57 protein-coding genes (2 of these 57 only partly in view) are annotated in these 55837 nt (G+C 71.2%); 26 read left to right on the top strand and 31 right to left on the bottom strand.

Annotated elements, in window-relative coordinates; genetic code table 11:
- Positions 1-403, bottom strand: partial view of a winged helix DNA-binding domain-containing protein gene (locus ACH54P_RS21220; protein WP_489915324.1) — the 5' end (the start) only. Its footprint begins 695 nt before the window's first position; 403 of the gene's 1098 nt are visible here — the first part of the coding sequence; it begins with the start codon at positions 401-403; its stop codon lies off the left edge, out of view.
- 78 nt (positions 404-481) lie between these two features.
- On the opposite strand from ACH54P_RS21220, the gene ACH54P_RS21215 reads away from it, so the two are divergent.
- Complete coding sequence (locus tag ACH54P_RS21215; protein ID WP_489915322.1) at positions 482-1537, top strand: AraC family transcriptional regulator; 1056 nt, start codon at positions 482-484, stop codon at positions 1535-1537.
- On the opposite strand, the gene ACH54P_RS21210 is transcribed toward ACH54P_RS21215, so the two are convergent.
- Positions 1458-2129, bottom strand: a complete 672-nt coding sequence (locus ACH54P_RS21210; protein WP_489915320.1) for a TetR/AcrR family transcriptional regulator — start codon at positions 2127-2129, stop codon at positions 1458-1460. The genes ACH54P_RS21215 and ACH54P_RS21210 overlap by 80 nt on opposite strands.
- 194 nt (positions 2130-2323) lie before the next feature.
- Between ACH54P_RS21210 and ACH54P_RS21205 the strand changes: the two genes are divergently transcribed.
- Complete coding sequence (locus ACH54P_RS21205) at positions 2324-2635, top strand: hypothetical protein (RefSeq protein WP_489915318.1); 312 nt, start codon at positions 2324-2326, stop codon at positions 2633-2635.
- A gap of 4 nt (positions 2636-2639) precedes the next feature.
- Here the strand turns inward: ACH54P_RS21205 and ACH54P_RS21200 are convergent, their stop codons facing one another.
- From ACH54P_RS21200 to paaI, 3 genes are read right to left on the bottom strand one after another with little or no spacing between them, the layout of a single operon-like run.
- Positions 2640-3233, bottom strand: coding sequence for a TetR/AcrR family transcriptional regulator (locus ACH54P_RS21200; protein WP_489915316.1), 594 nt, complete (start codon positions 3231-3233; stop codon positions 2640-2642).
- Complete coding sequence (gene paaK / locus ACH54P_RS21195) at positions 3230-4507, bottom strand: phenylacetate--CoA ligase PaaK (RefSeq protein ID WP_489915314.1); 1278 nt, start codon at positions 4505-4507, stop codon at positions 3230-3232. The genes ACH54P_RS21200 and paaK overlap by 4 nt, the downstream gene beginning before the upstream one ends.
- Before the next feature lie 2 nt (positions 4508-4509).
- Positions 4510-4920 (bottom strand): hydroxyphenylacetyl-CoA thioesterase PaaI, encoded by a 411-nt coding sequence (paaI, locus tag ACH54P_RS21190; protein WP_489915312.1) that lies wholly within the window; start codon positions 4918-4920, stop codon positions 4510-4512.
- Positions 4921-5085: 165 nt separating this feature from the next.
- On the opposite strand from paaI, the gene paaZ reads away from it, so the two are divergent.
- From paaZ to paaE, 6 genes are all read left to right on the top strand, one after another.
- Positions 5086-7116 (top strand): phenylacetic acid degradation bifunctional protein PaaZ, encoded by a 2031-nt coding sequence (paaZ, locus tag ACH54P_RS21185; RefSeq protein WP_489915310.1) that lies wholly within the window; start codon positions 5086-5088, stop codon positions 7114-7116.
- Positions 7113-8048: a 1,2-phenylacetyl-CoA epoxidase subunit PaaA gene (gene paaA / locus ACH54P_RS21180; protein ID WP_489915308.1), complete on the top strand. Its 936-nt coding sequence runs from the start codon at positions 7113-7115 to the stop codon at positions 8046-8048. Before paaZ ends, paaA begins: the two co-directional genes overlap by 4 nt.
- Positions 8049-8116: 68 nt before the next feature.
- Positions 8117-8401 carry a 1,2-phenylacetyl-CoA epoxidase subunit PaaB gene (paaB, locus tag ACH54P_RS21175; protein WP_167384962.1) on the top strand — a complete coding sequence of 95 codons (285 nt, stop codon included), beginning with the start codon at positions 8117-8119 and terminating at the stop codon, positions 8399-8401.
- A complete protein-coding gene (gene paaC, locus ACH54P_RS21170; RefSeq protein ID WP_489915306.1) occupies positions 8398-9255 on the top strand; it encodes a 1,2-phenylacetyl-CoA epoxidase subunit PaaC in 858 nt (285 codons plus the stop codon). Before paaB ends, paaC begins: the two co-directional genes overlap by 4 nt.
- Entirely contained in the window at positions 9249-9737 is a 489-nt protein-coding gene (gene paaD / locus ACH54P_RS21165; RefSeq protein ID WP_489915304.1) for a 1,2-phenylacetyl-CoA epoxidase subunit PaaD, read from the top strand. The genes paaC and paaD overlap by 7 nt, the downstream gene beginning before the upstream one ends.
- Position 9738: 1 nt before the next feature.
- On the top strand, positions 9739-10800 hold the full coding sequence (gene paaE / locus ACH54P_RS21160) for a 1,2-phenylacetyl-CoA epoxidase subunit PaaE (protein ID WP_489915302.1): 1062 nt from the start codon (positions 9739-9741) through the stop codon (positions 10798-10800).
- Between the two features lie 4 nt (positions 10801-10804).
- Here paaE and ACH54P_RS21155 read toward each other — a convergent pair whose 3' ends face one another.
- From ACH54P_RS21155 to ccrA, 6 genes are all read right to left on the bottom strand, one after another.
- The gene (locus ACH54P_RS21155) at positions 10805-11101 is read right to left on the bottom strand and encodes a hypothetical protein (RefSeq protein WP_489915300.1); all 297 of its coding nucleotides are present in this window, start codon (positions 11099-11101) and stop codon (positions 10805-10807) included.
- A 5-nt stretch (positions 11102-11106) separates the two neighbouring features.
- Positions 11107-12318: a helix-turn-helix domain-containing protein gene (locus tag ACH54P_RS21150; protein ID WP_489915298.1), complete on the bottom strand. Its 1212-nt coding sequence runs from the start codon at positions 12316-12318 to the stop codon at positions 11107-11109.
- Positions 12319-13033: 715 nt separating this feature from the next.
- A complete protein-coding gene (locus ACH54P_RS21145; RefSeq protein WP_489915296.1) occupies positions 13034-14200 on the bottom strand; it encodes an adenylate/guanylate cyclase domain-containing protein in 1167 nt (388 codons plus the stop codon).
- Between the two features lie 4 nt (positions 14201-14204).
- Positions 14205-14657 carry a universal stress protein gene (locus ACH54P_RS21140; RefSeq protein ID WP_489915294.1) on the bottom strand — a complete coding sequence of 151 codons (453 nt, stop codon included), beginning with the start codon at positions 14655-14657 and terminating at the stop codon, positions 14205-14207.
- 93 nt (positions 14658-14750) lie between these two features.
- Entirely contained in the window at positions 14751-15938 is a 1188-nt protein-coding gene (locus tag ACH54P_RS21135) for a chromosome segregation protein (RefSeq protein ID WP_489916556.1), read from the bottom strand.
- 183 nt (positions 15939-16121) lie between these two features.
- Complete coding sequence (ccrA, locus tag ACH54P_RS21130) at positions 16122-17462, bottom strand: crotonyl-CoA carboxylase/reductase (RefSeq protein WP_489915292.1); 1341 nt, start codon at positions 17460-17462, stop codon at positions 16122-16124.
- Between the two features lie 205 nt (positions 17463-17667).
- Here ccrA and ACH54P_RS21125 point away from each other — a divergent pair, with 205 nt between their 5' ends.
- Both ACH54P_RS21125 and ACH54P_RS21120 read left to right on the top strand, forming a co-directional pair.
- Positions 17668-18036: an SPW repeat protein gene (locus ACH54P_RS21125; RefSeq protein ID WP_489915290.1), complete on the top strand. Its 369-nt coding sequence runs from the start codon at positions 17668-17670 to the stop codon at positions 18034-18036.
- 19 nt (positions 18037-18055) lie between these two features.
- Complete coding sequence (locus tag ACH54P_RS21120) at positions 18056-18628, top strand: TetR/AcrR family transcriptional regulator (RefSeq protein ID WP_489915288.1); 573 nt, start codon at positions 18056-18058, stop codon at positions 18626-18628.
- Between the two features lie 231 nt (positions 18629-18859).
- Here ACH54P_RS21120 and mce read toward each other — a convergent pair whose 3' ends face one another.
- Positions 18860-19315 (bottom strand): methylmalonyl-CoA epimerase, encoded by a 456-nt coding sequence (gene mce, locus ACH54P_RS21115; RefSeq protein ID WP_489915286.1) that lies wholly within the window; start codon positions 19313-19315, stop codon positions 18860-18862.
- A 137-nt stretch (positions 19316-19452) separates the two neighbouring features.
- Between mce and ACH54P_RS21110 the strand changes: the two genes are divergently transcribed.
- The 3 genes from ACH54P_RS21110 (at position 19453) to ACH54P_RS21100 (ending at position 22636) form a co-directional block, all read left to right on the top strand.
- Entirely contained in the window at positions 19453-20640 is a 1188-nt protein-coding gene (locus ACH54P_RS21110) for an acetyl-CoA C-acetyltransferase (RefSeq protein WP_489915284.1), read from the top strand.
- The gene (gene meaB, locus ACH54P_RS21105) at positions 20641-21606 is read left to right on the top strand and encodes a methylmalonyl Co-A mutase-associated GTPase MeaB (protein ID WP_489915282.1); all 966 of its coding nucleotides are present in this window, start codon (positions 20641-20643) and stop codon (positions 21604-21606) included.
- A 304-nt stretch (positions 21607-21910) separates the two neighbouring features.
- On the top strand, positions 21911-22636 hold the full coding sequence (locus tag ACH54P_RS21100; protein ID WP_489915280.1) for a peptidylprolyl isomerase: 726 nt from the start codon (positions 21911-21913) through the stop codon (positions 22634-22636).
- Between the two features lie 97 nt (positions 22637-22733).
- On the opposite strand, the gene pdxR is transcribed toward ACH54P_RS21100, so the two are convergent.
- The gene (pdxR, locus tag ACH54P_RS21095; protein ID WP_489915278.1) at positions 22734-24116 is read right to left on the bottom strand and encodes a MocR-like pyridoxine biosynthesis transcription factor PdxR; all 1383 of its coding nucleotides are present in this window, start codon (positions 24114-24116) and stop codon (positions 22734-22736) included.
- A 46-nt stretch (positions 24117-24162) separates the two neighbouring features.
- Here pdxR and ACH54P_RS21090 point away from each other — a divergent pair, with 46 nt between their 5' ends.
- Positions 24163-24624, top strand: coding sequence for a carboxymuconolactone decarboxylase family protein (locus ACH54P_RS21090; RefSeq protein ID WP_489915276.1), 462 nt, complete (start codon positions 24163-24165; stop codon positions 24622-24624).
- Complete coding sequence (locus ACH54P_RS21085; RefSeq protein ID WP_489915274.1) at positions 24621-25358, top strand: isocitrate lyase/PEP mutase family protein; 738 nt, start codon at positions 24621-24623, stop codon at positions 25356-25358. The genes ACH54P_RS21090 and ACH54P_RS21085 overlap by 4 nt, the downstream gene beginning before the upstream one ends.
- 81 nt (positions 25359-25439) lie before the next feature.
- Here the strand turns inward: ACH54P_RS21085 and ACH54P_RS21080 are convergent, their stop codons facing one another.
- The 12 genes from ACH54P_RS21080 to ACH54P_RS21025 all read right to left on the bottom strand — a co-directional run bounded on the left by ACH54P_RS21080 (position 25440) and on the right by ACH54P_RS21025 (position 37265).
- On the bottom strand, positions 25440-27044 hold the full coding sequence (locus ACH54P_RS21080) for a solute symporter family protein (RefSeq protein ID WP_489916554.1): 1605 nt from the start codon (positions 27042-27044) through the stop codon (positions 25440-25442).
- Positions 27045-27046: 2 nt separating this feature from the next.
- Positions 27047-27394, bottom strand: coding sequence for a DUF485 domain-containing protein (locus ACH54P_RS21075; protein WP_489915272.1), 348 nt, complete (start codon positions 27392-27394; stop codon positions 27047-27049).
- A gap of 70 nt (positions 27395-27464) precedes the next feature.
- Positions 27465-29189 carry a sodium/solute symporter gene (locus tag ACH54P_RS21070; protein ID WP_489915270.1) on the bottom strand — a complete coding sequence of 575 codons (1725 nt, stop codon included), beginning with the start codon at positions 29187-29189 and terminating at the stop codon, positions 27465-27467.
- The gene (locus ACH54P_RS21065; RefSeq protein WP_489915268.1) at positions 29189-29536 is read right to left on the bottom strand and encodes a hypothetical protein; all 348 of its coding nucleotides are present in this window, start codon (positions 29534-29536) and stop codon (positions 29189-29191) included. The genes ACH54P_RS21070 and ACH54P_RS21065 overlap by 1 nt, the downstream gene beginning before the upstream one ends.
- A 109-nt stretch (positions 29537-29645) precedes the next feature.
- Positions 29646-30401 carry a LytR/AlgR family response regulator transcription factor gene (locus ACH54P_RS21060; RefSeq protein WP_489915266.1) on the bottom strand — a complete coding sequence of 252 codons (756 nt, stop codon included), beginning with the start codon at positions 30399-30401 and terminating at the stop codon, positions 29646-29648.
- Positions 30398-31462: a sensor histidine kinase gene (locus ACH54P_RS21055; RefSeq protein WP_489915264.1), complete on the bottom strand. Its 1065-nt coding sequence runs from the start codon at positions 31460-31462 to the stop codon at positions 30398-30400. The genes ACH54P_RS21060 and ACH54P_RS21055 overlap by 4 nt, the downstream gene beginning before the upstream one ends.
- A 45-nt stretch (positions 31463-31507) precedes the next feature.
- Positions 31508-32215: a hypothetical protein gene (locus ACH54P_RS21050; protein WP_489915262.1), complete on the bottom strand. Its 708-nt coding sequence runs from the start codon at positions 32213-32215 to the stop codon at positions 31508-31510.
- Between the two features lie 200 nt (positions 32216-32415).
- Positions 32416-33411: an ABC transporter substrate-binding protein gene (locus ACH54P_RS21045; protein WP_489915260.1), complete on the bottom strand. Its 996-nt coding sequence runs from the start codon at positions 33409-33411 to the stop codon at positions 32416-32418.
- Between the two features lie 29 nt (positions 33412-33440).
- The gene (locus tag ACH54P_RS21040; RefSeq protein WP_489915258.1) at positions 33441-34490 is read right to left on the bottom strand and encodes an ABC transporter permease; all 1050 of its coding nucleotides are present in this window, start codon (positions 34488-34490) and stop codon (positions 33441-33443) included.
- Entirely contained in the window at positions 34487-35251 is a 765-nt protein-coding gene (locus ACH54P_RS21035; protein ID WP_489915256.1) for an ATP-binding cassette domain-containing protein, read from the bottom strand. The genes ACH54P_RS21040 and ACH54P_RS21035 overlap by 4 nt, the downstream gene beginning before the upstream one ends.
- The gene (locus ACH54P_RS21030; RefSeq protein WP_489915254.1) at positions 35248-36285 is read right to left on the bottom strand and encodes a class I mannose-6-phosphate isomerase; all 1038 of its coding nucleotides are present in this window, start codon (positions 36283-36285) and stop codon (positions 35248-35250) included. The genes ACH54P_RS21035 and ACH54P_RS21030 overlap by 4 nt, the downstream gene beginning before the upstream one ends.
- Entirely contained in the window at positions 36282-37265 is a 984-nt protein-coding gene (locus tag ACH54P_RS21025; RefSeq protein WP_489915253.1) for a LacI family DNA-binding transcriptional regulator, read from the bottom strand. Before ACH54P_RS21025 ends, ACH54P_RS21030 begins: the two co-directional genes overlap by 4 nt.
- 397 nt (positions 37266-37662) lie before the next feature.
- On the opposite strand from ACH54P_RS21025, the gene ACH54P_RS21020 reads away from it, so the two are divergent.
- From ACH54P_RS21020 to ACH54P_RS21010, 3 genes are all read left to right on the top strand, one after another.
- Entirely contained in the window at positions 37663-40860 is a 3198-nt protein-coding gene (locus tag ACH54P_RS21020) for a GH92 family glycosyl hydrolase (protein ID WP_489916552.1), read from the top strand.
- A 67-nt stretch (positions 40861-40927) separates the two neighbouring features.
- Positions 40928-43318, top strand: a complete 2391-nt coding sequence (locus ACH54P_RS21015) for a GH92 family glycosyl hydrolase (protein WP_489915251.1) — start codon at positions 40928-40930, stop codon at positions 43316-43318.
- Positions 43319-43534: 216 nt separating this feature from the next.
- Positions 43535-43906, top strand: coding sequence for a DUF3817 domain-containing protein (locus ACH54P_RS21010; protein ID WP_489915249.1), 372 nt, complete (start codon positions 43535-43537; stop codon positions 43904-43906).
- 70 nt (positions 43907-43976) lie between these two features.
- On the opposite strand, the gene ACH54P_RS21005 is transcribed toward ACH54P_RS21010, so the two are convergent.
- Entirely contained in the window at positions 43977-44477 is a 501-nt protein-coding gene (locus ACH54P_RS21005) for a MarR family winged helix-turn-helix transcriptional regulator (protein ID WP_489915247.1), read from the bottom strand.
- 78 nt (positions 44478-44555) lie between these two features.
- Here ACH54P_RS21005 and ACH54P_RS21000 point away from each other — a divergent pair, with 78 nt between their 5' ends.
- Positions 44556-44858 carry a thiamine-binding protein gene (locus ACH54P_RS21000; RefSeq protein WP_489915245.1) on the top strand — a complete coding sequence of 101 codons (303 nt, stop codon included), beginning with the start codon at positions 44556-44558 and terminating at the stop codon, positions 44856-44858.
- Positions 44859-44867: 9 nt separating this feature from the next.
- Here ACH54P_RS21000 and ACH54P_RS20995 read toward each other — a convergent pair whose 3' ends face one another.
- Positions 44868-45281 (bottom strand): hypothetical protein, encoded by a 414-nt coding sequence (locus ACH54P_RS20995; RefSeq protein ID WP_489915243.1) that lies wholly within the window; start codon positions 45279-45281, stop codon positions 44868-44870.
- A 101-nt stretch (positions 45282-45382) separates the two neighbouring features.
- Here ACH54P_RS20995 and ACH54P_RS20990 point away from each other — a divergent pair, with 101 nt between their 5' ends.
- Positions 45383-46351 carry a tetratricopeptide repeat protein gene (locus ACH54P_RS20990; RefSeq protein WP_489915241.1) on the top strand — a complete coding sequence of 323 codons (969 nt, stop codon included), beginning with the start codon at positions 45383-45385 and terminating at the stop codon, positions 46349-46351.
- Positions 46352-46735: 384 nt separating this feature from the next.
- On the opposite strand, the gene ACH54P_RS20985 is transcribed toward ACH54P_RS20990, so the two are convergent.
- On the bottom strand, positions 46736-48169 hold the full coding sequence (locus ACH54P_RS20985) for a neutral zinc metallopeptidase (RefSeq protein ID WP_489915239.1): 1434 nt from the start codon (positions 48167-48169) through the stop codon (positions 46736-46738).
- A 222-nt stretch (positions 48170-48391) separates the two neighbouring features.
- On the opposite strand from ACH54P_RS20985, the gene glgP reads away from it, so the two are divergent.
- On the top strand, positions 48392-50920 hold the full coding sequence (glgP, locus tag ACH54P_RS20980) for an alpha-glucan family phosphorylase (protein ID WP_489915237.1): 2529 nt from the start codon (positions 48392-48394) through the stop codon (positions 50918-50920).
- Between the two features lie 2 nt (positions 50921-50922).
- Here the strand turns inward: glgP and ACH54P_RS20975 are convergent, their stop codons facing one another.
- Complete coding sequence (locus tag ACH54P_RS20975; protein ID WP_489915235.1) at positions 50923-51159, bottom strand: hypothetical protein; 237 nt, start codon at positions 51157-51159, stop codon at positions 50923-50925.
- Between the two features lie 412 nt (positions 51160-51571).
- Between ACH54P_RS20975 and ACH54P_RS20970 the strand changes: the two genes are divergently transcribed.
- From ACH54P_RS20970 to ACH54P_RS20955, 4 genes are all read left to right on the top strand, one after another.
- Positions 51572-52324, top strand: coding sequence for a hypothetical protein (locus ACH54P_RS20970; RefSeq protein ID WP_489915233.1), 753 nt, complete (start codon positions 51572-51574; stop codon positions 52322-52324).
- A 19-nt stretch (positions 52325-52343) separates the two neighbouring features.
- Complete coding sequence (locus ACH54P_RS20965) at positions 52344-52643, top strand: hypothetical protein (protein WP_489915231.1); 300 nt, start codon at positions 52344-52346, stop codon at positions 52641-52643.
- 19 nt (positions 52644-52662) lie between these two features.
- Positions 52663-53253, top strand: a complete 591-nt coding sequence (locus ACH54P_RS20960) for a putative T7SS-secreted protein (protein ID WP_489916550.1) — start codon at positions 52663-52665, stop codon at positions 53251-53253.
- 63 nt (positions 53254-53316) lie between these two features.
- Positions 53317-54303 carry an LLM class F420-dependent oxidoreductase gene (locus ACH54P_RS20955; protein ID WP_489915229.1) on the top strand — a complete coding sequence of 329 codons (987 nt, stop codon included), beginning with the start codon at positions 53317-53319 and terminating at the stop codon, positions 54301-54303.
- A 39-nt stretch (positions 54304-54342) separates the two neighbouring features.
- On the opposite strand, the gene ACH54P_RS20950 is transcribed toward ACH54P_RS20955, so the two are convergent.
- Together ACH54P_RS20950 and ACH54P_RS20945 are read right to left on the bottom strand one after the other, a co-directional pair.
- Complete coding sequence (locus tag ACH54P_RS20950) at positions 54343-54738, bottom strand: rhodanese-like domain-containing protein (protein ID WP_489915227.1); 396 nt, start codon at positions 54736-54738, stop codon at positions 54343-54345.
- The gene (locus ACH54P_RS20945) at positions 54735-55280 is read right to left on the bottom strand and encodes a cysteine dioxygenase (RefSeq protein WP_489915225.1); all 546 of its coding nucleotides are present in this window, start codon (positions 55278-55280) and stop codon (positions 54735-54737) included. The genes ACH54P_RS20950 and ACH54P_RS20945 overlap by 4 nt, the downstream gene beginning before the upstream one ends.
- 300 nt (positions 55281-55580) lie before the next feature.
- Between ACH54P_RS20945 and ACH54P_RS20940 the strand changes: the two genes are divergently transcribed.
- Positions 55581-55837: the 5' portion of an ABC transporter ATP-binding protein gene (locus ACH54P_RS20940; RefSeq protein WP_489915223.1), read on the top strand. It continues 565 nt past the right edge of the window; 257 of the gene's 822 nt are visible here — the first part of the coding sequence; it begins with the start codon at positions 55581-55583; its stop codon lies off the right edge, out of view.

Here is a 55837-nt window from a genome sequence, read left to right as displayed (position 1 = left end):
ACAACGCCGACCGCGCGAGCAGGTCCCGCGCCGCCGAGGCGATCGCGGCGTGGTCCAACCCGGCCAGTTCGCGGGCGTGCTGGGTGTTCGTCTTCAGGTCGCGGTCGTACAGCACCTGCACCACCGGCCGCCACGCGAGCGCGTCCGCCGCCGTCACCAGGTGCACCGTGCCGCGCATCAGCGCGATCCGCACCACCCGCCGGCTCTCCAGCAGCTCCGCCAGCTCCGACGGCCGGAACCCGTGCAGCCGCGACCACAGCGCGTAGTACGGCGGGAACGGCGCCTGCGCCTGGAGCCCGGCCAGGTGCTCCACCGCGTCGTAGGCGGACATCTTCGCGCGGCGCAGCAACAGCTGCCGCTCCAGCGTCGCGCGGTTCAACGCCCGCCGGCTCAAGGTCTCCACGCCGTCACCCTAACGATCACCCAGGACAGTTCCGGTCCTCGATTGCACGGCGAAAGCCCGTGATCCATACTTCCGGCCATGGCCGAGCTCGCCGCGCCCGCTGTCGGGGACTGGGACTTCCCGCGCGGCACCGCGAGCATCGAGCTGATGACCCGGTTCGCCGCCGATCGTGGCCTGCCCGCCGGAAAGCTGCTCGCCGCGACGACGCTGTCCCCCGAACTCCTCGCCGACCCGGCGGTGCAGGTCGACGCGCGTCAGGAGCTGGCCGTCGTCCGCGCGCTGGCCGAACTGGACGGTTCCGACGCGACGGCGCTGGACCTCGGGCGCCGCTACCGCGTCACCACCTTCGGCATCTTCGGCTTCGCCTGCATCAGCAGCCCGACGCTGCGCGACGCGATGCTGTTCGCGCTGCGCTACTTCGACCTGAGCTTCGCCTTCTGCATCCCGCACGTCGTGGTCGACGGCGACCGCCTGACCATGGAGCTCGACGACAGCCGCGTGCCCGCCGACGTCGCCCGGTTCCTCGTGCTGCGCGACCTCGCCGCGATCTTCACGGTCATGCGCGACCTGCTGCCGGACATCGCGCTGGACGACCTGAGCTTCCGGCACGGGCCGTCCCCGGTGGGCCCCTACGAGACGACGTTCGGGCTGCGGCCCCGGTTCGGCGCCGACGCCTGCCGCGCCACGCTCGACCCGGCGCTGCTGACCCGGCCGCTGCCGCAGGCCAACGAGCAGACCGTCGCGCTCTGCGCCGCGCAGTGCGAAGCGCTCGTCGCGCGCAAGCGGCAGCGTTCGGGGATCTCCCAGCAGGTCCGGGAACGCCTGGTGCGGCTCGGGGGCGTCGACGCCGGGATGGACGAGATCGCCCGCCAGCTGACGCTCAGCACGCGCACGCTCCGCCGGCGGCTGACCGAAGCGGGCACCAGCTACCGCGCGCTGGTCGACGAGGTCCGCCAAGCGCTCGCCGAAGAGCTGCTCGACTTGGGCGTGCTGTCCGTCGAGGACGTCGCCTACCGGCTCGGGTACGCCGAGGCGTCGAGCTTCATCTACGCGTTCAAGCGCTGGACCGGGATGACGCCGGCGGCGTTCGCCCGTCGGTTCCGCGCCGCTCGGCAAGCACCGCCGGGTAGGTGAGCTTCAGCAGGTTGAGGATCGAATCGGTGAGGAACGTGCGCAGCGCCGCGCGGTCCAGCGTGCCGCGGATCAGCCATTCGCGCGACGCCGCCCGCAGCATCCCGCCGAACGACCGGATCATCGCGCGCAGCTCTTCGCGGCCTTCGGTCACGCCGGTCATCAGCGCGGCCTCCAGGACCCGGTCGGCGGCGATCTCGTCGGCCTCCAGCATGATCCGCTCGATCTCCGGGTCGCGGCCGGCCGACTCCGGCCCGATCACGGTCAGCCACGCGTCGCGGTTGCGGTCCACGACCTCGATCCACCGCTCGACGCCGATCGCGAGCCGCTGCTCCATCGTGGTGTCCGGCAGCGCCTCGGTGACCGGCGCCGGCACGATCATCAGCTGCCGCACCACTTCCAGGTACAGCTCGCGCTTGCCGCCGAAGTAGTGGTTGATCAGCGGGCGGGCCACGCCGGCGGCTTCGGCGATGTCCGAAGTGGACACCGACGCGTAGCTGCCGGCGCCGAACAGGTGCCGGGCGGCGGCGAGGATCTCCGCACGCCGTTCGGCAGGCTCGAGCCGGCGGCGCCGGGGCCGGGTCCCACTCGTCATGCGCTCAGCCTCGCGGGGGAGCGGCACGCTGTCAACAAGTAGTTGACCCGTCGTCAAAAGAGTGGCTCCGGTGGCGGGCCACGGGTGTTTCGCGCCAACCTTTGCCGTTATGCAACCGGAACAACCCGCCGGTAACTACTCGGGACCCGGATGCGACGAGACGGCAGAGACCCGCGACCGGGGGCAGGAGCACGATGAACGAAGAAGGCGCGCCGACCCGGCCGGCCGGGCGCTGGGTGAGCGTCCGCCTGCAGCATCGCCACGTCAGCTTCGACGACGGTTTCGAAGCGGACGAACCGCTGCCGGACGGCGACTGCGCGGACGAGGCGTCGCTGTCCTACTCCGGCATCGTGATCACCAGCTTCGACCAGGGTTCGAAGGTTTCCGAGCGCTGGATCCCGCTCGGCGTCGACCCGTCCGAAGCGGACGACGAACGGCTCATCGAGCAGCTGCGCGAAGCCCTGCTGTGGCAGGCGGGCCGCCCGCCGCAGAACGCCGAGGAGTGACCGTTCACGACCCGGTGCGGAGGCCCTCGAAGGCCACCTTGCACACCGCGTCCGCCACCTCGGTCGCCGCCGAGCCCCGCCGCGGCTTGTACCACTCGATCAGCGAGTTGACCATGCCGAAGATCAGGCGCGCCGTCACCGACGGGTCGACGTCCGGGCGGATGTCGCCCTCCGCTTCGGCCTGCTTCACCAGGTCGGTCACCAGCCGGTCGAACTCGCGCCGCCGGGCCAGCGCCACCCGCTCCACCTTCGTGTTGCCGCGCACGCGCAGCAGCAGCGTCACGAACGGCAGCCGGTCGGCGAGCACCAGCACGCTGCCGCGCACCAGGTGCTCCAGCCGGTCGATCGCGCGCCCGTCGAGCTGCTCCGTCTCCGACGCGACCTCGAAGAGCCCGTCGAGGGCCCGGTCGACCGACAGCCGCAGCAGCTCTTCCTTGCTGGGCACGTGGTGGTAGATCGCCGACTTCGTGATGCCGAGCTTGCGGGAGAGGTCCTCCATGCTCGTGCCGTCGTAGCCGCGCTCGTTGAACAGCTTCACCGCCACCTGCAGCAGTGATTCGAGGTCGTAGCCCGGGCGTCCGCGCCGCGGCGCCGTCACGCCTTCTCCCGCTGGTCGACGATCCGCCGCATCTTGCCCATCGACCGCTCGAGGGTGTCCGGGTCGACGACGTCCACGGAGACGGTGACCCCGACGCCGTCCTTGACCCCGGTGACCAGTTCGGCCGCCGCGCGCTCCCGGTCCGCGGCGACGGCGTCGTGGCGCGCCTCGACCCGCACGGTCAGGTGGTCGAGCCGGCCGCGCGTGGACCGGACGAGCTGGAAGTGCGGGCTCAGCCCGGCCGTCCGCAGCACGATCTCCTCGATCTGCGTCGGGAAGACGTTGACCCCGCGCAGGATGATCAGGTCGTCGGTGCGGCCGGTGACCTTGGCCATCCGCCGGAACGCCGGGCGCGCGGTCCCCGGGTTCAGCTCGGTCAGGTCGCGGGTGCGGTAGCGGATGATCGGCAGCGCCTGCTTGGTCAGCGACGTGAACACCAGCTCACCGGTTTCGCCGCCGCCCAGCACCTCTTCGCTGTACGGGTCGATCACCTCGGGGTAGAAGTGGTCCTCCCAGATGTGCAGGCCGTCCTTCGTCTCGACGCACTCCTGCGCGACCCCCGGGCCCATCACCTCGGACAGCCCGTAGATGTCGACGGCGTCGAGCGCGAACCGCTCCTCGATCTCGGCGCGCATCTGCTCGGTCCACGGTTCGGCGCCGAAGATGCCGACCTTGAGCGAGCTGGCCCGCGGGTCGACGCCCTGGCGCTCGAACTCGTCGAGCAGCGTCAGCATGTACGACGGCGTCACCATGATGATCTCGGGCCGGAAGTCGGTGATCAGCTGCACCTGCCGCGCCGTCATGCCGCCCGAGGCCGGGATCACCGTGCAGCCCAGCTTCTCCGCGCCGTAGTGCGCGCCGAGCCCGCCCGTGAACAGGCCGTAACCGTAGGCGACGTGCACCTTGTGCCCCGGCCGGCCGCCCGCGGCGTGGATCGAGCGGGCCATCACCGTCGCCCAGGTGTCGATGTCCTGCTCGGTGTACCCGACGACGGTGGCCTTGCCGGTGGTGCCGCTGGAGGCGTGGATGCGCCGCACCTGGTCCTGCGGCACCGCGAACATCCCGAAGGGGTAGTTCTCGCGCAGGTCCTGCTTGGTGGTGAACGGGAACTTCGCCAGGTCGGCGAGTTCCTTGCAGTCGTCCGGGTGGACGCCGGCCTCGTCGAACTTCCGCGTGTAGGCGGGCACGTTCGCGTACGCGTGCCGGAGCGTCCACTGCAGACGTTCCAGCTGGAGGGCGGCCAGCTCGTCCGCGCCGATGTTCGCCTCGATCATGGTCAGTCCCGTTTCGCGGAGATGGCGCGGCTGCGGCCGCGGAATTCGGCGACGACCTCGGACCCGCCGGGGGTCTCCCGGCGCACGGTGACGTCGTAGATGCCGTTGCGGCCGTAGCGGGTGCGCTCGGTGGCCGTGGCGACGAGGTGGTCCCCGAGCCGGCCGGCCGCGACGAAGGAGATCTCGGCGCCCGCGGCGACCGTCACCGGGCCGTGGGTGTTGCAGGCGCAGGCGAACGCCGTGTCGGCCAGGAGGAAGACGTACCCGCCGTGCGCGATGTCGTGCCCGTTGACCATCGCCCGGGTGATCGTCATGGTCGCCACCGCCCGGCCGTCGCTCGCTTCGACCAGTTCGATGCCCACCGCGCGCGACGCCTCGTCGGCGGCGAACATGGTGTGCGCGGCGTTGGACATGGAGCCTCCGTACTGACCGAATGGACGGTCACCTCGCGGTGTCGCTCAGTAAAGGCAGTGCCCGGGGCCGTGTCAAGCGCCACCCCCTTCCGATCTCCGGGGTGAGCGGCTACCCTGGGATTAACTGAACGTCCGGTAGGTAATTCGGCGGAGAGGTCGGACCTGATGGCATTGTTGCGCAGCTACGTGTCGGGCGAGTGGCACACGGCGGCGGACGAGGGTGTCCCCCTGCACGACGCGGCCACGGGCGAAGAGGTCGCCCGGATCTCGTCGAAGGGCCTCGACTTCGCCGGCGCGCTGGAGTACGGCCGCCGCGTGGGCGGCCCGGCGCTGCGGGAACTGACCTTCCACCAGCGTGCGGCCCTGCTGAAGGCGCTGGCCTCCCACCTGCGCGAACACCGCGAAGAGCTGTACGCGCTCTCCGCTCGCACCGGCGCCACGCTGGGTGACTCCAAGTTCGACATCGACGGCGGCATCGGCGTCCTGTTCAGCTACGCCTCGAAGGGCAAGCGTGAGCTGCCGAACGACACCGTCTACGTCGAGGGCGCGGTCGAGCCCTTGTCGCGCGGGGGCACGTTCGTCGCCCAGCACGTCGCCACCCCGCTGCGGGGCGTGGCGGTGCAGATCAACGCGTTCAACTTCCCCGTGTGGGGACCGCTCGAGAAGTTCGCGCCCGCGTTCCTGGCCGGGGTGCCGAGCCTGGTCAAGCCGGCCAGCTCGACGGCGTACCTGACCGCGCGGCTGGTCGAGCTGATCATCGAGTCGGGGATCCTGCCGGAGGGGTCGCTGCAGTTCGTCGCCGGCAGCGTCGGCGACCTGCTGGACCACGTCACCGCGCAGGACCTGGTGTCGTTCACCGGCTCGGCGTCGACGGCGCAGAAGCTGCGGGCGCACCCGGCGATCATCCGCAACGCCGTCCGCTTCAACGCCGAGGCCGACTCGCTGAACTGCTCGATCCTCGGCCCGGACGCGGTCAAGGGGACGACGGAGTTCGACCTGTTCGTCAAGCAGCTGACCACGGAGATGACGGTGAAGGCGGGGCAGAAGTGCACCGCGATCCGCCGCGCCTTCGTCCCGGCTTCGCTGCTCGACGACGTCGCGGAAGCTGCCTCGGCGCGGTTGGCGAAGGTGACGGTCGGCAACCCGGGTTCGGAAGGTGTCCGGATGGGCGCGCTGGCCGGCCTCGAGCAGCGTGAGGAGGTCCGGCGCTCGCTCAAGGCGCTGCTGGACGCGGGCAGCGTCGTCTTCGGCGACCCCGAGCGGGTCGACGTGGTCGACGCCGACGCCGAGCGCGGCGCGTTCATCTCCCCGGTGCTGCTCAAGGCCGACCCGGAGCGCAGCGAGCCGCACGAGGTCGAGGCGTTCGGCCCGGTCTCGACGCTGATGCCCTACACGTCCACCGAGCAGGTCGTCGACTTCGCCGCGCGCGGCGGCGGCAGCCTCGCCGGGTCGATCGTGTCCGCGGACAAGGAGTTCGTGCGCGAGGTCGTCCTCGGCGCGGCGCCGTTCCACGGCCGCCTGCTGGTGCTGGACGCCGACGACGCGAAGGAGTCCACTGGGCACGGCTCGCCGATGCCGCAGCTGGTCCACGGCGGCCCCGGTCGCGCGGGCGGCGGCGAGGAGATGGGCGGGATCCGCGGGGTGCTGCACCACATGCAGCGCACCGCCGTGCAGGGCTCGCCCGCCGTGCTCTCGGCCGTCACCGGCCGCTGGGTCACCGGCGCGCCGCGCACCGAAGGGGACGTCCACCCGTTCCGGAAGTCGCTGGCCGAGCTGCGCATCGGCGACTCCGTCGTCGCCGGGCCGCGGACGGTCACCCAGGAGGACGTCGACCACTTCGCCGAGTTCACCGGCGACACGTTCTACGCCCACACCGACCCCGAGGCGGCGGCCGCGAACCCGCTGTTCGGCGGGATCGTCGCGCACGGCTACCTGGTCGTGTCGTTTGCGGCGGGCCTGTTTGTCTCGCCCGAACCGGGCCCGGTGCTGGCCAACTACGGCCTGGAGAACCTGAGGTTCCTCACGCCGGTCAAGGTCGGCGACTCGCTGACGGTGACCCTGACCGCCAAGCAGATCACCCCGCGGATCGACCAGGAGTACGGCGAGGTCCGCTGGGACGCCGACGTCACCAACGCCGAGGGCGAGTCCGTGGCCAAGTACGACGTCCTGACCCTGGTTTCGAAGGAGCAGCCGTGACCGCTGTGGCGTCGCTCGAGGAGCACTTCGAGCACACGATCGAGCGTGACCAGCGCATCGAGCCGCGGGACTGGGTGCCCGAGGGCTACCGCAAGACGATGATCCGGCAGATCGCGCAGCACGCGCATTCGGAGATCATCGGCATGCAGCCCGAGGGCAACTGGATCACGCGGGCGCCGTCGCTGCGGCGCAAGGCGATCCTGCTGGCCAAGGTGCAGGACGAGGCCGGGCACGGGCTGTACCTGTATTCGGCGGCGGCGACGCTGGGCGCGGACCGGGCGGACCTGACCGACAAGCTGATCACCGGTCGGCAGAAGTACTCGTCGATCTTCAACTACCCGACGCTGACCTTCGCCGACGTCGGCGTGATCGGCTGGCTGGTCGACGGCGCCGCGATCTGCAACCAGGTGCCGCTGTGCCGGTCGTCGTACGGGCCGTACGCGCGGGCGATGATCCGGATCTGCAAGGAGGAGTCCTTCCACCAGCGGCAGGGCTACGAGCTGCTGATGACGATGATGAAGGGCACCGACCAGCAGCGGGAGATGGTCCAGGAGGCCGTGAACCGCTGGTGGTGGCCGTCGCTGATGATGTTCGGCCCGCCGGACGCGGATTCGCCGAACACGGCGCAGTCGATGGCGTGGAAGGTCAAGCGGCACACCAACGACGAGCTGCGGCAGCGGTTCGTCGACATGTCGGTGCCGCAGGCCGAGGCCCTCGGCGTCACGTTCCCGGACCCCGACCTGAAGTGGAACGCGGCGCGCGGGCACTACGACTTCGGCGCGGTGGACTGGGACGAGTTCAAGAACGTGCTCAAGGGCAACGGCCCCTGCAACGCCTCGCGGATCGTCCACCGTCGCCGCGCCCACGAGGACGGTGCCTGGGTCCGCGAAGCCGCTGTGGCGCACGCGAAGAAGAACGAGGAGCGCAAGTGAGCGACCTGACCGCCGAGGGCGGCCACGGAGCCGTCCCCCTGGACGGCGTCCCCGCCGCGCCCGGCCCGATCAAGCACGACTGGCCGCTGTACGAGGTGTTCGTCCGCGGCAAGCGCGGGCTGAACCACGTGCACGTCGGGTCGCTGCACGCGGCCGACGACCAGATGGCGCTGCACCACGCCCGCGACCTCTACACCCGCCGCAACGAAGGCGTGTCGATCTGGGTCGTCCGGGCGGCGGACATCACGGCGTCGTCGCCGGACGAGAAGGACCCGTTCTTCGCGCCCAGCGGCGACAAGGTCTACCGGCACCCGACGTTCTACGACATCCCCGAGGAGGTGCCGCACATATGAGTTTCGACAACGTGTACGAGTCGCTGACCGAGGAGAACGACGCCCGCTGGGCGTTCGGCACCGGCTTCGAGGACCCGCTGTCCGGAGTGGACACTTCGGTACCGTCCGGTGTGGACGGTGCCCGGCTCGCCGCGTACTGCCTGATGCTGGGCGACGACGCGCTGATCTTCTCCCACCGGTTGCAGGAGTGGTGCACGAACGCGCCCGAGCTGGAGGACGAGGTCGCGATCGCGAACATCGCCCTCGACCTGCTCGGCCAGGCGCGGCTGCTGCTCGCGCGGGCCGGCAAGGCCGACGGAACTTCACGCACGGAGGACTCTTTCGCGTTCTCTCGCGTCGAAAACGAGTTCCGCAACGTCCGGCTCGCCGAGCTGGGCGGCGGGCACTTCGGGCACCTGATCGCGCGGCTGTTCGTGTTCTCGACGTGGCGGCTGGCGCTGCTGCAGCGGCTGGTGTCGTCGGTGGACCCGGTGCTGGCGGCGATCGCGGACAAGGGGGTCAAGGAGGTGACCTACCACCGCGACTACGCGGCGCAGTGGCTGGTCCGCCTCGGCGACGGCACGCCGTTGTCGCACGAGCGGATGCAGGAAGGCCTCGACGCGATGTGGCCGTACGTCGGCGAGCTGTTCCGCACGCACCCGCTCGAGCTGGTGGACGCCGCTTCGCTGCGGCCGGAGTTCGAGCTGGTCCTGGACCAGGCGCTTGCCGCGGCGACGTTGGTGCGCCCGTCTTCCGGCGAGCTCGCCGGCGTGTCGGGCCGGACGGGCCGCGACGGCGTCCACACCGAGCAGATGGGGTACGTGCTGGCGGAGCTGCAGAGCGTCGCCCGGGCGATGCCGGGCGCGAAATGGTGACCGCCGAGGCCGTCGCGGCGACGGTCACCGACCCGGAGCTGCCGATGCTGACGCTGGCGGACCTGGGCGTGCTGCGCTCGGTATCCGAATCCGGCGGCCGCGTGGTCGTCGCGATCACGCCGACGTACACCGGCTGCCCGGCGATGGACACCATGCGCGACAACCTCGAGCACGCGCTGGTTTCGGCGGGCTTCACCGACGTCGAGATCCGGACGGTGCTTTCGCCGCCGTGGTCGTCGGACTGGATCACGCCTTCGGGGCGGCAGAAGCTGGCTTCGGCGGGGATCGCCCCACCGGGCGCGGCGCCGCGGCGGTCGGGCCCGATCCCGCTGACGCTGTCGGCGCCGGTGTCGCGGGTCGTCTGCCCGTTGTGCGGGTCCGCGGACACGGAGGAGCAGTCCCGCTTCGGCGCGACGGCGTGCAAGGCGCTGCGGCGCTGCCGTTCGTGCTCCGAGCCGTTCGAGCACGTCAAGGAGATCTAGGGTGACGCTTTCCCGAGGGTTCCACGACCTGAAGGTCGCGGGCATCGAGCGGTTGTGCGACGACGCCGTCGCGGTGACGTTCGACGTCCCCGAGGCCCTTTCCGCGGAGTTCGCCTTCAAGCCGGGCCAGTCGCTGACACTCCGGCGGTCCGTCGACGGGCGCGACGAGCGCCGTTCGTACTCGATCTGCGCGCCGGCGGGCGCACCGCCGCGGGTGGGCGTCCGCCTGGTGCCGGGCGGGGTGTTCTCGTCGTGGCTGCTGAACGAGGTCCGCCCGGGCGACACGATCGAGGTCGCCCCGCCGTCCGGCTCGTTCACCCCGGACCTCGCCACGGGCGGCCACCACGTCCTGATCGCGGCGGGCTCGGGCATCACCCCGGTGCTCTCGATCGTGTCCTCCCTCCTGCGCTTCTCGACGGCAACGGTCACGGTCCTGTACGGCAACCGCCGCACGGACACGGTGATGTTCGCGGACGAACTGGCGGACCTGAAGGACAGCGCCCCGTCGCGGCTGGAGCTGATCCACGTGCTTTCGCGGGAGCCCCGCGAGGCGGAGCTGTTCACGGGCCGCCTGGACGTGCCGAAGCTGAGGACGCTGTTCTCCTCCCTGGTGCCGGTTTCGTCCGTGGACCACTGGTGGCTGTGCGGCCCGTTCGAGATGGTGACGGGTGCGCAGGAGCTGCTGGCATCGCTGGGGGTGCCGGAGTCACGGGTGCACCAGGAGCTGTTCTACGTGGACACCCCGCCGGCACCGGTGGTGCACGACAACCCGTCGGTTTCGGGGGAGTCGTCCGAGGTTTCGGTGGTGCTGGACAGCCGTTCGACGACGATGACCTTGCCGAGGTCGACGTCGGTGCTGGACGGGGCCCAGAAGTTCCGCCCGGACCTGCCGTTCGCGTGCAAGGGCGGGGTGTGCGGAACGTGTCGCGCCCGGGTGACGGAGGGCAAAGTCGACCTGCGGCGGAACTTCGCCCTGGAGAAGGCCGAGGTGGCGGCGGGGTTCGTCCTGACGTGCCAGTCGTACCCGGTCTCGGAGACGATCACGGTCGACTTCGACGCTTGAGGTCTCACTCGAGCCGCCGCCGGAGGAAGCGACGCAGCGTCGTGAAACCCTTCCAGCTCAGACCGCCGATGACGGGAGACATGGCGGCTCCAGCGAGCAAGGCGAGACCATCGTTGACGTGACCAGTGCTCATCAGCACGCCGCCGACGATGATCGAGAGGATGACGAGAACGGCGATGACCGCGAACGTGACGACCTTGATCAGCCGGACCAGGTTGTCGGTGCGCCGCTCAACGCTGACGACGTAAGCGACGAGAGCCCAGATTCCGGTCGGCAGCTCCGTCGCGCCCGGCTCGGTCACGGTACTCACCAGACCCCGGCCGGGTGTTGATCGGCTCCGGCGGGCTGTTGCAGTACCTCGGCCAGCACGGCGCGGAGCTCATCGACCTCCTTGCCGTTCCAACGACCGAGAGCGCGACGCAAACGGCGTAGATCCAGTTGAGCGGTGGCGGATTCGAGGGTGCGCGCATCGTCGACGAGGTGGGTGACCTGAGCGCCGGCTCGGTCGACGTCGCCCGTCTCGGCCTGGGTCAAGGCCAGCCGTGCCTGCACCCGGTGACGCAATCGTGCGTTGTCCAGTGGCGTGACCTCGAGCGCTCGCTCGAGTGCGCGGCAGGCTCCCTGGAGGTCATCGCGCGACTCGGACAGTGCCCAGCCTTCGGCCACCGCGCGAACGACCTTGCCGTCAAGACCGCTGTCCTCGCCGTACCCGCTGACACTGCCGCTCGGGATGCGTTGGACCGAGTCCAAGACATGACGGAGTTCGTCCCGGCCACCCCTGAGCGCCTGCACGCGGACCCTGCGCACCGCGAGCAGACCCTGCAGCCGAACATCGTCTGGATCGAGCAGTCGTGCGGCAGCCGCGACGCGCGCGAGCGCGGACTCGCCGTCCCCGGTCTCCAGCGCGAAATCGGCCATCCGGAGGTGTGCGTAGCCCGCCAGATCGTCCCGGCCGGCCGCTCGTGCGAGCTCGCCCGACTGGACGGTCCACCGCCGTGCCGCACGCATGTCCCCGATTTCCTGCTCGAGCCATCCCGCGAGTTCGGCGGCCTGGGCCGCGAGCACCGTGACGGCTACGTCTCGGCGACCGAGGTGCTGCTGCAGCCTGGAAGCGTGATCGCGGACGGCGACGATGGCGAGCCGAGGTGTCGCCACGCGCGTAAGCACCCGATAATGCCTCAGCAGTTCACTGACACTCGCCAGCGCCGCGGTGCCGATCACTACCGGGACGTCACCGGTCTCAGGCGGGTGGTCGGCAACCGGCACTCGCATCGGCGGAGGCGCCGGTTCCGGGACGAGGGCGAGCAGTTCGCCGCGGGCGTCGAGAGCACGGTCGCAGGCTTGCGCGAACTCGCGATTGACGCGAGCTCGGCCGGTTTCGACCTTGCTGAGGTAGCCCTTGCTGAAGTGGACGGCTGTGGACAAGCCGGAGAGCGACATTCCGACCGACATTCGCCGGCGTCGCATCTCTTCGCCGAAGTCCGGAATCCGTCCTCGCCGGGATTCAGGGGCGTCCATCGGCGGGCTTCTCACGCCACGGGCGCACCGGCCGTGGCCAGGACGCGCTGCTCATGGGGAGAACGAACCCGTGCATCATCGGACACCACCGCGCTTCTGTTCAGCTCCGGACGAAGGCTTCTGGCCCGGGCTGCTCGGCTGGTTTGTGTCCTCCACAGTTGGCGCTGCCGGGACTCCGAGGTCGCTCAGGCAGCTACATGATGCATCTTGCCCAACGTTCTTGGCTACCCCCTCGTGGGCCAGGAGCGTTTTTGATCAACGTGCAGGTGGCGCTGGTCCCGTCCGCGCCAACGGAGGGACTTCGATCCAATGCCTCGTCCGGAGCGAACAGGCGCCCTCGGAAAAACGAGCTCGAGAGCCCCGCTCGGTTCTTTGTCCAGGATTCGTCCGCCGGAGCATTCACGAAAAGCCGTTTCCTGTTGCCCAGCTCAATAGGAAACAGAGAACGCCTCGGGTGCGGGAGGACGACCGGGAGGCCAACGCAATGAAGGTCCCCTCGCGCCAACGAGGGGACCTTCGACCCGATGCTTCGTCCGGAGCTAACAGACGGCGTCGGGAGACAATTGCGAACCGAACTCGATCAGGTTCTTGTCCAAGGTTTGTCCGGCCGAGTATTCACGACAAGGCGTTGCCTGTTGCCTGCCCTCGCTGGAAACAGGCAACCTTGCAGGTCTGCTACATCGCCGTCGGGGCCGTGGGGCCGGCTGCCGGCTGGTCAGAGGATGCGCCGGCGCCGCCGGCGGCGTGGGCGGGAAGGTGCGTCAAGACCGTCGGCGGCCTCGCTCTCCGGCGACGTCTCCGCGTCCGGCTCAGCCGGAGCGCCGTTCTCCTCGCGGGAGCTCGGATCCGTCAGCCCCAGCATCTCCGCCGCCAGCTGCTGGGAACTCGCGAACATCCCCGTCGGTGCCTCGCTGGCCCGGCGCAGCGCTGCCGGACGGAGGCGGTTGTAACCCCGGACCGTCACCGGCCGGCGCATCCGCAGCTCGTACGCCTTTTCCTCCGCCAGCTCCGAGGCCAGCTCGCGGTCCACCAGGATCGTGCCCGGGCGGGCCACCGAAGTCAGGCGGGCCGCCAGGTTGACCACCGATCCGTACACGTCGCCGAAGCGCGACAGGATCCGGCCGGAGGCCATGCCCGCGCGGACGGCCGGCAACGTCTCGTCCGCCGACGTGCGCTCGGTCAGGGCCAGGGCGATCTCCGCCGCGTCCGTCGGCGAGTCCGCGACGAACAGGACTTCGTCGCCGATCATCTTCACCACCCGGCCGTGGTGCTCGGCGATCACCTCCGTGGCCAGGGTCTCGAACGCGTCGAGCACCCGGCTGAGCTCTTCTTCGTCGATCTGGCGGGTCAGCCGCGTGTAGCCGACCATGTCGACGAAGCCGACCACCTCCGTGCGGCTCTCCAGGTGCTCGTCCGGCGCCGCGAACGCCCGGCCGGCGTACGCCGCCAGGTGGCGGCGCCAGACGAAGTTCTGCACCCGCTCGAGCTCCGGCAGCAGCCGGTCGACCAGCCGCGTCACCTGGCGCTCGCTGCGGCCCAGCTCCGGCTGCTCCTTGATCAGCTCCCACAGCATGTCGACCTGCCACTCGGCCAGCCGCGACAGGTGCTGGCCGAGCGCGCGCGTCACCGACACCTCGATGCTCGGGTCGATCAGCCCGGACTGCACCAGCTGGTCCGCGGTCCGCATCGCCTCGACGTCCGCGTCGGTGAAGACGACCTCGTCGTCGGCGACCGTCGCGAAGCCGAGCGCGCGCCAAAGCCGGCGTGACCGGTCTTCGGGCACACCGGCCTTTTCCGCCACCTCGAGCCGGGTGTATTTCCGCCTGCCGCCGAGCAGGACGCGTTCGAGCCGTTGCTGGAGCTCTTCGCTCGAATCGGCCACGAGCTCAGGTCGTGTGGACGATCAGCACGTCCACGCCGGACTTGCGCGCCACCTCGGACGGCACCGAGCCCAGGATCCGGCCGGCGATCGTGTTCAGCCCGCGGTTGCCGACCACCAGGAGGTCGGCCTCGCGCTCGTGCACCACCTTGCGCAGCGAGTCGACCGGGTCGCCCTTCACGGCGACCGTGTCGATCTTCCCCGCGCCCGCGCGCGCCGCCCGGTCCCGCGCCGACTGCAGCGTGTCCTCGGCCGGAGCCGAGCCGACGACCTGGTACGCCTCGTCGCCGAGGACGTCCTGGGCCTTGTCGACGTCGGACTTGCTGGCCGGGTAGAACGCACACGCGATGACGAGCGTCGCGCCCGCGTCGCCGGCCACCGCCGCCGCGCGGTCCACTGCCGCGAACGAGGACTCCGAGCCGTCCGTGCCCACCACCACGGTCCGATATGCCGCACCCATGCGCAAAACCTCCAGGTGATCCCGCGTGAGCAGGGACGATAGCCGGTCGGTACCGGCCGTGCAGGGTCGTCCGCGCCCGTGTCGGGTGGAAGGTTACTCGCCAGTCGCTTTCTGCGCTCCGGTTGGCCGCGGAGTCGGCTTCGGCGTGGGCTTCGCCACCGGCTTGGGGGCCTGCTTCGGCTTCGGCACGTCGGCGGCGCGGATGCGGATGGTCTCCTCGACGTCGGTCACGCGGACCGTCTTCTCGGTTTCGTCCACGGCGTCGGAGTCGGTCTTGTCGGCCGAGAGGTCCGCCTTGACGTCCGCGGGCACCTTCACGTCATCGCCGAGGACGGTGTGCGCCTCGGCCAGCACCGCCCGCGCCGCGCGCACCTGCTCGGCCAGCCCGCCGCGCACCTTGCGCAGCGCGTCGACCCGCTCGTTCGCCTGGGTGATCCGCCGGTTCGACTCCTCGGTCGCGTTCGTCACGCGGCGCCGCGCCTCGTCGGCGGCCTCCGCGAGCCGGGCGTTCGCCTCGGTGATCGAGTCCTGACGGCGCTTGTTCGCCTCCGCGACCGACTCCCGCAGGCGACGGTCGATGTCCGCCTTCGCGGCCTTCTCCTCTTCGAGGACCTTCGCGCGGATGTCGGCGGCGTCCTGCGTGGCTTCCTGGACGCGACGCGCGGCCTCGGCCTTGCTCGCCGCCTCCTGCTCGGCGAGCACCCGCATCGCCTCGGTGCGCCGCGAGGCCATCGCGATCTCGAAGTCCTCTTCGACCTTCGTGCGGCGGTCGGAGGACTCGGTGTCGAGGCGCTTGCGCTCCGCCTCGGCCTCGTCGGTGATCTTCTTGGCCTGCGCGCGGGCGTCCTCGAGCACCTTGCGGTGCTCCGCCTCCATCTCCTTGCGCCGCAGGTCGAGCTCGGTGAGCAGCTGCTCGTACCGGGCGCGCATGGCGCTCGCGTCCGTCTCGGCCTTGGCCCGGATGTGCCCGGCCTCGGCTTCGGCGCGGGCGCGCGTGTCGGCGGACTCGTCCTGCGCGAGACGCAGCATCCGCTGCAGCCGTTCGGACAGGCCTTCGACGCTCGTGGGCGGCTGGGCGAGCCGGTCGACCTGCCCGCGCAGGTCCGCGATCTCGCCGCGCGCGATCTCCAGCTGCCGGGCCAGGTCGCCGGCCTGCGCGATGGCGGCGTCCCGATCGGCGGTGAGCATCTTCAGGTCGGCGTCAAGCCGTTCGAGGTGTTCGTCGACCTGCGCTCGGCTGTACCCGCGCTTCGCCACGTCGAAGCCGGCTCCCAGCGGCACAAGCTCCCGTTCATCGCCAAGGCTCATGGCCCTACCGTAGTCGCAGCCGGGTCACGGAAGGGTGAGCACCCGGGCCGTGCGCCGAACGCGCCGTCTGCTGCGGCGAGGGGAACTGGCCGGATCCGGCGCATCTTGGGCGCTTCCTGACGCCGGGAGCGGAGCCGCTCCCGGCGCCTTCGCGGCTCAGGCGCCGCGGAACGCGTTGATCCCCTCGATGTGCTTCGCGCGCTTCTCCTCGTCGCGGACGCCGAGGCCTTCCTGCGGGGCGAGCGCGAGCACGCCGACCTTGCCCTGGTGGGCGTTGCGGTGCACGTCCAACGCGGCCTGCCCGGTCTCCTCGAGCGGGTACGTCTTGGAGAGCGTCGGGTGGATCAACCCCTTCGCGATCAGCCGGTTCGCCTCCCAGGACTCGCGGTAGTTCGCGAAGTGGGAGCCGATGATCCGCTTCAGGTTCATCCACAGGTAGCGGTTGTCGTACTGGTGCATGTACCCCGACGTCGACGCGCACGTGACGATCGTGCCGCCCTTGCGCGCGGCGTAGACCGAAGCGCCGAACGTCTCCCGGCCCGGGTGCTCGAACACGATGTCCGGGTCGTCGCCGCCGGTCAGCTCGCGGATCTTCGCGCCGAAGCGCTGCCACTCCTTCGGGTCCTGCTCGGTCTCGCTCTTCCAGAACTTGTAGCCCTCGGCGCTGCGGTCGATGATCAGCTCGGCGCCGAGCTTCCGGCAGATCGCGGCCTTCTCCGGGCTGGACACGACGCACACCGGGATGGCGCCGCCGTTCAGCGCGTACTGCGTCGCGTAGGAGCCGAGGCCACCCGAGGCGCCCCAGATCAGGACGACGTCACCCTGCTTCATGTCGGCGCCGTTGCGCGAGACCAGCTGGCGGTAGGCGGTCGAGTTGACCAAGCCGGGGGAGGCGGCTTCCTCCCAGGTCAGGTGGTCCGGCTTCGGCATCAGCTGGTTGGCCTTGACCAGCGCGACCTCGGCGAGCCCGCCGAAGTTCGTCTCGAAGCCCCAGATCCGCTGCTCGGTGTCGAGCATCGTGTCGTTGTGCCCGTCCGGGCTTTCCAGCTCGACGTTCAGGCAGTGCGCGACGACCTCGTCGCCCGGCTTCCAGTTGTGCACGCCGACGCCGGTGCGCAGCACCACGCCGGACAGGTCGGAGCCGACGACGTGGTAGGGCAGGTCGTGCCGCTTGGCCAGCGGCGAGAGCTTGCCGTACTTCTTGAGGAACTTGAACGTGGGGATCGGCTCGAAGATCGACGTCCACACGGTGTTGTAGTTGATGGCGCTCGCCATCACCGCGACCAGGGCCTCGCCCGGCCCCAGCTCCGGGACGGGCACCTCGTCCACGTGCAGCGACTTGCGGGGGTCCTTGTCCCGGCTCTCGAGGCCGTCGAACATGGCGACCTCGTCGGCGTGCACGGTCACCCCGCGGTAGCTCTCGGGGACGGGCAAGGAGCCGACCGCGGCGGACTCGCCGTTCAGGATGGCCTGCTGGATCTCGCCGAGCTGCGTCATCGGTTCCTCCGCGGAGATGGGGGTCAACGGCGTTGGCGCCAGAAATTACTCGCCGGTAACTCGCGGACACAACTGTACGAGACGAGCGGCACCATTACACGCCGAACTGTGACCGAGTAATCTTGACCGGCTGGCCAGTCAAGCGGATCATCGGCAGTGGGTACACCCACCCGACCAGCAGTTTCACCGACGGAGGTGAGCACGAATGAGTGAAGTCTCTACGCGCGCATGGACCCGGCCCCACGACTGGGCCGAGGTCGTCATCGGGGTGGTCGCCGCTCTTTCACCCCTTTGGCTGAGCACGGACACGACCGCGATGTGGACGATGGTCATCTTGGGCGCCCTGATCGCACTCGACGGCCTGGTCTCGCTGGCGATGCCGGGCATGGTCTACGGCGAAGGCATCCAGATCGCGCTCGGCGTGCTGCTCTTCATCGCGCCGTGGGTGATGGGGTACACCGAGTTCAACGGCGCGTCCTGGACGTCCTGGATCGCCGGGGTGCTGACGGTCGTCGCCGGCGCGGCAGCGATGCCGGTCGCGAACGCCGCGCACCGCACGGCAGGCCAGCACTGAGCGACCAGGAGGCACCGGAATGACCGAGGATTCGGCGAAGGAGCGCATTCTCTGCGCCGCCGAGGCGCTCTTCGCCGAGTCCGGCTTCGACGCCACCCCGACCTCCCGCATCGCGGAGCAGGCCGGAGTGCCGAAGGGGCTGGTGCACTACTACTTCCGGCACAAGGCGGATCTGCTCACCGCGCTCGTCGAGCGGCTGCCCGACGAGCGCATCGAGCCGGCCGTGGTCGTCGTCCCCGGCGACCTCGTGGGCAGCCTGCGGCGGCTCGTCCGCGAACTCGACCACCGCTTCAGCCGATCGCTCGGCCTCTCGCACCTGCTGTGGCGCGAGGCCGACACCCACCACGTCGTCCGCGACGCCCTCCACGAGCGGTTCCAGGTGCTCGTCCGCCAGGTCCGCGCGGTGATCCTGGCGGCAACCGGCGGCGGCCTGCCGCCGGCCGACGTCGACCGCGCGTCGGGCCTGCTGGCCCGCGCGGTCAGCCACCGCCACGCGACGGCCCGGCACTCGGAGGACGACCTCCCCGCCGAGTTCGACGGCGAGCTGACGTTCATCGCCGACGCCCTCGCTTCCAAGGCGGCCCCGGCTTAGCCCGGCGACGCCTCTTCGGGGCCGCTCGCCCGCGGGTTTGTCACGGGCGTGCGGCTCCGTCGCGCCGGAGTCGTTACGCCGGAACGGATCGGCTGCCCTCAGGGCGCAGGCCGTCGTTGGCGTCCTGGCCGGTCCACGGCCGCGCTCAATGCGCAGCGCCGTCCTGGCCGATCCATGACCGCGCTCTGTGCGCGACACGGTCCCGGCGCCCTGGCCGGATCACGACCGTGCTCAGTGCGTGGCGCCGTCCTTGGCCGGTTCCACCAGTTCCACCAGCACGCCGCCGGCGTCCTTCGGGTGGACGAAGTTCACCCGGCTGTTGGACGTGCCGCGCTTCGCCGCGTCGTACAGCAGGCGCAGGCCCTGTTCGCGCAGGGCCGCCGCCGCGGCGTCCACATCGGACACGCGGTACGCCAGCTGCTGCAGCCCCGGGCCGCTCTTGGCCAGGAACTTGCCGATCGCCGAGTCTTCACGCAGCGGCGCGAGCAGCTGGATCTGCGTTTCCGTGCCCGCCGTGCCGGGCGCGCGCAGCATCGCCTCCCGCACCCCCTGCTCCTCGTTCACCTCCTCGTGCGCCACTTCCAGGCCGAAGTGCGCGCGGTGGAACTCGATGGCCGCGTCCAGGTCCGGGACCGCGATGCCGACGTGGTCGATGGCCGTCACGAACGGCCGCAGGGCGTCATTCATGGAGGCAGGATAGGGGGCCGCGGTACCGCGTCGAGCCGGAATCGTCGCGTGCCCCGCCTCACACTGGCTCCATCAAGAAGCCCACTCCCCGGGTATGGTCGGTGAAACTGCCCATGCGCCGATGCTTGGAGGACGCCGTGTCCGGTTCCGTGATCCTGGGTGCCGCCCGTACGCCGATCGGGCGCCTGCTCGGATCCCTCAAGGACTTCACGGGGGCACAGCTGGGCGGGGTCGCCATCAAGGCGGCCCTCGAACGCGCCGGGGTCTCCCCGGACGCGGTGCAGTACACGATCATGGGCCAGGTGCTGACCGCCGGCGCCGGCCAGATCCCGGCCCGCCAGGCCGCGGTCGCCGCGGGCATCCCGATGAGCGTGCCCGCGCTGACGATCAACAAGGTCTGCCTCTCCGGCCTCGACGCCATCGCGCTCGCCGACCAGCTGATCCGGGCCGGCGAGTTCGACCTCGTCGTCGCCGGTGGCCAGGAGTCGATGACCCAGGCGCCGCACCTGCTGCCCAAGTCCCGCTCCGGCTTCAAGTACGGCGACAGCACGCTCGTCGACCACATGGCCTACGACGGTCTCTTCTGCGCCTTCGACCAGGTCGCCATGGGTGCCTCGACGGAGAAGTACAACTCCCGCTACGGCGTCACCCGCGAGCAGCAGGACGCCTTCTCCGCCCGCTCCCACCAGCGCGCCGCCGAGGCCATCAAGAACGGCTACTTCGCCGAGGAGATCGCGCCGGTCTCCATCCCGCAGCGCAAGGGCGACCCGGTGGTGTTCGACACCGACGAGGGCGTCCGCGCCGACACCACCGCCGAAGGCCTCGCCAAGCTGCGCCCGGCGTTCGCCTCCGACGGCACCATCACCGCGGGCTCGGCCTCCCAGATCTCCGACGGCGCCGCCGCGGTTGTCGTGGCCAGCAAGGCCAAGGCCGAGGAGCTCGGCCTCACGCCGCTCGCCGAGATCGGCGCGCACGGCGTCGTCGCCGGGCCGGACGCGAGCCTGCACGAGCAGCCGTCGAACGCCATCCTCGCCGCGCTGGCGAAGGCGAACCTGACCGCCGACGCGCTCGACCTCGTCGAGATCAACGAGGCCTTCGCCGCGGTCGGGCTCGTCTCCACCGAGAAGCTCGGCCTCGACCCGGAGAAGGTCAACGCCAACGGCGGCGCGATCGCCCTCGGCCACCCGATCGGCGCGTCCGGTGCGCGGCTCGCCGTGCACCTCATCCACGAGCTGCGCCGCCGCGGCGGCGGGCTTGGTGCCGCCGCGCTGTGCGGTGGCGGCGGCCAGGGCGACGCCCTGCTGCTGCGGGTGCCGTCCGCGTAGGTGGCCGGACCACTCGACCTCGACGACCTGGTCGGCCGCGCGCGGGACGGGCAGCCCCGTGCCGTCGCGCGGCTGCTGTCGCTCGTCGAGGACGCTCACCCGCGCGTCGCCGAGATCGCGCGGGCGCTGACCCCGCACACCGGGCGGGCCCGCGTCGTCGGGCTTACCGGGCCACCCGGCGTCGGCAAGTCGACTTCGACGTCGGCGCTGCTCACCGCGTTGCGCGCGGAGGGCAAGCGGGTCGGGGTGCTCGCGATCGACCCGTCTTCGCCGTTCTCGGGCGGGGCACTGCTCGGCGACCGGATCCGGATGACCGAGCACGCCACCGACCCCGGCGTGTTCATCCGCTCGATGGCCACGCGCGGCCACCTCGGCGGGCTCTCGTGGGCGACCCCGCAGGCGGTGCGCGTGCTCGACGCCGCCGGCTTCGACGTGGTGCTGATCGAGACCGTCGGCGTCGGGCAGTCCGAAGTGGACGTCGTGAAGCTGGCCGATACCACGGTGGTGCTGCTCGCGCCGGGGATGGGCGACGGGATCCAGGCCGCGAAGGCCGGGGTGCTGGAGATCGCCGACGTCTTCGTCGTGAACAAGGCCGACCGCGAGGGCGCGGACGCCACCGTGCACGACCTCAAGCAGATGATTTCGCTGGCACGCCGGGAGATCCGGGGCGCGAGCTGGCGCCAGCCGATCATCCGGACCGTCGCGGCGAAGGGCGAGGGCGTCGACGAGGTCGTGCGGGCGCTGGCCGCGCACCACGACTGGCTCGTGGAGCACGACGAGCTGGCCCGGCGCCGGGTGGCCCGGGCGCGCGACGAGGTCGAGGCCATCGCGGTGCGCCGGCTGCGGGCGGAACTCGCGGACCTCCGCGGCGGGGGACGGCTGGCCGGGGTGGCCGAGCGGGTGGTGGCTCGGGAGCTGGATCCCTTCGCCGCCGCTGATGAGCTGATCGCGGACTTGCGGGGTTGAAGCGGGCACGGTCGATGCCGCGTGGGACAACGGTTTCGTCAGGCCTCCACGTCGCCCTTGATCGTGAGACGGTGCCGCCACAGCGTTTCTGACCACGTTCGCCGTCATGATTCCCCCTTCGCAGTGCGGCCCTTTGCCGCGTGATCGCCATCGTGCTCCGGGGGTCCGACAATTTCCGGGGCTCGGGCGCCGAGGTTCACCCGACCGGCTGACATGGACGACTTTCGCCGGTTCTTGTTGTCGGTGCCGGGCCCTAGACTGCGGGGCGCTCCGGAACCGGGCGATCACTGGGAGGGCGTGCAGGATGAAGAAGACACTCGTCACCGCGCTGATGGCGGGCGCGTTGGTCGTGGCAGGCAACGGCGTCGCAGCGGCGGCCGACGCTCCGCCGCCGAAGACGACGCACGGTCCGTGCCAATACACGGAGACCCCCGACGAACCGGCCTCGCGGCCGGTCCCGCTGCCGCCCGACCCGCGGCACACCCCGAGCCACGGCAAGGTCGGCGTCGCGATCCCGACCAGCCAGGGCGCGCTGCCGCTGCGGCTCGACCGCGCGCAGGCGCCGTGCACCGTCCAGAGCTTCCTGCACCTGGCGCGGCACCGGTTCTACGACCACACGGTGTGCCACCGGCTCACCGCGTACCCGACGTTGAAGGTCCTGCAGTGCGGCGACCCGACCGGGACCGGCGAGGGCGGGCCGGGCTACAAGTACAAGGACGAGCTGCCGGTGGACCTGCCGCCGGCGCCGACCGATCCGACCGGGGCCCGGCGCGTCTACGCGCGTGGCCTGCTCGCGATGGCCAACGCGGGACCGGCCACGAACGGCTCGCAGTTCTTCGTCGTCTACGGCGATTCCGCGCTGCGGCCGAACTACACGGTGTTCGGCACGGTCGGGGCCGAGGGCTTGAAGACCCTCGACAAGGTGGCGGCGGGCGGGATCCAGCCGACCGCGGAGGATCCGGCGCCGGTCGACGGCACGCCGGTGCTGCGGACGGAACTGCTCCGCGTCCGGCCGGACTGCTGGTTCTGACGACGGCCGCGGGCCACTCCCGGTGGGGTGGCCCGCGGGGCATCACGTGTGCTTGGACGGGCTTCACGCGTGATTGGGGGCGGGACTCGGGGAGGGGTTAGGTGGTGATTTCCCAGAGGGCTTCCATCAGGGTCTGGGTGGCGCCCGCGAACGCGTGTTTCGGGGTTGCCGCGTAGCCGACGATCAGGCCGCCCGGGCGGTTCGCGTCCATCCAGTAGCCGTCCAGGCCTTCGATGCCGATCGCGCGGCGGCGGCAGGCCGCGAGGGCCTGCGTCTCCGACGGGCCGTCCGGGGGCAGCATCAGCAGCAGGTGCAGTCCGGCCGCGATGCCCTGGGGGCGCACCGAGTCCGGCAGGGCCGCCATCAGGCGTGCGCGGCGGGAACGGTATTCGGCGCGGCTGCGGCGGACGTGCTGGTCGTACGCACCCGAGTCGATCAGCTCGGCCAGCGCCAGCTGGTTCAGCAGCGCCGGCCGTGACCCGCTGTCGGCCATCGCCGCGCGGACCGGCTCCACCAGCGACCGCGGCAGCACCAGCCACGCCAGCCGCAGCGCCGGGGCCAGGGTCTTGCTCGCGGTGCCCGCGTACACCACCCGCTCCGGCGCCAGGGCCTGCAACGCCCCGACTTGCTGGTGGTCGAAGCGGAACTCGCCGTCGTAGTCGTCTTCCAGCACGTAGGCGCCCGTGTCGCCGGCCCAGCGGGTCAGCGCCGTGCGGCGGGGCGGGGCCAGCGTGACGCCGGTGGGGTACTGGTGCGCCGCGGTGACGACCACCGCCGGACTGTCCAAAGCGGACACGTCGAGGCCGTCCTCGTCGACGTCCACGCCGACGATCCGGGGCCCCTGCGCGGCCGCGACGGACCGGTACAGATCCAGCGAGGGGTTCTCGAACGCGATCTCGCCGACACCCAACCCGAAAAGAGCCCGCGACAGCACGGCGATCGCGTGCGAATACCCGTGGCACACCACGATCCGCGCCGGGTCGGCGACCACCCCGCGGGCGCGCGCGAGGTAGCCGGCGAGCGTGTCCCGCAGCTCCGGCGCGCCCAGCTCCGACTCGTAGCCGAACGCCGACGCCGGCGTCCGCAGCAGCGCGCGGCGGGTCGCGGTGATCCAGGCCTGCCGGGGGAACGCCGTCAGGTCCGGGCGGCCCGGCCGCAGGTCCCAGCGCGGTCCCGGATCGCGGGGCACCTGCCGGGGTGCGGACTGCGGCAGCGAACCCGCCGTCGCCACCCGGGTCGGCGCGCCCTGCGCGGTCCGCAGGTAGCCCTCGGCGGCGAGATCGGCGTAGACGCGGGTGACCGTGCCGCGGGCGATGCCCAGGTCGTGGGCCAGCGCGCGGGTCGAGGGCACCGCCGCGCCCGGCTGCCACCGGCCCTCCCGGATGGCCGCGCGGATCGCCGCGGCGAGCCCGGTCCGGCCGGAAGAGGGCTGCCAGCCGAGGTGGACGTCGAGTCCGGAACTGGACCACGAATCCGTCATGTGACTGGACCATACTCGTGGTCCAGTTCCCGCTAGCGTGAACGCTATGACGAACCGAATCGGACTCGGGGGTGCTCCCGAGCTCTACCAGGCGATGGCCAACCTGCAGGCCGAGGTGAACAAGGCCGGGGCCAACGCCGGGCTCGACCCCAAGCTGCTGGAGCTGGTGAAGACCCGCGCGTCGCAGATCAACGGCTGCGCGTTCTGCCTGGACATGCATTCCCGCGACGCGCTCGAGCTGGGCGAGTCGCCGCGGCGGCTGTTCGTGCTCGACGGCTGGCGCGAGACCGACCTGTTCACCGAGCAGGAGCAGGCCGCCCTCGCCCTCACCGAGGCGATGACCAAGCTGCCGATGACCCAGGCCGTGCCGGACGACGTCTACGCCGAAGCGACGCGGGTGTTCACCGAGGACCAGTACCGTGCCGTCGCATGGGAGGTCATCGCGATCAACAGCTGGAACCGGATGACGATCACCAGCCACACGCCGCTGCCGAAGCGCGACGCGTGAGCGCCGCCGCACTCAAGGCGCTGCACGTCCCCGGCAAGCCCCTGGTGCTGCCGAACGCCTGGGACGCCGACACCGCCAAGCTCGTCGAGGCGGCCGGGTTCCCCGTCGTGGCGACCAGTTCGGTCGCCGTGGCGGCCGCGCTCGGGTTCCCCGACGGCGAAGAGGCGCCCGCCGCCGAGATGTTCGCCGCCGCCGCGCGGATCGTCAAGGCGGTCGGCGTCCCGGTCACCGTCGACGCCGAGTCGGGCTACGGCCTGTCCGGCGCCGAGCTGGCGGGACGGCTGCTCGACGCCGGCGCGGCCGGCTGCAACTTCGAGGACACCGACCACGCGACCGGCGGGGTGCGGCCGGTCGCCGAGCAGGCGGAGCGCATCGCCGCCCTGCGAGACGCGGCCGGGGACGGCCTGGTGATCAACGCCCGCGTCGACTCCTTCCGCGGCGTGGACCCGACGGAGGAGCTGACGGCCGGCGTCGCGAGGGCGAAGGCCTACCTCGAGGCGGGCGCCGACTGCGTCTACCCGATCCACCTGAACACGCCGGAGCTGATCGCGCGGTTCGTGCAGGAGGTCGGCGGCGCCGTCAACGCGCCCGCGTGGCCGGGTGGCCCCGGCCTCGCCGGCCTCGCCGAACTGGGGGTCGCGAGGATTTCGCTGGGTGGCGGGCTGTGGCACCACCTGCGCAAGCAGCTGGAAGCGACGCTCGCGGGCGTCGCCGAGGGCAAGCTGCCCTACTGAGCATGGCCGAAGGCCGCCGCGAGGGGATCGGGAACACCCTCGCGGCGGCCTTCGGGGTCAGGGCCGGCCGGGACAGAGCCGCTAGTGGACGACCGCCTTCTCGGCGCCCGCGCCGGTCAGGGACCGGACCTCCATCTCGGCGTACTTCTTCTCGTCGTGCTCCTTGGACAGGACCGTGCCCAGCCAGCCCAGGATGAACGCGGCCGGGATCGAGACGATGCCGGGGTTGCTCAGCGGGAACCAGGCGAAGTCGGCGTTCTTGAACATCGACGTGCTCTTGCCCGAGACCGCGGGCGAGAAGACGATCAGCACGACGGTGATGGCGAGGCCGCCGTAGATCGACCACAGCGCGCCCTGGGTGTTGAACCTCTTCCAGAACAGCGAGTAGAGGATCGTCGGCAGGTTCGCCGACGCCGCCACCGCGAACGCCAGCGCCACGAGGAACGCCACGTTCTGCCCGTTGGCCAGGATGCCGCCGCCGATCGCGAGCGCGCCGATCACCACCGCGGTGATCCGGGCGACCTTGACCTCGGAGTCCGGCGACGTCTTGCCGCGCTTGACGACGTTCGCGTAGACGTCGTGCGCGAAGGACGCCGACGCCGTGATCGTCAGGCCGGCGACCACCGCGAGGATCGTGGCGAACGCGACCGCGGAGATCAGGCCCAGCAGCACCGGCCCGCCCAGTTCGAGCGCGAGCAGCGGGGCCGCGGAGTTCACCCCGCCCGGTGCCTTCTTGATCACGTCCGGGCCGACCAGCGCGCCGGCGCCGTAGCCGAGCACCAGCGTGAACAGGTAGAACACGCCGATCAGCACGATCGCCCAGACCACCGAGCGGCGCGCGTCGCGGGCCGTCGGGACGGTGTAGAAGCGCATCAGGACGTGCGGCAGACCCGCGGTGCCGAGGACCAGGGCGATGCCCAGCGACAGGAAGTCCAGCTTGGACGTTCCGGTGGCGCCGTACTGCTTGCCCGGGCCGAGCAGCGTCTCGCCGGCCTTGCCCGCCTTGTCGACGGCGGCCTGCAGCAGGCTGGAGAAGTTGAAGCCGTACTTGCCGAGCACCCAGAGCGTCATCGCGAGCGCACCGGCGATCAGCAGCGCGGCCTTGATGATCTGCACCCAGGTGGTGCCCTTCATGCCGCCGATCAGGACGTAGGCGATCATGATCACGCCGACCACGGCGATGACCAGCGCCTGCGCGCCCGAGCCTTCGACGCCGAGCAGCAGCGCCACGAGGCCGCCGGCCCCGGCCATCTGGGCCAGCAGGTAGAAGAACGACACCGCGAGCGTCGACGTCGCGGCCGCGGCCCGCACCGGGCGCTGCTTCATGCGGAACGCCAGCACGTCGCCCATCGTGAACTTGCCGGTGTTGCGCAGCAGTTCCGCGACCAGCAGCAGCGCGACGAGCCACGCGACCAGGAAGCCGATGGAGTAGAGGAAGCCGTCGTAGCCGTTGATGGCGATCGCGCCGGCGATGCCGAGGAACGACGCGGCCGACAGGTAGTCACCCGAGATCGCGACGCCGTTCTGCGGTCCGGTGAACGCGCGGCCGGCGGCGTAGTAGTCCGACGCCGTCTTCGTGTTGCGGCTGGCCCGGAACACGATGACCAGGGTGATGAGCACGAAAAGGGCGAAGATGCCGATGTTGAGGAGCGGGTTGCTGCCCTCGACGCTCGCGGCCAGGTCCATCGTCATGCCTGCTCCTTCTCGATGTCGTCACGGATCTTCTCGGCGACCGGGTCCAGCTTCCGGTTGGCGTACCGGACGTAGAGGCCGGTGATGACGAACGTCGAGACGAACTGCAGCAGGCCGAAGATCAGGCCGACGTTGATGTTGCCGAACACCTTCGTGCTCATGAAGCCGTGCGCGTAGTCCGCGAGGAGCACGTACAGCAGGTACCAGAGGAGGAACAGCGCCGTCATCGGGAAGACGAACCGGCGCAGGCGGCTGCGCAGTTCACGGAACTCGGTGCTTTCGTGCGCTCGTTCCCAGATGGTTTCTGACGTGTCCGGGGGCCCGCCGGTGTCCGTCGTGCTCATCGCTGCTCCCTGCGACGTTGCGGAAAGTGACGTGCGACACCGTAGGGACGTGTGAGTCTCGCGTGAAGATTTAGCGGTTCAACAGCCTGGCCAGACGACGAACGGTTGACGAACGGTCGCGCGGTCCCGTCGAACGGGGTTCGTCCAGGTGGAGGCGCAGCATCGCCGCCGTCGACCAGACCGGTGGCCTGCCCCGCAGGGAGACCAACGCCATTACGCCGAATGCCAGCGGTACCGACCAGGGTGCCGGTTGCTGCACCAAGATCGCCACCCAGCCGTGCAGATCCGGTCCGGCGAGGGCGAACAAAATGGACCCGGACGACGCGACGAGCCCGGTCAGCACGCCGGCGATCCCACCCGCCGCGGTGAGCCGCGGCCACCAGATGCCGAGCACGAGCAGCGGGCAGAACGTCGACGCCGCCACGGTGAAGCCCCACGTCACGAGGACACCGGCGTCGAGCTCGGCCGAGCGCAGCGCGAGCAGCACCATGATCGCGGCGACGCCGAACACCGCGATCCGCAGCCGCCGCAGCCCGCCGGGGACGAGGTCGTGCGCGATCGCGCCGGACATCACCAGCAGCAGCCCGAGCGACGTCGCCAGGAACGCGGCGAACGCGCCCGCGGTCAGCAACGCCGTGAACAGCCCGCCCGCCCAGCCACTGTCCACTTGGTACGGCAGGGCGACGACCACGGTGTCGGTCGCGCCGGAGAGGTACAGCCCGGGCACGAGCACGCGGCCGAGGACGCCGTAGACGCCGGGGAAGAGGTAGAAGATGCCGAGCAGCGCGACGGTGATCGCGGCCGTGCGGCGCGCGGCGCGGCCGTCCGGGCTGGTGTGGAAGCGCATGAGCACGTGAGGCAGGCCCATCGTGCCCAGCATGGTCGCGATCAGCACGGCCCAGGTGCCGAGCAGCGGGTAGCCCTGGTCGCCGAGGTCGAGCAGCGGGCGCTGCCAGTCGGCGCCGCCGAGGGGTGCGCCGCCGCGGACCGCCGGGACGGCCGCGCCCGCGCCGAACACGACCTCGTCCTGGCTGTGCGCGGTGAACTCGCCCGGCGGCAGGACTTCCACGACCCCGTTGCGCCGGACGGGGGTCGGCTCGCGGATCTCCATCGTGACGTCGACTTCGAACTTCACCGGCGTCTGCCGGGCGAAGTGGGTGAACTCGACGGGGTTCAGCGCGTCGGTCCGGTTGACCGCGCCCGCCTGGAGCACGAGCCAGATCGCCGGGATCAGGAACAGCAGCAGCTTGAGCACGAACTGGAACGCCTGAACGTACGTCGCCGCGCGCATCCCGCCGAGTGCGAGGGTGACGCTGACCGCGGCGCCGGCCAGGACGACGCCGACCCAGTACGGCGTGCCGCCGACCGCGGTGAGCACCAGGCCGGCGGTGCGGAACTGGGGGACGACGTAGATGGTGCCGATCACCAGCACGACCACGGCCGTGAGACGGCGCAGCGCGGGGGAGTTGAGGCGGGCTTCGGCGAAGTCGGGGACGGTCAGCGCGCCCGAGCGCCGCATCGGCGCCGCGACCAGCACCAGCATCGCGATGTAGCCGGCGGTGAAGCCGACCGGGTACCAGAGGGCGCCGATGCCGTCCTTGACGACGAGCCCGGCGACGCCGAGGAACGACGCCGCGCTGAGGTACTCGCCGGAGACGGCGGCCGAGTTGACCAGCGGCGAGATCCGCCGTGACGCCACGAGGAAGTCCGACGTCGTGCGCATCGCGGCGACCCCGCGGACGCCGATCAGCAGCGTCACGAGCACGACGGGGGCGACGGCGAGCGCTACGCCCATCAGTCGTCCTCGAGGCGCTCGGCGCGGCGCAGCTGCCAGCGGGCCAGCAGGGCCATCGCGGGGTACGGGAGCACGGCGATCATCAGCCAGGACAGCGGGATCCCCAGCAGGCGGACGGTGTCCAGGCCGGGGAACACCGCGAACACCCCCGGCAAACCCAGCAGCAGCACGAACATCAGGACGAGCGCGGGCACGCCACGGCGGCGTTGGGCGCGGTAGAGAGCGGTCGCGCGCTGGGTGTCGCCCGCGGGAAGGCGGGGCTGGCGCCACCGGCCGCGCGACCGGCGCCGCGCGTGGGCCAGGCGGGTTTGCGGGCTCGTGACGGCGACGCGGCGGATCTTGCTCATCGCGGGCCTGACAGTTGCCGGGTGGGCTCGCTGCTCATCGCGCGTCCGGCCGGAGTTGGCCGCGCTGCGTGGCTTCGAGCAGTCGGTCGCGCTTCGGTGGCCTCATTGCTCATCGCGGGCCCGGCCCGAGCTGGCCGCGCTGTGCCGCTTCCAGGAGCCGGTCGCGGAGGTCGCGGGCGTGGCGGCGGCTGACCGGGACGTCGCCCGCCTCGGTGTGGGCCAGCAGGCCGCCTGCCGTGTCGCTGCGCAGCTCCAGCACCGCGCCGACCGCCAGGAGGAACCCGCGGTGGACCCGGCTGAACCCGGTGCCCTCCCAGTACTCCTCGAGCCGCGAAATCGGCATCCGCACCAGATGGACCCCACCCCGCGTGTGCAGGCGGACGTAGTCGCCGTGTGCCTCGACGAACAGGACGTCGTCGCGGCGGACGTAGCGGGTGCGGCCGCCGGAGTCGACCGGGAGCGCGGCCATCGCGTCCGGGGTCGGCCGTCCGGACGGCGTCGCCATCCGCTCCACCTTGGCCAAGGCGGCCGACAGCCGTTCGGCGCGGACCGGCTTGAGCAGGTAGTCGACCGCGCCGATGCCGTACGCGGTGACGGCGTGCCCGTCGTGCGCCGTGACGAACACGATCACCGGCGGCTCGCTCAGCTTCGCCAGCAGGGACGCCAGTTCGAGACCGTCGAGGCCCGGCATGGAGATGTCGAGGAACACCGCGTCGAACCGGTCGGCCTGAAGCAGCTTCAACGCCTTCAGCGCGTCGCCCGCGCCGACGACTTCGCCGACTTCGGGTGCTTCGCCGAGCATGCGGCAGAGCTCGTCGAGCGCGGGCGGCAGGTCGTCGACGGCGAGGACGCGCAGGTCCGTCACGGCAGCACCCCCGGCTGGAACCGCGGCACCCGCACGATCACCCGGGTGCCCGCGCCGATCTCGGTCTCCACGGTGAGGCCGTACCAGGCGCCGTAGACGTCCCGCAGCCGTCTGTCCACATTGGCCAATCCCAGACCTGCGGCATCGTCCTCGCCGACGCGGCCGGCGAGGATGTCCGCCGCCCGCGCCGGGTCCATGCCGACCCCGTCGTCCTCGACGAAGATCACGCAGTCGTTCCCTTCCGCCTGGCCGTGCACCTGGACCAGCCCGGTGCCCGACCGTGGCTCGACGCCGTGCCGGATGGCGTTCTCCACCAGGGGTTCCAGCACGAGGTAGGGGACGGCGACGGCGAGGATCTCCGGCGCCACCCGCACCTGGACGCGCAGCCGTTCGCCGAGCACCGCCCGCTGCAGCGCCAGGTACGTCTCGATCGCGCGGAACTCCTCGGCGACCACCGTGTACTCGCCGTGCCGCGCCAGGCTGTAGCGGGTGTAGTCGGCGAAGTCGAGCATGAGGTCGCGGGCGCGGTCGGGATCCGAGCGCACCAGCGACGCGATGACGGTGAGCGCGTTGTAGACGAAGTGCGGCGACATCTCCGCGCGCAGCGCCCGCAGCTCGGCCTGCGCCGCCTGTTCGGCCGACGCTTCGAGCCGCGCGCGTTCGAGGGCCTGGACGACGAGGTCCGCGGCCTCGCCCGCGACGGCGTCCCGGACGTCGCCGACAACCAGCAGCGCTCCGGCGAGCTCGTCGCGGACGTGCAGGGGCAGCACGAGGACGTCCGGTGCGGAGCCGGGTTCCTCGGAGTGGAGCACGCCGTCGAGCACCGTCGCGACGATGGCGTCCGGCCCGGGCCGCCCCGACCAGAGCAGGGACCCGGACAGGTCGGTGAGGCCGAGCCCGGGAAAGCCGAAGAGCCGGCGCAGGCGGTGCGCGGCGCGGCGGGCGCGGGTGCCGGACAGGCCGTCGCGCAGGTCGTCGGTGATCCGGCGCGCGGCGGCGAGCACCGGCAGCGGGTCGGCGCGGGACCCGGGGCGCAGGTGCAGCGACACCGGAGGTGTCATCGGGCCTCCCCTCGCCGGCGGTGTCCAGGGGAGTAGATCCTACGGCTAGACCGGGTCCTCCTGATCGGCGAGCACCTGGGCGTGGCGGCGGAAGCGGCGCCAGGTCCGGTAGTCGGCGAGCCCGGTGACCGGGGCGGACGCCGGCGCCAGCAGGCGCTTGTCGGCGGGGAACGGCCGGTCGGGCAGCGAGATCCAGCCGGTCGTCCGCGTCTCCTTCACCGCCACCGGCACCGGCCGGAACGTCGTGGGGTCGAGGCCGTCGCTGTGCCGGACCACCTCCTCGAAGAACCACGCCGACGTGATCAGCGCGAGCACGCCGGGCGAGGTCTTGAGCGCTTCCTTCAGCGGCGGCGCCTCCAGGAGCCGGAACGCCTGGTTGATCGACGGCGCGGTGACGCCGTGGTCGTCGTAGGCGACCTCGCCGGCGTGCAGCGCCATCCGGAGCCGGATCCGGGCCTCGGCGTGGTGCGTCCGGTTGTGCCGGTGCAGCGCCACGGCCAGTGCGGTGGGCAGGAACTCGACGAAGAGCCCCTTCGGGATCTCCGGCGGGGCGAGGACGAAGACGCCGTCGCCGCAGTCCTCGCGCCGGCAGTCCGCCCAGGGGACGCCGGCGTCGTCGAACGCCCGGCACAGCGCGCGGTACAGCCCGTCGCGCAACGCCAGGCGGTGTGGTGTCGTTCTGCGCCGATCGCCGTAGCCCTCGACGTCCACGGCGAAGATCGTCCGGTGCAGAGCCGGCCGTTCGTACCTCATCGCACCCCTCCCTGCGATCATGCATGTGCCAATGCATGTGCAGATGAGTGTGACGCAGAACACCCGGCCGGGGGAACGGGCGGTGCGGTGAGCGGTTCTCCCACCGCGGTGACCGGTGGCGGGCGATCACTGCCGGTGAATACGCTGATCAAGGCCCTGCGAGCGACGCGCACACCCCTCGCAGGGCCCTGACGGACGGGTCAGCAGGACTGCTTGTAGAAGTACTGCGAGTTGGCGTCCATGTCGGCCTTGGTGATCGAGTGCAGCTGCGCGGTGAGGTTCCGCGTCACCGGCTTGCCCTCGACGGCCGCCACGGCCTGCTGGACACCCTGGGTGCCGATCGAGGCCGGGTCCTGCGCGATCAGCGCCTGGTACTGGCCGTTCTTCAGGCCTTCGACCTCCGACGGGCTGGCGTCGAAGCCGATCAGGTTCACGGCGCCGACCTTGCCGGAGTTGCGCAGGCCGGTCGCCGCGCCCTCGCCGGTGTTGAGGTTGGTCGCGAAGACGCCGATCAGGTCCGGGTTGGCCGCGAGCGCCGCGGTCACCTTGGACGCGGCCTGCTCGGGCTCGTTCTGGGTGAACTGGACGCCGATGGACTTGAGGTTCGGCGTGTTCTTGAGCTCTTCCTCGAAGCCCTTGGCGCGCGCCGCCGTCGTCGACGTGCCCGCGATCGTGTCGAGCACGAGCACCGAGCCGGTCTTCCCGGCGGCCAGCTTGGCCATCGTCTGGGCGGCGAGCTTGCCGCCCTGGGCGTTGTCGGAGGAGATGGACGACGCCGCGACGCTCGTGTCCTTCAGCGCGGTGTCGACCTCGACGATCTTCGAGCCGCGGGCCTTGACCTGCTGGATCGGCGCGAGCATCGCCGTGTCGTCGGTCGGGGCGATGAGCAGCGCCGCCGGCGGGTTCGCGCCGAGGGCGTTGACCAGCTGCGTCTGCAGGGGCGCGTCGAACTTCTGCGGGGCCTGCGTGGTCAGCTCGTAGCCGAGCTTCTTCGCCTCGGCCTCCGCGCCGCACTGCAGGGAGATGTAGAACGGCTCGGCCTGCACGCCCGGGATCAGCGCCAGCTTCTTGGCGTTGGCCGAGCTGGCCTGGCTGCTGCCGCCGGAGTCGCCCACCGTGCCGGAGCCGCACGCGGTGAGCAGCGCGGCGGCGGACGCCAGCGCCCCCGCCGCGACGAGCGTCTTGGTCAGCTTCATCGTAAGCACCTCTTTGTACTCAGGGGGATTCAGCGGGAGTTGCGTTGGCGACGGCGTCGCTGGTCGAACCAGACCGCCGCGATCAGCACCGCGCCGACCGCGATCATCTGCCAGAAGTCCGGGACGCCGGTGATGTTGAAGCCCTTCTTCAGCACCGCCGGGATGAACACGCCGATCACGGTGCCGAGCACCGAGCCGACGCCGCCGAAGAGGCTCGTCCCGCCCATCACGGTGGCCGCGATGGCGTTGAGGTTGTCGCTGGTGTGGCCGGTGATCGTGGTCGAGTTGTAGTAGGCCAGCGAAAGGAACCCGGCGAGCCCGGCCAGGACGCCGGTCAGCGTGTAGACCTTCATCAGGTGCGCGGTGACGCCGATGCCGGCCCGGCGCGCGCCTTCGGCGTTCGACCCGATGGCGAACGTGTAGCGGCCGAACTTCGTGGTGTGCAGCAGCCAGGCCCCGACGAGGGTGATCACGACGGCGATCAGCACCAGGTTCGGGACGACGCCGAGCGACGTGCCGTAGCCCAGCTGCTTGTTCAGGATGACCGGGACCGTCCGGACGTCGCTGCCGTTGTTGAGCAGCAGCGCCGCGCCGAGCGCCGCGCCCATCGTGCCGAGGGTGACGATCAGCGGCGGGATGCCGGCGACCGCGATGAGGAAGCCGTTGATCAGGCCCCACACCGTCCCGGCGAGCACGGCGACGACCAGGCCGGTGATGATGACGCCCCAGCCCGCGCCGGCCGCGTTGCCGCCGGACATCGCCTCCATCGTCTTGCCGCCGACCATGCCCGCGAAGATGAGCACCGAGCCCACCGACAGGTCGATGCCCGACGTGATGATCACGAACGTCATGCCGACCGAGAGCACCAGCAGCACGGCGGTCTCGATGAGCAGGAGCTGGAAGTTGTACAGCGTCGGGAAGGCGTCCGGCGCGAGCGCGCTGAACACCACGATCAGCGCCAGCAGCACCAGCGCGATCCAGAACGTGTTGGCGCCGACCAGGCGCTTGCCCAGCGGCCGCTTGCCGAAACCGGCGTCCGGCGCTTCCTGGATGTCCTTCGTCGGTGTCGGCACGGTCAAGCCGCCTCCTCCTGCACGAGCGCGCCAGTCATGGCGGCGACGAGGTCCTCGAGCTTGGTGTCCGTCCCGGTGAACCGGGCGACGCGCTTGCCGAGCCGCAGCACCTCGACGCGGTCGGCGACCGACAGCACTTCGGGCATGTTGTGGCTGATCAGCACGACGGCGATGCCCTTGTCGCGCACCTTCTTGATGACGTCGAGCACGCGTTCGCGCTGCACGACCCCCAGCGCCGCGGTCGGCTCGTCCATGAACACGACCTTCGACGCCCACACGACCGAACGCGCGACCGCGACGCTCTGGCGCTGCCCGCCGGACAGGGAGCCGATCGGGACGTCGGTGCTCTGCAGCGTGACGCCGAGGCGCTGGAACTCTTCGATCGCCCGCCGCCGCATCTCGTTCTTGTCGAGCATGCCGAGCTTGCCGAGGATGCCCTTGCGGTGGATCTCGCGGCCGAGGAACAGGTTCGCCGCCGGGTCGAGCTCGGGCGCGACGGCGAGGTCCTGGTACACGGTCTCGATGCCGAGCCGGCGCGCCGTCGTCGGCGAGTCGAAGTGCACTTCGGCGCCGTCGAGGAGGATCTTCCCCGACGTCGGCTGCTCCGCGCCGGAGAGGCACTTGACCAAAGTGGACTTGCCGGCGCCGTTGTCGCCGATCAGCGCCGTCACCTCGCCCGCCCTGGCCTGGAACGACGCGCCGCGCAGCGCCTCGACCGAGCCGTAGCGCTTGGTCAGGTCGACGGCGTCCAGCAGGATTTCGCTCATCCGCGCCTTCCTTCCGGCGCCGGCGGCCGGCAGCGGATCACCGTCGCGGCGCCGGCCAGTTCGGTCTGGCCCGCGTCGAACGGGACCACGTAGGTGTCGCCCTTCGCCAGCGCGTGTTCGCCGCCGTGCTCGGTGCGGAGGGTGCCCTCGCCGTCGAGGACGACCAGCACCGCGAACGACGGGTCGAGTGACAACGTTGTCGCCTTGTCCGTGCGAAGCTGCTCCGCGCGGAAGAACTGCTCCGAGCCGCCGGCCAGCAGGTCCACCGTGGACGCGGTGTCTCCCGCGGTGTGCTTGATGATGGTGTCCAGGCGCTCGGCGTCCCAGCCGGAGGTGTCCAGTGCCTCGATGGCGGTGTCGAAGCCGATCCCGAGGTGACCCTTCTCCGGCGACGCCAGGAAGTCACGCCACTCGATGGTCAGCGAGAAGTCGGTCGGCTGCTGCAGCTCGACGACGAACACGCCCTCGCCGATCGCGTGCGGGAGCCCGGCCGGGATGTAGACGGTGTCGCCGGCGGACACCGGGACGCTGTTCAGCGCGCCCAGCATCGAAGGCACGTCCTGCTCGCGCGTCCAGTCCGACACCGTCTCCTTCGACAGCGTCTCCTTGAAGCCGGGGTAGACGCGCGGGTTGTCGCCGTAGGTGCCGACCACGATCCACGCCTCGGTCTTGCCGAAGTGCGAGTCGAAGTGCTGCTTCGCGAACGCGTCGTCGGGGTGGAAGTGCACGGGCAGCCGCTGGCCCGCGTCGAGGAGCTTGACGAGCAGCCCGGTCGACGTCCCCAGCGCCTCGACGTGCTTCGCGCCGAGCCACGCCGGGGCGTCGCGCTGGACGGCGTCGCGCAGCCAGGCGCCGTCCGGGAGCCGGGTGAGGCCGTTGGTCTCCTGGCCGAACAGGGTGGTCGCCGAGGCGACCCAGTCCTCCGGACCGAACTTCGACTCGGAGGGGGCCCCGCGCAGCGCCGCGATGGCGTCGCCCCCGCGGTAGAACTGCGGCGGCTGGTTGGCGGCGAGCCGGATCGGTTCGAGGGTCACGGGGCGACCTCACCGGAACCACGGGCGACGAGATGCACGGGCAGGACTACCTTTCTGGGCGGGGACTGATCTCCTTGGACGCGCGCGAAGAGCAGTTCGGCCGCGGCGTGGCCGAGCGCGCTCACGTCGTGCGCGACGACGGTGACCGGCGGGTCGAGCAGGTCCGCCAGCTCGAAGTCGTCGAAGCCGACCATCGCCGGGCGGTGCTCGGCGTGGGCGAGCGCGCGCAGCACGTGCACGGCGACCCGGTTGTTGCCGGCGATCACCGCGGTGGCCGCGTCCGGGCCGTGCAGCAGGCGCTTCACGGCGTCGCCGATGTACTCCTGCGTCGGCGTCCGCATGGAGACCAGCGACTCGTCGTAGGAGATCCCGTTGCGCACGCAGCCCTCGCGGAACCCCCGCAGGCGCTCGGCCGCGGTGAAGATGTCCGGGCTGTCGCCGAGGAACGCGATCCGCCGGTGACCGTGCTTCGCCAGGTGCGTGACGGCTTCGATGGTCCCGCCGAGGTTGTCCACCAGCACCGTGTCGGCCACGATGTCGCCGGCCGGGCGGTCGATGAACACCACCGGCGTGCCCGCGCGCATCTCCGGCACCAGGTAGCCGTGCTGCAGGCCGGCCGGGACGACGAGGATGCCGTCCACCCGCCGCGCGCAGAACTCCAGCACGAGCTCGCGCTCGCGGTCGGAGTTCTCCTCGGACGAGCCGGTGAGCACCTGGCGGCCGAACGACGTCGCGATGCGTTCGACCGCGCGGTTTAGCTCGGAGTAGAAGGGGTTGCCGACGTCCTCGACGATCAGCCCGATGGTTCCGGTGGTCGACCCGCGGCGCAGGTTGCGCGCCCCCAGGTTGCGCCGGAACCCCAGCTGCTCGATGGCCGCCATGACCCGCTCGGCGGTGTCCGGGTGCACTGCCGGTTCGTCGTTGACCACGCGCGAGACGGTCTTGATGCTCACGCCCGCCAGCCGGGCCACATCGCTCATCGTGGCCCGCCTGCTCGCGGTGCGCGTGCTGCCGTCCCGGTCCCGGCCGGGGGAGACAACGTTGTCATAGTGACGGGGATTGAACGCCACGCTACCGGTCCTTGTCAACGCCCCGCGCGCGGATTGTGCCGATTCCGCTACCGACGTCGTAGGGCAGACGGCTGATCACGCTGTCCGGAAGTGGACAGGTCTTGACGGGACCCTTGACGGTCTGGTGAGCCGCTGCCCAAGGTGACCCGGTTCGACCGACTGCGCGACAAGGTTGTCATGGCACCGTTTCCGGTCGCGCTGACGAGGTGGAGAGGCGATGGCAATGGCGCGAGTGCGCTTCAGAGCCGACTGTGACATTCCTGGGGGGACGACCCCCCAGACCCCCCGAACCGGCTTCGCCGGTGTGGTGGCTTTCCTGACATTGGCGGTGACCGCAGCGGTGGCTCCCGCTGTGCCCGCTTCGGCGGCTACCAGCACCGACTACGCGAAGTGGGTCAACCCCTTCGTGGGCACCCGTCCCGGCGGCGCCGACCACGGCACCGGGGGCGGTGCCGGCAACACCTTCCCGGGCGCGGTCGTGCCGTTCGGCATGGTCCAGTGGAGCCCGGACACGGTGAAGTCCCAGCCGGGCGGGTACTTCTACGACGACAACGCCCTGACCGGGTTCAGCCTGACGCACCTTTCGGGCGCGGGCTGCTCGACGTACCAGGACATCCCGTTCATCCCCTATGTCGGTGAAGTGACGACTTCCCCGGCGACCGACCCGGCCCACTACACGTCGAAGTTCTCGCACGACAACGAACACGCGACGGCCGGCGCCTACGACGTCACCCTCGACAGCGGCGCGAAGGTCGAGCTGAGCGCGACCCAGCGCACCGGCTCGGCGCGGCTGACCTACCCGGCCGGCGCGTCCTCGACGCTGCTGGTCAACACCTCCGGCTCGGTCAACGGCACCGACGACGCGTCGATCACCATCGGCAAGGACACCATCAGCGGCTGGGCCACGAGCGGCCGCTTCTGCGGGGCGCGCAACAGTTACCGCGTCTACTTCTCGGCGAAGTTCGACACGCCGTTCGAGTCCATCGGCACCTGGAAGAACGGCGCCGTGACGCCGGGCAAGGCCGCCGAAACCGGCGGTGCCAAGGCGAAGGTCGCGCAGCCCAACGGCGTCGACGCGTCGATCGCGCGCCCGGCCAAGGTGGCGCCGCAGGACACCACCGTCAGCGGCCCGGGCAGCGGCGGGTACGTCACCTTCGCGAACCTCAACGGCGCGCAGGTGAACGTCCAGGTCGGACTGTCCTTTGTGTCCGTCGACGGCGCGAAGGCCAACCTCAAGGCCGAGAACACCAAGAAGTCGTTCGACACCGTGGCCGCGAGCGCGCGGAAGGCGTGGAACGACCAGCTCGGCAAGATCGCCGTCACCGGCGGCTCGGACGAGAACCAGACGACGTTCTACACGTCGCTCTACCACTCGCTGATCCAGCCGAACGTCTTCTCCGACGTCAACGGCCAGTACATCGGCTTCGACGGCCGGATCCACACGGCCGACAAGGGCCACGCGATGTACACCAACTTCTCCGGCTGGGACATCTACCGCTCGGAGATCCCGCTGCTGGCGACGATCGCGCCGCACGAGACGTCGGACATCGTCCGGTCGATGATGGCCTACGCCGAGCAGGGCGGCTCGTGGGACCGCTGGACGGTCGCCAACGACTACACCGGCGTGATGAACGGCGACCCGTACCACATCATCGTGTCCAGCGCGTACGCCTTCGGAGCCCGTGACTTCGACGCCCAGAAGGCGTTGCTGCTCATGATCAAGGGCGCCACGCAGCCGACGCAGGGCTACACCGAGCGGCCCGGCCTCGAGGACTACCAGACCCTCGGGTACGTCCCCGGCGCCGGCGCCGACACGCTCGAGTACACCAGCGCGGACTTCGCCATCGCCCAGTTCGCCAAGCGGCTCGGCGACTCCGCGACGTACACGACGTTCATGAAGCGCGCCCAGAACTGGCAGAACCTCTACAACCCGGGCACCGGCCACCTGCAGCCGCGCAACGCCGACGGCTCCTTCGCCGGCACCTACAACCCGGCCAGCTCGCAGGGCTGGGTCGAGGGCAACGGCGCGCAGTACGACTGGATGGTGCCCTACGACCTCGGTGGCCTGGTCACCGCGTTCGGCGGCGACACCGCGGTCCAGTCGCGGCTGGACACGTTCTTCACGAAGCTGAACGCGGGCACGCAGGAGCCGTACGCGTTCATGGGCAACGAGCCGAACTCGAACGCCCCGTGGGTGTACTCCTACGCGGGTGCGCCGGCCAAGACGCAGTCGATCGTCCGGCGCTCGATGAACGAGCTGTACAACCCGCGTCCGGAAGGCCTGATCGGCAACGACGACCTCGGCCAGATGTCCTCCTGGTACGTCTGGGCCGCGCTCGGCATCTACCCGGAGATCCCGGGCCGCGCCGAGTTCGTGCTGAACACGCCGCTGTTCCCGAAGGCCGTGCTGACCACGGGGGCGGGCAAGAAGATCACCGTCACCTCGGCCGGCACGGGGGACTACGTCGCGGGCCTGAAGGTCAACGGCGGGAACGCGGCGAAGGCGTGGATGCCGGAGGCGCTGGTGTCCACCGGCGGCAACCTGGACTTCGCGCTGTCGGCGACCCCGACCGCGTGGGGCAGCGCGCCGGCCGACGCCCCGCCGTCCTTCCGCGACCAGGAGAAGCCGAGCCTGTCGTTCGTGAACCCGGCACGGGCGGTGACCCCGGCGGGGTCGACGTCGAAGGTCTCGGTGGGCGTGCAGGACCTCTCCGGCGTGGCCCGGACCTGGACCTACACCGCGGGCAGCGCCGACGGGATCACGCTGACCCCGGCGTCCGGCGGCATCGCGGTGCCCGCCGCGGGCAAGGCGCAGACGGAGCTGACGGTCAGCGTCCCGGCGGGGCTCGCCGACGGCGCCCGCCGCATCCCGGTGACGTTCTCCGCGCCGGGCGTGGCCTCGTCGCAGGCCGTCCTGACGGTACTGGTGGCGCAGCCGAACAGCTGGCTCGCCACGGTGAACAACGCCGGGATCTCGCCCGACGCGAAACCCGCGTCGGCGAACTTCGACGGCGGCGGCTGGAGCTACTCGGCCGACGCGCTGGCCGCGGCCGGGGCGGCCCCGGGCGCGACGGTCACCAGTGACGGGCTGAAGTTCACCTGGCCGTCGTTCCCGGCCGGGGACCCGGACAACGTGATCGCCGCGGGCCAGACGGTGAACCTCACCGGTTCGGGCCGCCTGGCGCTGCTCGGCTCGGCGTCCAACGGCAACGCGTCCGGCACGCTGACCGTCACCTACACCGACGGCAGCAAGTCCACCGCCACCATCGGGTTCTCCGACTGGACCCTCGGGGGCGGCGGCGCGCAGCCGGCGTTCGGCAACCGGATCGTGCTGTCCACGCCGTACCGCAACGCCTCGGGCGGTGACCCGCAGCAGATCCGCACCATGGTGTTCGGCACCAACCCGATCACCCTGGACGCGGGCAAGACGGTGGCCAGCGTGACGCTGCCCTCCAACGTCAGCGGTGGCGCGCTCCACGTGTTCGCCATCGCCGTCGGCGCGTGATGATCCATCCCTGAAAGGCCGCCCGCCTCGCGCGGGCGGCCTTTCCCGGTCTCCGGAGGGCTGTTCGATGAAGAAGAGCAAGGTCCTGGCGGGCGCGCTGACGCTCGCCGTGGTGGCGACGGGGGTGAGTCCCGCGGTCGCCTCGGCGGCCGGCGGGGACGCCCTCGACGCCGTCAACACGTTCATCGGCACGCAGGACGAGGGGAACACGTTCCCGGGTGCCTCGGCGCCGTTCGGGATGACGCAGGTCAGCCCGATCACCTCGCACTACGCCGGCTACCGCTACACCGACACCGCGATCCGCGGCTTCGGGCACTTCTTCCTGTCCGGCGCGGGCTGCTGGGAACAGGGCGGCCTGGTCTCGACGCTGCCGACGACCGGGGAAGTGGGGCCCGGCAAGGCGTTCGACACCGCGAAGGCGTCCACTTTCGACCAGAAGCTGTACGCCTCGCCGTTCACCCACGACGGCGAGGTCGGCAAGCCCGGCTACTACAAGGTCCACCTGTCCGGCTACGGCGGCGTCGACGTCGAGACGACGGCGTCCACCCGGGCCGGGGTCGAGCGGTACACGTTCGCGAAGCCCGGCGACGCCAACGTCTTCGTCAACGTGGGGCAGGCCAACGACAAGGAGCCGGTGACCGGCAGCAGCGTCCGGGTTGTCGACGACCGGACCGTCGAAGGCACCGTGGAGTCGCAGGCGTTCTGCGGCGGCAAGTCCTACACGACGTACTTCACGACGAAGTTCGACAAGCCCTTCAAGGCGTTCGGCACGTGGTCGCCCACGGGCGGCACACCCGGTAGCCGGGAGTCGAGCGGCGGCGCCGGGCTGCGCGGCGCGTGGCTGACGTTCGGCGGTTCGAGCCAGGTCACGGCCACCACCGCGATCTCCCAGGTGGACGCGCAGGGTGCGCGGGTGAACCTGGCCGCCGAACGGGTCCGGCCGTTCGACGCCGTCAAGGCCGACGCGCAGAAGACCTGGCGGCGCGAGTTGTCCACTGTGGACATCAGGGGTGGGACGCCGGACGACCGGACGGTGTTCTACACCTCGCTCTACCACGCGCTGCTGCAGCCGCTGACGGCGAACGACGCCGACGGCCGCTACTACGGCTTCGACAAGAAGATCCACCGCGCGGCCGGCTGGACGTACTACGACTTCTTCTCGCTGTGGGACACCTACCGCACGCAGAACCAGCTCCTGGCGCTGTTGCGGCCGGACCGGGCGAAGGACATCGCGAAGAGCATCCTGGCGATCCACGACCAGGGCGGGTGGCTGCCGCGGTGGGCGTACGCGAGCCAGGAGACGAACACGATGACCGGCGACCCGGTCACGCCGTTCCTGGTGGACCTCTGGCGGTTCGGCGCGTTGTCGGGCGAGGAAGTGCACGCCTACCAGGCGCTGCTGCAGAACTCGCGGGAGATCCCGCCGGCGTCGTCGCCGTTCCAGGGACGTTCCGGCAACGCGAGCTACCAGAAGGACGGCTTCGTCCAGTACGACCCGGACTTCCCGAAGAAGGGGCAGGACACCGACCCGAACCACGGCGCGTCGGCGACCCTGGAGTACGCGCTCGGTGACTGTTCGCTGTCGGTCATGGCCGCGGCGCTCGGCAAGAAGGACGACGCGGCGGCGCTGGCCGCGAAGGGCCGCACCTACCGGACGTTGTGGGACGAAACCCAGACCGACCGGGGCTTCACCGGCTTCTTCCGGCCGAAGGTCCTCGGCGGGGCGTGGTTCAGCCCGGCCGACGAGCCCTACAGCCCGCAGAGCCAGGACGGCTTCCACGAGGGCACAGCCTGGCAGTACCAGTGGCTGGTGCAGCAGGACGTCCCCGGCCTGGTCGAGCGGATGGGCGGCCCGGCGGCCACCGGGATGCGCCTCGACGACTTCTTCGCCTACGACGAACTGGTGAAGGACCCGGCGAAGGCGGTCCGCGAGAACTGGGTCGTCGGCCCGTACGACTACTACGACCAGTTCCGCTACAACCCGAACAACGAGCCGGACCTGCACTCGCCGTGGATGTACGCGCTCACCGGGCAGCCGGCGAAGACGTCGGGGGTCGTGCGGGCGGCGCACACGCTGTTCACGAACGCGCCCAACGGCGTCACCGGGAACGACGACCTCGGCACCATGTCGGCCTGGTACGTCTTCAGCGCGCTGGGTCTCTATCCCGCCGTCCCAGGGACTGGGAACTTCGTGCTCAACGCGCCGCGGTTCGAGAAGTCCGTGGTGCACCTGGAGAACGGGCGCGACGTCACGATCAAGGCACCGGGCGCGGACGGTGCGAAGCTGCAGTACGTCTCGGGGTTGAAGGTGGGTTCGAAGCCGAGTGACCGCGTGTACGTCGGCGTGGACCAGCTGAAGCGCGGCGCGACGCTGGACTTCTCCCTGACCGCGGACGCCGCGAAGGCGACGTGGGCGACATCACCGTCGTCCGCCCCGCCTTCGCCCTGCGCGGAGTAGACAACGGACGCTCACGGCCGTGGTTCAGACCACAGTGGACCACGGCCGTGAGCATCGTCACGGCCCCCGGTGTTCCGGTGAGCGCCGTCACGCCTCACACTGGTATCAGCACGTCCGACAGAGCTGTTGACGTTCTTGGCGAGTCCGCCTTGGACGATGTGTCGGGCGGCTTTCTTGTGTCAGGACCAAAGTGGTGAGACCCCACAGGAGGAAGAAGTGTCCAGCAAGGCCGCTCTAGTGTTCCGCGTGGCCGCGGTAGCCGAAGCCCTCTCCTGGGCCGGGCTGCTGGTCGGGATGTTCCTCAAGTACGTCGTCCACTCTTCCGGCGAGGGCGGCGTGCCCGTCCTCGGCATGGTGCACGGCGTGATCTTCGTCCTCTACGTGGTGATCTCCCTGTCCGTGGCGAAGCCGCTCGGCTGGCGCCCGAAGACGCTGGTCCTGGCGCTGCTCGCGAGCATCCCGCCGCTGTTCACGTGGCTGTTCGAGAAGTGGGCGCTGCGCAACGGCAAGCTCGACGGCCCGCAGCGGCTCTCCCACGGCGGTGTCGGCCTGTTCCAGGCCGAGGCCCGGGAGACCGTGGCCGCCTGATCCCAGTACGTGAGAAAGGCCCGCGCTGTCCGCGCGGGCCTTTCTCGTTTTCGGGCTGGTGTCCGGACGCTTACTCGGTGAAGTCGCCGGCCGCGCGGCGCACCTTCGTCAGCAGGTCCGTCAGCTGCTCGGTCTGCCGGTCGGTGAGACCGGACAGCCCGAAGTCGATCGCGGTGACGGCTTCGGTCGCGGCCTCGCGGCGCGTCCGGCCCTCGTCGGTGATCTCGACCAGCGTCGTGCGGCGGTCGGTCGGGTGCGGGACCCGCTTCACGAGCCCGTCGCGCTCCAGCCGGTCGACTATGTTGGTGACACTGGTGGGGTGCAGCTGGAGCCGCTCGCCCATCACCCGCATCGGCAGGCTGGCGCTGCGGGCGAAGGTGAGCAGCACCAGTGCTTCGTACCGGGCGAAGGTCAGGCCGTGCGGCTTGAGCGCGCCGTCCACCGCGGACTGGATGATCTGCTGGACCCGCATGACCCCGGTGACCGCGGCCATGGTGCCGGAGGGCCCGATCCGGGCCTCCCACAGCTGTGCCGCGCGGGCGATCGGGTCGAACGGCAGCGGACGGTTCATGACACGCGAAGTTACCAGCGGGTACCGGCGGGTGTCGCACGACCGGCGGAAAGAACACCGAAGAAGGGACTTCCGAGCATGATCGTCGCGTTCAGCGTCAGCCCGTCCGGCGGGGACCCCGACGGCGGGGTGAGCGAGGCCGTCGCCCGCGCCGTGAAGGTGGTCCGCGAGTCCGGGCTGCCCAACTCGACCAACGCGATGTTCACGAACGTCGAGGGCGAGTGGGACGAAGTGATGGACGTCGTCAAGCGCGCGGTCGAGGCCGCGGGGGAGGGTTCGGCGCGCGTCGGGCTGGTCCTGAAGGCCGACATCCGGCCCGGGTTCTCCGACCAGCTGGAAGCGAAGGTGGACCGGATCGAAGCCCACCTGCGCGACTCCTGAGCCCGGGGGTCAGGGGAGGGGCGGGGTGAAGGCGACCGTCCAGCGGCCGTCTTCGCTCGTCACCGTGAGCGGGTAGCTGAACGGCCGGCCGTCACCCAGCGTGCCCGTGACCGTCGCGCGGGTCGGCGCCGCCGGGTCGGGGGCGAGGTCCACCCGCACGTCGCGGACGCCGTGGTCGGCCAGCACCGCGACGTAGTCCTTGGCGAAGTCGCCGGCGCCCGAGCCGGGGTAGTCGAGCAGGTCGCTCAGCGCGTCCGGATCGTGGCCGCCGAGGGCCGAGGCGAGCCGGTCGCGCAGCTCGGCGGGCGAGGCCGCGCCCGGGTCCGGGTCCGGGTCGTGCACGATCAGCAGCGTCACGGCGCCGATCCAGACGACGGCCGCCGCGATCGACAGGCCCACCTTCACGTCTCGCCGGATGTGCACCCGGCCGAGCCTGCCCCAGCCGCGCCGTCCTGCCAAGCGGGCAACGCCGCTCGGGGCAGGCACCCGGTGAAACCGCGCGGCGCGCGTGCCAGGATGGAACCGTGACACAGCCACGCGGATCTGCAGCGAAGTCAGCGGCCCTGTCCGCCGCCCTGTCCGGTGCGGTCGACCTGTCCGCGCTCAAGGCCCGCGCCGAAGCGGCGCAGAGGCCGCCGGCCCCGCAGGCCGGCCCGCCCGGCGGCGACGGTCCGCCCGTTTCGACCGACGCCGTGATCGATGTCACCGAGGCCACGTTCCAGGCCGAGGTCGTGGAGCGGTCCCTGCGCCAGCTGGTGATCGTCGACCTGTGGGCCGAGTGGTGCGGCCCGTGCAAGCAGCTGTCCCCGGTGCTCGAGCGGATGGCCGCCGAGTCCGGCGGCGCCTGGGTGGTCGCGAAGGTCGACGTCGACGCCAACCCGCGGATCGCGCAGCTGTTCGGCGCGCAGTCCATCCCGACGATCGTCGCCATCGGCGGCGGCCAGCCGGTCGACGCGTTCTCCGGCGCGCTGCCCGAGCCCGAGATCCGCAAGTGGATCAACGCGCTGCTCGACGCCCTGCGCGACAAGCTGCCGTCGATCCGCGAGGCGGAGGCCAACGGCGGCGGCCCGATCGAAGAGCCCGAGGACCCCCGCTTCACCGAGGCGGAAGAGGCCTTCGAACGGGGCGACTTCGCCGCGGCCCAGGCCGCGTACGAGCGCATCCTCGACGTCGAGCCGGCGAACGAGCTGGCGAAGAACGCGCTGGCCCAGGTGAAGTTCACCGCCCGCGCGGAGAAGGCGGACCCGTCGGCCCGCGCGAAGGCGGAGGCGGACCCGTCCGACCTGACGGCCCAGCTCGACGCGGCCGACCTCGACATCGCGGAGAACGACGTCGAGGCGGGCTTCAAGCGCCTGATCGACACGGTCCGCCGCACGTCCGGAGAGGACCGCAACAAGGTGCGGGAGCACCTGGTGGCCCTGTTCGACCTGTTCGACCCGGCCGACGAGCGCGTGATGAAGGCTCGGCGGGACCTGGCGAGCGCCCTGTTCTAGAGCTGGACTCGGGAGGCCCTCACCCCCTGGTGCGGCGGGGTGGGGGCCTTTTCGCGTTCGGTGCGTGGGTGAGCCCCGCGCTCGCTGCTGTGGGGCGTCCTTGGGGAAGCCAACGGCCCGTTCGTGCGGTCTTCGCGGGCGCGAACGGGCCGCTCGTGCCGCACGCGCGCGCCAACGGTCCACTCGCAACGCACCCGCGCGCGCCAGCGGTCCACTCGCAACGCACCCGCGCGCGCCAGCGGTCCACTCGCAACGCACCCGCGCGCGCCAGCGGGCCGCTCGTGCCGCACCCGCGCGCGCCAACGGTCCACTCGCGCCGCCGCGCCCCGGCTCCGGACACGAAAAGGCCCCCACCACGCGGTGGGGGCCTTCTTCGCGTTCAGGTCAGGCGTACTGCTTCGAGCAGACCGAAGACCCCTCGAGGTACCCGCGGCGCAAAGCCTCGACCCGGTCGAAACCGCTGTCCGGGCGCTTCCCCGCGACGTCCGCCGACACGAGGCTCTCCGGCTGCAGCAGGTCCGCGATCGCCTCGTCGAGGTCGCCCGCCGACAGGCGCAGGTCGCCCGGGCGGTTCGTGAACGCCGCCCACGCTCCCACCAGGCACGCCGTCCTCAGGCCCGCGTTCGCGTTGTCGATCGACGCTCCGACGCCCTTCTGGATGCCCAGCGCGTACCGCGACGCCACCTCCGAGAACGCCGCGAAGTCGCCCATGCCGCCCGGGTCCTCGCCCTTCATCTCGGCCTCGCGGTCGATCGGCTGGGCCAGGTCGGCCAGCTTCGCCAGGTCGATGCTCACCGTGTTGTCGTCCGGGCAGTACGACGCCGGCGGCGTGCTCTGGCAGCTGCCACCGTCGGTGATCTCCGGGGCAGCCACCCCGGCGCCCTTGAAGGCCTCGTCGAGGCTCTTCTTCAGCAGCTCGACGGCCTGCTCGTTGAACTTCGCGTCGCCCTTGCCCTTGTCGCCCTTGTCGAACGGGCGCTCGGTGAGCCGGGCCTTGACGTTCTCGGTGTTCATCGCCGCGCACTCCTTCGGGCCCTTCTCGAACCCGGCCTGGAACGCGTACGTGCGGTCGAACGCCGTGCCGTGGGCGCCGCGGTCGGCGGCGCTCGTGCCCGCCTGGTCGCGGATCAGGAACATCGACGCCATCACCTGGTTCAGGCCCTCGGACGTCGACACGCGGTAGAACTTGCTCTTGTCCTCGGCGACCCAGCGGAAGTAGCCGCCGGCGAAGCAGTCGGCCTGCTGCTCCTTCACCACGGTCGGCGTGCTCTTCGTGATCCCGGCCTTGTCGCCGAGCCGGTACTGGACGGCGTGGCCGAACTCGTGCGCCAGCACGACGACCACCGACATCGGCCCGAACCGCTTGCGCAGCATCGGCAGCAGCACGCCGCGGTCCCACGCCACCGAGTCGTCGACCGGGCAGTAGAACGCGTTCACGAGCTTCTTCACGCTGCCGCAGCCGGTTTCCTCGGTGTCGGTCTGTGCGTCGTAGGACAGCAGCGACTTCACCGGCTCGAACCGCTCGCCGAAGTTCGCCTGCAGCATCTCGCCCCAGTACGTCTGGACGTCGGCGATCGCGGCGGTGGCGAGCTTGTCGTCCTCGCCGCCGTCGGCGTTGCGGACGTCGAGGTCCGGCGACGGCGCGTCGGGCTTGAGGCCGCTCTCGAAGTGCGTCACCGGCAGCCCGGAGACCGACCCGGCGCCGGTGTCCTGGACGGGCCCGTTCCCGGAGCCGCTCTTCCCGTCGCACCCGCTCACGGCCACCGCCGCGACGGCCAGCAACGCGACCAGCGCGCGCCGTCCTCCCCCTGGGATCATCTGTTCACTCGCTCTCGTGCCACCCGTACCGACGGGCAGGACCATACCCAGGGCATTCGCGGCGCGTGCACGTTATCCCCGAACTGACGAGGCTTGTTCGGCCGTCGGCCGCCGCATGACTTTCGCGCTGATCAGCGGTGTGCGGGCGGGGCGCGGCGGCCTGGCCCGAATAAGCCTCGCTCCCTGCGCAGGCCGGGGCCCGGCCCGATATCGTCGCTTCCCATGCGTGCAGTCCGCCGGTTCACCGTCCGCGCCAGTCTCCCGGAGTCGCTGTCCGGCCTGGGCGCGCTGGCCACCAACCTGCGCTGGACGTGGCACCCGCCGACGCGCGACCTCTTCGCGTCGATGGACGCCGAGCTGTTCAACGCCGTGCGCGACCCGCTGCGGATGCTCACCGCGCTGCCGCCGTCCCGCCTCGACGAGCTGGCCGTCGACGACCACTTCCTCGAGCGCGCCCGCGTCGCGGCCGAGGACCTGGAGCGGTACCTGTCGGAGCCGCGCTGGTACCAGCGCCGGGACGACGACGGCCTGCCGCCCGCCGTCGCCTACTTCTCGATGGAGTTCGGCGTCACCGAGGCCCTGCCGAACTACTCCGGCGGCCTCGGCGTGCTGGCCGGTGACCACCTCAAGGCCGCGTCCGACCTCGGTGTGCCGATGGTGGGCGTCGGCCTGCTCTACCGCAACGGCTACTTCCGGCAGTCGCTGTCGCTCGACGGCTGGCAGGTCGAGCACTACCCGGTGATCGACCCGAACGCGTTCCCGCTCGAGCTGCTGACCGCGGGCGGGCGGCCGGTGCTGATCGGCGTCGCGATGCCGGGCGGGCGCGACCTGTGCGCGCAGATCTGGCAGGCGCGGGTCGGGCGGGTGCCGCTGCTGCTGCTCGACACCGACACCGAGGCCAACGACGAAGACCTGCGGGGCGTCACCGACCGGCTCTACGGCGGCGACGCCGACCACCGGCTGCGGCAGGAGATCCTGGCCGGCATCGGCGGGTTCCGCGCGGTCCGGAAGTACTGCGAGCTGACCGGCCACCCCCAGCCGATGGTGTTTCACACGAACGAGGGACACGCGGGCTTCCTCGGGCTGGAGCGCGCCCGCGAGATCGTCCAGGCCGACGGGCTCGCGTTCGACGAGGCCATGCCCGCCGTCCGGGCCGGGACGCTGTTCACCACGCACACCCCGGTCAGCGCGGGCATCGACCGCTTCCCGGTGGACCTGGTGCAGCGCTACTTCGCCGACGGCAGGCTGGTGCCCGACATCGACCCGCGCCGCGTGCTCGCGCTCGGCGCCGAGGACAACCCCGGGCTGTTCAACATGGCGCACATGGGCCTGCGGCTGGCGCAGCGCGCGAACGGCGTCTCCCAGCTGCACGGGCGCGTCACGCGCAAGATGTTCTCCCGGCTGTGGCCCGGTTTCGACCACGACGAGGTGCCGATCTCGTCGGTGACGAACGGCGTGCACGGCCCGACGTGGGTGGCGCGCGAGCTGAGCACGCTGCTCGGCCGTGAGTGGGGTCTCGACACCGGCGAAGGACCGCTGCGCGACGGCGTTTCTGACGCCCAGCTGTGGGGGCTGCGGCGCGAGCTGCGCGAGAAGCTGGTGCACGAGGTGCGGCGCCGCGTGCGGGCGGCGTGGCTGCAGCGGGGCGCGTCGCCGCTGGAGCTGGGCTGGGTGGACTCGGTCTTCGACCCGGACGTGCTGACCGTCGGGTTCGCGCGCCGCGTCCCGACGTACAAGCGGCTGACGCTGATGCTGCGCGACCCCGAGCGGCTGCGGACGCTGCTGCTGCACGAGGAGCGGCCGATCCAGGTCGTCGTCGCCGGCAAGTCGCACCCGGCCGACGAGAACGGCAAGCAGCTCATCCAGCAGATCGTCCGGTTCGTCGACGGCGCGGACGTCCGGCACCGGATCGTCTTCCTGCCGGACTACGACATGTCGATGGCGCGCTACCTGTACCGCGGCTGCGACGTCTGGCTGAACAACCCGGTGCGGCCGCTGGAAGCGTGCGGGACGTCGGGGATGAAGTCGGCGCTCAACGGCGGCCTCAACCTCTCCATCCGCGACGGCTGGTGGGACGAGTGCTACGACGGCAGCAACGGCTGGGCGATCCCGACCGCGGACGGCGTCGCCGACCCGCTGCGCCGCGACGACCTCGAGGCCGCGGCGCTGTACGAGCTGCTCGGCCAGCAGATCGCGCCGCTGTTCTACGACCGGTCCGCCGACGGCGTGCCCACCGGCTGGCTGTCGATGGTGTGGCACACGCTGGAGACGCTCGGCCCGCGCGTGCAGGCGTCCCGGATGGTCCGCGAGTACGTCGACAACGGCTACCTCCCGGCGTCCCGCATGGTGGCGGCGGCGACCGGCGACGGTTACCGCGGCGCGCTGTCGCTGGCGGACTACCGCACGAAGCTCGAGGTGTCGTGGCCGCGGGTGCGGATCTTCGACTCCGAGCTCCTGGTCGAGGCGACCGAGCCCCTGGTGGTCGGCACGGAGGTGACGATCCGGGCCCGCATCGACCTGGCCGGCCTCGACCCGTCCGAAGTGGACATCCAGGCGGTGGTCGGCCGGGTGGGCGACGACGACGAGCTGACCGAGCAGGTCACGGTCCCGATGACGAGCGACGGCATCGGCGCCTTCGCGGCCCGCCTGAAGCTGCCCCGCCCCGGAGCGGTCGGGTACACGGTGCGGGTGCTGCCGAAGCACGGGCTGCTGGCGACCCCGGCGGAGCTGGCGCGCGTCGTGCTGGCCTGAGTTCACCAGTACGGCGGCGGCACCACGGGCCCCGACGAGGCGGGCGGAATCCGGTGCGGCCCTGACGGCGGCGGGGGCAGCACGGGCCGGCTCGTGCGGCAGGCGTACTCGACGGCCTGGAGCCGGGCTTCGAGTTCGGCGACCCTGCGGCCGCCTTCGTTCTCCTTCTGCCGCGGCAGCCACGCCGCCACGCGGGCGGTGGCCAGGCTGCCGACCAAGCACGCGAGAATCGCGATCAAGATCAATTCCACTGTGGTGCTCCCGTTGTCTTGCGGCTGCCGGAGAACGAGCCGTCGAAACCAACGTACGTGCGATGATCCATTGCCGGCTCGCTGATCTGCGCTTTCGCCAGAAACAAGTCAAGGACGACCGTACGGTTTGAACTCTCGCGCTATTCCGCTTGACGACTTTTTGGCGAAAGTGGCGCCGGAAAGTTGTCCAAGATCTGTCAAGACCTTGGCAGAAAGCCTGGTGGTGAAGGGTTTTGGGCTGCGACACGCGTGGGTAATGGGGTTGTGCGTGCGGTTTGCGTGACCTTTATGATGCGGACTCCGTTCTGGATGCCGGGGAGTGACGATGGCCGGGCGACACCCGACTGCGGATGGGGGCAAGGATCCCGCACTCCTGCGCGCCGAAAACGCTGCCAGCCGGTTGCACAAAAACGCCGGTGTCCGGCATGCGGGCCTGCCAGGGAAAATCGGCGCCGATCTGCGCCGGATCTGGGCGATCGAAGACGAGGCCCCGCCCGTGCGGGTCTGCGCGATCGTGTGCCTGCGGCTGCTGGAGGTGCTCGACTCGATGGTCGAGCCGAAGCCCGACTTGGTGCACGCCGCCTACAACATCGGGCCGGAGCCGCTGTCGGCGAACCTGGGAACGCGGCTCGAGGGACTCCCGGGCCGCTCGGCCCGGAGCCACACTCGCGACCTCGAGCACTTCCAGGACGCGTTGTACCTGAGCCTGCGGACGCCGAAGTCTCCGTTCGGCGAGCGGGAGATCATCCGGGCGCAGCAGCGGCTGGCCGGCCGGGCCGCGCCGCCGCCCAGCCCCATCGAGGGCTTCCACGCGAACGCGGACGACGTCATCCGGTGGTTCCTCGACCAGTCCTGGTGCGCGCCGGCGGACCTGGCGCGGGAGCCGATCGTCGTCGACCTCGGCCCGCGTGGGGCCTGGCTCTGCGTCTTCCGCGACGAGCGCACCCTGGCCGGCTACCGCGACGCCGTCGGGTGCCGCTGGCCCGCCGGGCTCCGGGCGACCGGCCGCGAGTTCGTCGGCCGGGCCGGCAGGCGCGCCACGCCCACCGGGTTGCTCGTCGACCCGAGCAGCCGCCGCGGCACCGGCGCCGAGCGGTCGTTTTCCCTGCCCCCGTCGCTGATCACCGAGCTGAGCCCCGGCTCCCCGGGCTGACCCCGAAGGACGACCTGAAATGAACGGCTTCGAAGCCGATCCTGCGCTGCTGCGTGCCGCCGGCCTCCGGATCGGCGTCCAGGCGGCCGGCACCGGCCGGTCCGAACTGGGCTACAAGGCCAAGCCCGAGCAGACCGGCGACGTGCTGCTCGGCCGTGCGCTCGCGGACCTGCAGGAGGCGTCCGCGCGCGCGGCGAAGCTCGTCTTGGGCGAGGCCCGCGAGCTCGGTGCGCGGTTGGAGCGGGCGGCGGGCCAGTACGTCGGCCAGGACGAGAACGTCCGCGACCTCCTCGGCCGCTCCGGCGCCGAGCTCGGCTGAGAGGCGGGCGGGCACCGTGATGTGGGATGCCGGCTGGTCGCCGGGCACGATCAAGCTGGTCCGGGGCGAAGCCGCGCGGCTGGGGGAACTGGCGCGGGCGTTCGACGCCCTCGATACCGAGCTGCGGCTCCTCCTGCCCGAGGGCTGGGCGGGCCGCGCGTACGAGGCCTTTTCGGACACGCGCGGCCGGCTGGCCAAGCACGCGCGCTCGGTCGCGGATGCGCACGAGACGGCGTCGACGGCGTTGGAGGACTACGCCGACACCCTGGCCGAGCTGGCCGAGCGGCGCCGGTACGAGCCGGCTTCCGACGGCCTCGCCCGGCTGGAGCAGCAGCGGGTCGAAGCGGCCGCGCAGGCGGAGGACGCCTGCCGGAAAGCAGCCGAAGAGCTCAACGAGGTGCGTCCGGCGCTGCCCGAACTCACCGCGGCCGCGGCACCGGCCCTGCCCGGGCCGGCGGGGGACCGGGGCGGGCTGCCGATCGTCCGGGAACGGCGGACGACCGAGCGCGAGCCCGAAGACCCGCGTCTCGGTGACGTCGACCGGGCCGGGTACCGCTCCGCGCTGCAGGAGCTCTGCGACGCCGTGCTCGACCACCTTTCGGCCGCCTGACCTGGAGTTGCTCCAGCCGGAAATCGCTGCGCGCACCGCCCCGCTCGACGTTAGGTTGGACGCATGCGCTTCGGAATGTTCGTCCCGCAGGGATGGCGGCTGGACCTCGCCGGCATCGAGCCCGCGGACCACTGGAAGACCATGCTCGGCCTGGCGAAGCACGCGGAGGCCGGGCCCTTCGAATCGATCTGGGTCTACGACCACTTCCACACCGTGCCCGTGCCGACCGAAGAGGCCACGCACGAGGCGTGGTCGCTGATCTCGGCGTTCGCCGCCGCGACGGAGACCGTGCGGCTCGGGCAGATGTGCACCTGCATGGGGTACCGCAACCCGGCCTACCTGGCGAAGGTCGCCGCCACCGCCGACACCATCGCCGGTGGCCGCGTCGAGATGGGCATCGGCGCCGGCTGGTACGAGCACGAGTGGCGGGCCTACGGCTACGGCTTCCCGGGCGCCGGCGAGCGGCTCGGGCAGCTCGACGAAGGCGTGCAGATCATGCGCGACCTCTGGACGACCGGAACGTCCACACTGGACGGGAAGCACTACCGGACCGACGGCGCCATCCTGCGTCCGCTGCCGCCGCAGGAAGGCGGCATCCCGCTGTGGATCGCCGGCGGCGGCGAGAAGAAGACCCTCCGGATCGCCGCGAAGTACGCGAAGTACACGAACTTCGCCGCCGACCCGGAGACGTTCACCCGCAAGTCGGAGATCCTCGCGCAGCACTGCAAGGACGTCGGCACCGACTTCGACGCGATCGTGCGCTCGGCCAACCACAACATCGTGCTGGGGGAGACCGAGAAGGACGTCCGGGACAAGCTGGCCTGGCTGCGGTCCCACCTCGGCAAGTACATCGAGGCCGACGCCGTCGAGCGGTGGGCGGGCAACTTCGAGAACAGCCCGACCACCGGCACGCCCGAGCAGGTCACCGAAAAGCTCGCCGCGATGGGCGAGCTCGGCATGTCCTACGCGATCTTCAACTTCCCGGAAGCCGCGTACGACCGCTCCGGCATCGACCTGTTCACCGAGCAGGTCGCGCCCGCGCTGGCCTGAACTGTCGGTCCTCCCCGGTAGCGTGGAAAACGGGGGCTGCTAAGGCACCGCCGGGCTGCCGCCGGTCTGCACGGGCAGGCCGGCGGCAGCCCACGCGCGAAAGCCGCCCTCGAGGTCCGTTGCCCGCGGCAGCCCCAGCCGCTGCAGGTCGGCGGCCGCCAGGCTCGACGAATACCCCTCGTTGCACAGCACGATGACCGTCGACTCCGGCGTCACCGAAGGCAGGCGCCACTCGCTGTCCGGCGCCAGCCGCCACTCCAGGTGGATCCGCTCGACGATCACCGAGCCCGGGATCTCGCCCTCGGCCTGGCGGTTCGCGAGGGGCCGGATGTCGACGAGCAGCGCGCCCGCCTCCTGCAGTTCGCGGGCTCGCGCGGGGCCGACGCGGTCCAATCCGGACCGCGCGGCGGCCAGCAGCGTGTCGATGGCGCTCATCCGTGGACGATAGCGGGCAGCGGCGGGATCTCCGGCGGGACTTCGGCGAGCGAGGTGTACTCCCGCGTCGCCACCAGCGGCGGCGAGTACGCGTGGACGCTCGCCGCGGGCTGGTCGCCGAGGCCGGTGACCTGGTGGGCGCGGCCGGCGCCGAAGCCGATGCCCTGGCCGGCGAGGTGCGTGCGGCGGCGGATCGGGCCGCCGGGGTAGCGGTACTCCTCGCCGAGTTCGCCCTGCAGGACGGTGAACGAGCCGGACGCGCCGCCGTGGTCGTGCGGCTTCGTCCGCTGGCCGGGCAGCCACGACAGCAGCCAGAGCTCGACGCCCTCGGTCAGGGCCAGCCGGGCCCACCAGCGGCGGTCTTCGTCGAAGCGCAGGACGTCCCGCAGCCCGGTGGTCAGCTCGGTGGTGACGGTGGCGGTCAGGTCGGCCAGCTCACGCGGCGTCCAGAGCAGCCGCGACGGGTGCAGCAGCTCGGGCAGCAGCGGGTCGGTCAGCTGCGGGTGGATCTCGATGGACGGACGGACAAGCGACGTGGTCAACGCGGGTGCTCCTCGGACGCGGAAGGTGATCAGGACGCGAGGCAGCGCGGCACCGCACTAAAGCTCAGCGGAGCCGCGCCCGCGTACACCCGGCGGAGGCGACGAGAAGCAGGTCGATCGCGCGACGGCGCCAGAACGAGCCCCGGGTGACCGGGGTGGCGGGCGCGTCGGCGGACATGCTCCGATCATGGCACAACCCGGCCTTCCCGCCCGCGGTGTTCCAAGTCGTGGAACGCCGCCGACCTGCGTGTTCACCGTCTCACCCGGGCGGGTGCGCACGCGCGCGCGACGGCAGACAGAATGGGCCTCGTGAGCGAGCCGATCCAGCCCAGCGAACTTGACGACCTCGTGGTCCGGATGGCCGGTGTCGGCGTCCGCCGGGGGACCAACGACCTCCTCGCCGGCCTCGACTGGACCGTGGAACTGGACGAGCGCTGGGTGGTGCTCGGGCCGAACGGCGCGGGCAAGACCACCCTGCTCCGCCTCGCCGCGGCCGAGCTGCACCCGACGACCGGCGAGGTCGACCTGCTCGGCGAGCGGATCGGCCGGGTCAACAT

Source organism: Amycolatopsis sp. N2S4-7 (assembly GCF_058119595.1).
This window is presented reverse-complemented; position numbering and strand designations above follow the sequence as displayed.

What these genes read in the sequence shown, in the direction of transcription:
- ACH54P_RS21215 (WP_489915322.1), top strand. Translation starts at nt 482, where the DNA reads ATGGCCGAGCTCGCCGCGCCCGCTGTCGGGGACTGGGACTTCCCGCGC.
- ACH54P_RS21210 (WP_489915320.1), bottom strand. Translation starts at nt 2,129, where the DNA reads ATGACGAGTGGGACCCGGCCCCGGCGCCGCCGGCTCGAGCCTGCCGAA.
- ACH54P_RS21205 (WP_489915318.1), top strand. Translation starts at nt 2,324, where the DNA reads ATGAACGAAGAAGGCGCGCCGACCCGGCCGGCCGGGCGCTGGGTGAGC.
- paaK (WP_489915314.1), bottom strand. Translation starts at nt 4,507, where the DNA reads ATGATCGAGGCGAACATCGGCGCGGACGAGCTGGCCGCCCTCCAGCTG.
- paaI (WP_489915312.1), bottom strand. Translation starts at nt 4,920, where the DNA reads ATGTCCAACGCCGCGCACACCATGTTCGCCGCCGACGAGGCGTCGCGC.
- paaZ (WP_489915310.1), top strand. Translation starts at nt 5,086, where the DNA reads ATGGCATTGTTGCGCAGCTACGTGTCGGGCGAGTGGCACACGGCGGCG.
- paaC (WP_489915306.1), top strand. Translation starts at nt 8,398, where the DNA reads ATGAGTTTCGACAACGTGTACGAGTCGCTGACCGAGGAGAACGACGCC.
- paaD (WP_489915304.1), top strand. Translation starts at nt 9,249, where the DNA reads ATGGTGACCGCCGAGGCCGTCGCGGCGACGGTCACCGACCCGGAGCTG.
- ACH54P_RS21150 (WP_489915298.1), bottom strand. Translation starts at nt 12,318, where the DNA reads ATGGACGCCCCTGAATCCCGGCGAGGACGGATTCCGGACTTCGGCGAA.
- ACH54P_RS21140 (WP_489915294.1), bottom strand. Translation starts at nt 14,657, where the DNA reads ATGGGTGCGGCATATCGGACCGTGGTGGTGGGCACGGACGGCTCGGAG.
- ccrA (WP_489915292.1), bottom strand. Translation starts at nt 17,462, where the DNA reads ATGACGCAGCTCGGCGAGATCCAGCAGGCCATCCTGAACGGCGAGTCC.
- ACH54P_RS21125 (WP_489915290.1), top strand. Translation starts at nt 17,668, where the DNA reads ATGAGTGAAGTCTCTACGCGCGCATGGACCCGGCCCCACGACTGGGCC.
- ACH54P_RS21120 (WP_489915288.1), top strand. Translation starts at nt 18,056, where the DNA reads ATGACCGAGGATTCGGCGAAGGAGCGCATTCTCTGCGCCGCCGAGGCG.
- mce (WP_489915286.1), bottom strand. Translation starts at nt 19,315, where the DNA reads ATGAATGACGCCCTGCGGCCGTTCGTGACGGCCATCGACCACGTCGGC.
- ACH54P_RS21100 (WP_489915280.1), top strand. Translation starts at nt 21,911, where the DNA reads ATGAAGAAGACACTCGTCACCGCGCTGATGGCGGGCGCGTTGGTCGTG.
- pdxR (WP_489915278.1), bottom strand. Translation starts at nt 24,116, where the DNA reads ATGACGGATTCGTGGTCCAGTTCCGGACTCGACGTCCACCTCGGCTGG.
- ACH54P_RS21090 (WP_489915276.1), top strand. Translation starts at nt 24,163, where the DNA reads ATGACGAACCGAATCGGACTCGGGGGTGCTCCCGAGCTCTACCAGGCG.
- ACH54P_RS21080 (WP_489916554.1), bottom strand. Translation starts at nt 27,044, where the DNA reads ATGGACCTGGCCGCGAGCGTCGAGGGCAGCAACCCGCTCCTCAACATC.
- ACH54P_RS21075 (WP_489915272.1), bottom strand. Translation starts at nt 27,394, where the DNA reads ATGAGCACGACGGACACCGGCGGGCCCCCGGACACGTCAGAAACCATC.
- ACH54P_RS21070 (WP_489915270.1), bottom strand. Translation starts at nt 29,189, where the DNA reads ATGGGCGTAGCGCTCGCCGTCGCCCCCGTCGTGCTCGTGACGCTGCTG.
- ACH54P_RS21065 (WP_489915268.1), bottom strand. Translation starts at nt 29,536, where the DNA reads ATGAGCAAGATCCGCCGCGTCGCCGTCACGAGCCCGCAAACCCGCCTG.
- ACH54P_RS21055 (WP_489915264.1), bottom strand. Translation starts at nt 31,462, where the DNA reads ATGACACCTCCGGTGTCGCTGCACCTGCGCCCCGGGTCCCGCGCCGAC.
- ACH54P_RS21050 (WP_489915262.1), bottom strand. Translation starts at nt 32,215, where the DNA reads ATGAGGTACGAACGGCCGGCTCTGCACCGGACGATCTTCGCCGTGGAC.
- ACH54P_RS21045 (WP_489915260.1), bottom strand. Translation starts at nt 33,411, where the DNA reads ATGAAGCTGACCAAGACGCTCGTCGCGGCGGGGGCGCTGGCGTCCGCC.
- ACH54P_RS21035 (WP_489915256.1), bottom strand. Translation starts at nt 35,251, where the DNA reads ATGAGCGAAATCCTGCTGGACGCCGTCGACCTGACCAAGCGCTACGGC.
- ACH54P_RS21025 (WP_489915253.1), bottom strand. Translation starts at nt 37,265, where the DNA reads ATGAGCGATGTGGCCCGGCTGGCGGGCGTGAGCATCAAGACCGTCTCG.
- ACH54P_RS21015 (WP_489915251.1), top strand. Translation starts at nt 40,928, where the DNA reads ATGAAGAAGAGCAAGGTCCTGGCGGGCGCGCTGACGCTCGCCGTGGTG.
- ACH54P_RS21005 (WP_489915247.1), bottom strand. Translation starts at nt 44,477, where the DNA reads ATGAACCGTCCGCTGCCGTTCGACCCGATCGCCCGCGCGGCACAGCTG.
- ACH54P_RS21000 (WP_489915245.1), top strand. Translation starts at nt 44,556, where the DNA reads ATGATCGTCGCGTTCAGCGTCAGCCCGTCCGGCGGGGACCCCGACGGC.
- ACH54P_RS20985 (WP_489915239.1), bottom strand. Translation starts at nt 48,169, where the DNA reads ATGATCCCAGGGGGAGGACGGCGCGCGCTGGTCGCGTTGCTGGCCGTC.
- glgP (WP_489915237.1), top strand. Translation starts at nt 48,392, where the DNA reads ATGCGTGCAGTCCGCCGGTTCACCGTCCGCGCCAGTCTCCCGGAGTCG.
- ACH54P_RS20965 (WP_489915231.1), top strand. Translation starts at nt 52,344, where the DNA reads ATGAACGGCTTCGAAGCCGATCCTGCGCTGCTGCGTGCCGCCGGCCTC.
- ACH54P_RS20960 (WP_489916550.1), top strand. Translation starts at nt 52,663, where the DNA reads ATGTGGGATGCCGGCTGGTCGCCGGGCACGATCAAGCTGGTCCGGGGC.
- ACH54P_RS20955 (WP_489915229.1), top strand. Translation starts at nt 53,317, where the DNA reads ATGCGCTTCGGAATGTTCGTCCCGCAGGGATGGCGGCTGGACCTCGCC.
- ACH54P_RS20950 (WP_489915227.1), bottom strand. Translation starts at nt 54,738, where the DNA reads ATGAGCGCCATCGACACGCTGCTGGCCGCCGCGCGGTCCGGATTGGAC.